Source organism: Microbacterium istanbulense (genome assembly GCF_037204145.1).
Taxonomy (GTDB): Bacteria; Actinomycetota; Actinomycetes; order Actinomycetales; family Microbacteriaceae; genus Microbacterium; species Microbacterium istanbulense.
In genome coordinates this window covers 112,509-168,704 of the sequence record NZ_JBBDGN010000006.1, presented here as the reverse complement: position 1 = coordinate 168,704, position 56,196 = coordinate 112,509, and the positions used below count along the sequence as shown (strand labels likewise).

The 56,196-nt window shown below is 67.6% G+C and carries 53 protein-coding genes and 2 tRNA genes (1 of these 55 cut by a window edge); 15 read left to right on the top strand and 40 right to left on the bottom strand.

Features of this window, described 5'->3' with window-relative positions:
- The first annotated feature begins 157 nt into the window (after nt 1–157).
- Nucleotides 158–1,093, top strand: coding sequence for a polyphosphate kinase 2 (gene ppk2 / locus WDU93_RS08270; RefSeq protein WP_337319443.1), 936 nt, complete (start codon nt 158–160; stop codon nt 1,091–1,093).
- Nucleotides 1,094–1,104: 11 nt separating this feature from the next.
- Here ppk2 and WDU93_RS08265 read toward each other — a convergent pair whose 3' ends face one another.
- Nucleotides 1,105–2,217 carry an ROK family transcriptional regulator gene (locus WDU93_RS08265; protein WP_337319441.1) on the bottom strand — a complete coding sequence of 371 codons (1,113 nt, stop codon included), beginning with the start codon at nt 2,215–2,217 and terminating at the stop codon, nt 1,105–1,107.
- Between the two features lie 99 nt (nt 2,218–2,316).
- On the opposite strand from WDU93_RS08265, the gene WDU93_RS08260 reads away from it, so the two are divergent.
- Genes WDU93_RS08260 through WDU93_RS08245 form a run of 4 tightly spaced genes read left to right on the top strand, consistent with a single transcriptional unit; the run spans nt 2,317 to nt 7,649 of the window.
- Nucleotides 2,317–4,476, top strand: a complete 2,160-nt coding sequence (locus tag WDU93_RS08260) for an alpha-galactosidase (RefSeq protein WP_337319439.1) — start codon at nt 2,317–2,319, stop codon at nt 4,474–4,476.
- 44 nt (nt 4,477–4,520) lie between these two features.
- Complete coding sequence (locus tag WDU93_RS08255) at nt 4,521–5,801, top strand: ABC transporter substrate-binding protein (protein ID WP_337319437.1); 1,281 nt, start codon at nt 4,521–4,523, stop codon at nt 5,799–5,801.
- Nucleotide 5,802: 1 nt separating this feature from the next.
- Nucleotides 5,803–6,741 (top strand): sugar ABC transporter permease, encoded by a 939-nt coding sequence (locus WDU93_RS08250; protein ID WP_337319435.1) that lies wholly within the window; start codon nt 5,803–5,805, stop codon nt 6,739–6,741.
- On the top strand, nt 6,741–7,649 hold the full coding sequence (locus WDU93_RS08245) for a carbohydrate ABC transporter permease (protein WP_337319433.1): 909 nt from the start codon (nt 6,741–6,743) through the stop codon (nt 7,647–7,649). The genes WDU93_RS08250 and WDU93_RS08245 overlap by 1 nt, the downstream gene beginning before the upstream one ends.
- Nucleotides 7,650–7,718: 69 nt before the next feature.
- Here WDU93_RS08245 and rsfS read toward each other — a convergent pair whose 3' ends face one another.
- The 9 genes from rsfS to rplU all read right to left on the bottom strand — a co-directional run bounded on the left by rsfS (nt 7,719) and on the right by rplU (nt 14,339).
- Nucleotides 7,719–8,096: a ribosome silencing factor gene (gene rsfS / locus WDU93_RS08240; RefSeq protein WP_337319430.1), complete on the bottom strand. Its 378-nt coding sequence runs from the start codon at nt 8,094–8,096 to the stop codon at nt 7,719–7,721.
- The gene (locus WDU93_RS08235) at nt 8,096–9,151 is read right to left on the bottom strand and encodes a hypothetical protein (RefSeq protein ID WP_337319429.1); all 1,056 of its coding nucleotides are present in this window, start codon (nt 9,149–9,151) and stop codon (nt 8,096–8,098) included. The genes rsfS and WDU93_RS08235 overlap by 1 nt, the downstream gene beginning before the upstream one ends.
- Entirely contained in the window at nt 9,148–9,750 is a 603-nt protein-coding gene (gene nadD, locus WDU93_RS08230) for a nicotinate-nucleotide adenylyltransferase (RefSeq protein WP_337319483.1), read from the bottom strand. Before nadD ends, WDU93_RS08235 begins: the two co-directional genes overlap by 4 nt.
- Nucleotides 9,751–9,757: 7 nt before the next feature.
- Entirely contained in the window at nt 9,758–9,970 is a 213-nt protein-coding gene (locus WDU93_RS08225) for a hypothetical protein (RefSeq protein ID WP_337319427.1), read from the bottom strand.
- A gap of 47 nt (nt 9,971–10,017) precedes the next feature.
- The gene (locus tag WDU93_RS08220; protein WP_337319425.1) at nt 10,018–11,301 is read right to left on the bottom strand and encodes a glutamate-5-semialdehyde dehydrogenase; all 1,284 of its coding nucleotides are present in this window, start codon (nt 11,299–11,301) and stop codon (nt 10,018–10,020) included.
- Between the two features lie 49 nt (nt 11,302–11,350).
- Nucleotides 11,351–12,142, bottom strand: coding sequence for a glutamate 5-kinase (gene proB, locus WDU93_RS08215; RefSeq protein ID WP_337319423.1), 792 nt, complete (start codon nt 12,140–12,142; stop codon nt 11,351–11,353).
- Complete coding sequence (gene obgE, locus WDU93_RS08210) at nt 12,139–13,650, bottom strand: GTPase ObgE (protein WP_337319421.1); 1,512 nt, start codon at nt 13,648–13,650, stop codon at nt 12,139–12,141. Before obgE ends, proB begins: the two co-directional genes overlap by 4 nt.
- Nucleotides 13,651–13,757: 107 nt before the next feature.
- On the bottom strand, nt 13,758–14,012 hold the full coding sequence (rpmA, locus tag WDU93_RS08205; RefSeq protein WP_337319419.1) for a 50S ribosomal protein L27: 255 nt from the start codon (nt 14,010–14,012) through the stop codon (nt 13,758–13,760).
- Nucleotides 14,013–14,030: 18 nt separating this feature from the next.
- On the bottom strand, nt 14,031–14,339 hold the full coding sequence (gene rplU / locus WDU93_RS08200; protein WP_194419833.1) for a 50S ribosomal protein L21: 309 nt from the start codon (nt 14,337–14,339) through the stop codon (nt 14,031–14,033).
- A 212-nt stretch (nt 14,340–14,551) separates the two neighbouring features.
- Between rplU and WDU93_RS08195 the strand changes: the two genes are divergently transcribed.
- The gene (locus WDU93_RS08195; RefSeq protein ID WP_337319415.1) at nt 14,552–14,818 is read left to right on the top strand and encodes a DUF4031 domain-containing protein; all 267 of its coding nucleotides are present in this window, start codon (nt 14,552–14,554) and stop codon (nt 14,816–14,818) included.
- On the opposite strand, the gene WDU93_RS08190 is transcribed toward WDU93_RS08195, so the two are convergent.
- Complete coding sequence (locus WDU93_RS08190) at nt 14,783–17,185, bottom strand: Rne/Rng family ribonuclease (RefSeq protein ID WP_337319413.1); 2,403 nt, start codon at nt 17,183–17,185, stop codon at nt 14,783–14,785. The two genes, WDU93_RS08195 and WDU93_RS08190, sit on opposite strands and share 36 nt — an antisense overlap.
- Nucleotides 17,186–17,467: 282 nt before the next feature.
- Here WDU93_RS08190 and WDU93_RS08185 point away from each other — a divergent pair, with 282 nt between their 5' ends.
- Nucleotides 17,468–18,079: a vitamin K epoxide reductase family protein gene (locus WDU93_RS08185; protein ID WP_337319411.1), complete on the top strand. Its 612-nt coding sequence runs from the start codon at nt 17,468–17,470 to the stop codon at nt 18,077–18,079.
- 63 nt (nt 18,080–18,142) lie between these two features.
- On the opposite strand, the gene ndk is transcribed toward WDU93_RS08185, so the two are convergent.
- The 5 genes from ndk to WDU93_RS08160 all read right to left on the bottom strand — a co-directional run bounded on the left by ndk (nt 18,143) and on the right by WDU93_RS08160 (nt 24,875).
- Nucleotides 18,143–18,559 (bottom strand): nucleoside-diphosphate kinase, encoded by a 417-nt coding sequence (gene ndk, locus WDU93_RS08180; protein ID WP_337319409.1) that lies wholly within the window; start codon nt 18,557–18,559, stop codon nt 18,143–18,145.
- 1 nt (nt 18,560) lies between these two features.
- Nucleotides 18,561–18,959: a DUF4233 domain-containing protein gene (locus WDU93_RS08175; RefSeq protein ID WP_337319407.1), complete on the bottom strand. Its 399-nt coding sequence runs from the start codon at nt 18,957–18,959 to the stop codon at nt 18,561–18,563.
- Nucleotides 18,956–20,308: a bifunctional folylpolyglutamate synthase/dihydrofolate synthase gene (locus tag WDU93_RS08170; RefSeq protein ID WP_337319406.1), complete on the bottom strand. Its 1,353-nt coding sequence runs from the start codon at nt 20,306–20,308 to the stop codon at nt 18,956–18,958. Before WDU93_RS08170 ends, WDU93_RS08175 begins: the two co-directional genes overlap by 4 nt.
- On the bottom strand, nt 20,305–23,679 hold the full coding sequence (gene ileS / locus WDU93_RS08165; protein WP_337319404.1) for an isoleucine--tRNA ligase: 3,375 nt from the start codon (nt 23,677–23,679) through the stop codon (nt 20,305–20,307). The genes WDU93_RS08170 and ileS overlap by 4 nt, the downstream gene beginning before the upstream one ends.
- A gap of 356 nt (nt 23,680–24,035) precedes the next feature.
- Nucleotides 24,036–24,875: a DUF559 domain-containing protein gene (locus WDU93_RS08160; protein ID WP_337319402.1), complete on the bottom strand. Its 840-nt coding sequence runs from the start codon at nt 24,873–24,875 to the stop codon at nt 24,036–24,038.
- Between the two features lie 241 nt (nt 24,876–25,116).
- Here WDU93_RS08160 and WDU93_RS08155 point away from each other — a divergent pair, with 241 nt between their 5' ends.
- Nucleotides 25,117–25,767 (top strand): pentapeptide repeat-containing protein, encoded by a 651-nt coding sequence (locus WDU93_RS08155; protein WP_337319400.1) that lies wholly within the window; start codon nt 25,117–25,119, stop codon nt 25,765–25,767.
- Here the strand turns inward: WDU93_RS08155 and WDU93_RS08150 are convergent.
- The 4 genes from WDU93_RS08150 to WDU93_RS08135 are packed head-to-tail and all read right to left on the bottom strand — an operon-like array spanning nt 25,757 to nt 30,661.
- A complete protein-coding gene (locus tag WDU93_RS08150) occupies nt 25,757–27,247 on the bottom strand; it encodes an ABC transporter ATP-binding protein (protein WP_337319398.1) in 1,491 nt (496 codons plus the stop codon). The two genes, WDU93_RS08155 and WDU93_RS08150, sit on opposite strands and share 11 nt — an antisense overlap.
- Nucleotides 27,244–28,086: an ABC transporter permease gene (locus WDU93_RS08145; protein ID WP_337319396.1), complete on the bottom strand. Its 843-nt coding sequence runs from the start codon at nt 28,084–28,086 to the stop codon at nt 27,244–27,246. Before WDU93_RS08145 ends, WDU93_RS08150 begins: the two co-directional genes overlap by 4 nt.
- Nucleotides 28,083–29,033 (bottom strand): ABC transporter permease, encoded by a 951-nt coding sequence (locus tag WDU93_RS08140; protein WP_337319394.1) that lies wholly within the window; start codon nt 29,031–29,033, stop codon nt 28,083–28,085. Before WDU93_RS08140 ends, WDU93_RS08145 begins: the two co-directional genes overlap by 4 nt.
- Nucleotides 29,030–30,661: an ABC transporter substrate-binding protein gene (locus WDU93_RS08135; RefSeq protein WP_337319392.1), complete on the bottom strand. Its 1,632-nt coding sequence runs from the start codon at nt 30,659–30,661 to the stop codon at nt 29,030–29,032. The genes WDU93_RS08140 and WDU93_RS08135 overlap by 4 nt, the downstream gene beginning before the upstream one ends.
- A 162-nt stretch (nt 30,662–30,823) precedes the next feature.
- On the opposite strand from WDU93_RS08135, the gene valS reads away from it, so the two are divergent.
- Both valS and WDU93_RS08125 read left to right on the top strand, forming a co-directional pair.
- A complete protein-coding gene (gene valS, locus WDU93_RS08130; RefSeq protein ID WP_337319390.1) occupies nt 30,824–33,415 on the top strand; it encodes a valine--tRNA ligase in 2,592 nt (863 codons plus the stop codon).
- On the top strand, nt 33,415–33,702 hold the full coding sequence (locus WDU93_RS08125) for a hypothetical protein (RefSeq protein ID WP_337319389.1): 288 nt from the start codon (nt 33,415–33,417) through the stop codon (nt 33,700–33,702). Before valS ends, WDU93_RS08125 begins: the two co-directional genes overlap by 1 nt.
- A gap of 175 nt (nt 33,703–33,877) precedes the next feature.
- Here WDU93_RS08125 and WDU93_RS08120 read toward each other — a convergent pair whose 3' ends face one another.
- The 4 genes from WDU93_RS08120 to tdh form a co-directional block, all read right to left on the bottom strand.
- Nucleotides 33,878–34,096, bottom strand: a complete 219-nt coding sequence (locus WDU93_RS08120; protein WP_337319387.1) for a hypothetical protein — start codon at nt 34,094–34,096, stop codon at nt 33,878–33,880.
- A 3-nt stretch (nt 34,097–34,099) separates the two neighbouring features.
- Nucleotides 34,100–34,708: an ArsR/SmtB family transcription factor gene (locus WDU93_RS08115; RefSeq protein WP_337319385.1), complete on the bottom strand. Its 609-nt coding sequence runs from the start codon at nt 34,706–34,708 to the stop codon at nt 34,100–34,102.
- A gap of 192 nt (nt 34,709–34,900) precedes the next feature.
- A complete protein-coding gene (locus WDU93_RS08110; protein WP_337319383.1) occupies nt 34,901–36,079 on the bottom strand; it encodes a glycine C-acetyltransferase in 1,179 nt (392 codons plus the stop codon).
- Nucleotides 36,079–37,122, bottom strand: a complete 1,044-nt coding sequence (gene tdh, locus WDU93_RS08105) for an L-threonine 3-dehydrogenase (RefSeq protein WP_337319382.1) — start codon at nt 37,120–37,122, stop codon at nt 36,079–36,081. Before tdh ends, WDU93_RS08110 begins: the two co-directional genes overlap by 1 nt.
- 81 nt (nt 37,123–37,203) lie before the next feature.
- Between tdh and WDU93_RS08100 the strand changes: the two genes are divergently transcribed.
- Together WDU93_RS08100 and WDU93_RS08095 are read left to right on the top strand one after the other, a co-directional pair.
- The gene (locus tag WDU93_RS08100) at nt 37,204–38,112 is read left to right on the top strand and encodes a LysR family transcriptional regulator (RefSeq protein WP_337319380.1); all 909 of its coding nucleotides are present in this window, start codon (nt 37,204–37,206) and stop codon (nt 38,110–38,112) included.
- 9 nt (nt 38,113–38,121) lie between these two features.
- Nucleotides 38,122–40,170, top strand: a complete 2,049-nt coding sequence (locus WDU93_RS08095; protein ID WP_337319378.1) for a M3 family metallopeptidase — start codon at nt 38,122–38,124, stop codon at nt 40,168–40,170.
- A 21-nt stretch (nt 40,171–40,191) separates the two neighbouring features.
- On the opposite strand, the gene WDU93_RS08090 is transcribed toward WDU93_RS08095, so the two are convergent.
- The 11 genes from WDU93_RS08090 to WDU93_RS08040 all read right to left on the bottom strand — a co-directional run bounded on the left by WDU93_RS08090 (nt 40,192) and on the right by WDU93_RS08040 (nt 50,087).
- A complete protein-coding gene (locus WDU93_RS08090) occupies nt 40,192–40,743 on the bottom strand; it encodes an NUDIX hydrolase (RefSeq protein ID WP_337319376.1) in 552 nt (183 codons plus the stop codon).
- 9 nt (nt 40,744–40,752) lie between these two features.
- On the bottom strand, nt 40,753–42,021 hold the full coding sequence (gene clpX, locus WDU93_RS08085) for an ATP-dependent Clp protease ATP-binding subunit ClpX (protein ID WP_337319374.1): 1,269 nt from the start codon (nt 42,019–42,021) through the stop codon (nt 40,753–40,755).
- Nucleotides 42,022–42,150: 129 nt separating this feature from the next.
- Nucleotides 42,151–43,014, bottom strand: coding sequence for an aldehyde dehydrogenase family protein (locus tag WDU93_RS08080; protein WP_337319372.1), 864 nt, complete (start codon nt 43,012–43,014; stop codon nt 42,151–42,153).
- Nucleotides 43,011–44,453 (bottom strand): aldehyde dehydrogenase family protein, encoded by a 1,443-nt coding sequence (locus WDU93_RS08075; RefSeq protein WP_337319370.1) that lies wholly within the window; start codon nt 44,451–44,453, stop codon nt 43,011–43,013. The genes WDU93_RS08080 and WDU93_RS08075 overlap by 4 nt, the downstream gene beginning before the upstream one ends.
- Before the next feature lie 35 nt (nt 44,454–44,488).
- On the bottom strand, nt 44,489–45,490 hold the full coding sequence (deoC, locus tag WDU93_RS08070; RefSeq protein ID WP_337319369.1) for a deoxyribose-phosphate aldolase: 1,002 nt from the start codon (nt 45,488–45,490) through the stop codon (nt 44,489–44,491).
- Nucleotides 45,487–46,422, bottom strand: a complete 936-nt coding sequence (locus tag WDU93_RS08065; protein ID WP_337319367.1) for a sugar-binding transcriptional regulator — start codon at nt 46,420–46,422, stop codon at nt 45,487–45,489. Before WDU93_RS08065 ends, deoC begins: the two co-directional genes overlap by 4 nt.
- Nucleotides 46,423–46,572: 150 nt before the next feature.
- Complete coding sequence (locus tag WDU93_RS08060) at nt 46,573–47,214, bottom strand: ATP-dependent Clp protease proteolytic subunit (RefSeq protein WP_337319365.1); 642 nt, start codon at nt 47,212–47,214, stop codon at nt 46,573–46,575.
- Nucleotides 47,215–47,232: 18 nt separating this feature from the next.
- Nucleotides 47,233–47,862, bottom strand: coding sequence for an ATP-dependent Clp protease proteolytic subunit (locus tag WDU93_RS08055; RefSeq protein WP_337319481.1), 630 nt, complete (start codon nt 47,860–47,862; stop codon nt 47,233–47,235).
- Nucleotides 47,863–47,904: 42 nt separating this feature from the next.
- On the bottom strand, nt 47,905–48,381 hold the full coding sequence (locus WDU93_RS08050) for a tetratricopeptide repeat protein (RefSeq protein ID WP_337319363.1): 477 nt from the start codon (nt 48,379–48,381) through the stop codon (nt 47,905–47,907).
- 70 nt (nt 48,382–48,451) lie between these two features.
- On the bottom strand, nt 48,452–49,951 hold the full coding sequence (gene tig, locus WDU93_RS08045; protein ID WP_337319361.1) for a trigger factor: 1,500 nt from the start codon (nt 49,949–49,951) through the stop codon (nt 48,452–48,454).
- 59 nt (nt 49,952–50,010) lie between these two features.
- Nucleotides 50,011–50,087: transfer RNA gene (locus WDU93_RS08040), tRNA-Pro, on the bottom strand.
- Nucleotides 50,088–50,252: 165 nt separating this feature from the next.
- Between WDU93_RS08040 and WDU93_RS08035 the strand changes: the two genes are divergently transcribed.
- From WDU93_RS08035 to WDU93_RS08025, 3 genes are all read left to right on the top strand, one after another.
- Nucleotides 50,253–50,323 (top strand) — tRNA-Gly (locus WDU93_RS08035).
- A 201-nt stretch (nt 50,324–50,524) separates the two neighbouring features.
- Nucleotides 50,525–51,688: an IS30 family transposase gene (locus WDU93_RS08030; protein WP_420064052.1), complete on the top strand. Its 1,164-nt coding sequence runs from the start codon at nt 50,525–50,527 to the stop codon at nt 51,686–51,688.
- Between the two features lie 167 nt (nt 51,689–51,855).
- Nucleotides 51,856–52,665: a SurA N-terminal domain-containing protein gene (locus WDU93_RS08025; RefSeq protein WP_337319359.1), complete on the top strand. Its 810-nt coding sequence runs from the start codon at nt 51,856–51,858 to the stop codon at nt 52,663–52,665.
- A 309-nt stretch (nt 52,666–52,974) separates the two neighbouring features.
- Here the strand turns inward: WDU93_RS08025 and WDU93_RS08020 are convergent, their stop codons facing one another.
- The 5 genes from WDU93_RS08020 to gap all read right to left on the bottom strand — a co-directional run.
- Nucleotides 52,975–53,331 carry an RNA polymerase-binding protein RbpA gene (locus tag WDU93_RS08020; RefSeq protein WP_337319357.1) on the bottom strand — a complete coding sequence of 119 codons (357 nt, stop codon included), beginning with the start codon at nt 53,329–53,331 and terminating at the stop codon, nt 52,975–52,977.
- Entirely contained in the window at nt 53,331–53,579 is a 249-nt protein-coding gene (gene secG / locus WDU93_RS08015; RefSeq protein ID WP_337319355.1) for a preprotein translocase subunit SecG, read from the bottom strand. Before secG ends, WDU93_RS08020 begins: the two co-directional genes overlap by 1 nt.
- A 79-nt stretch (nt 53,580–53,658) precedes the next feature.
- A complete protein-coding gene (gene tpiA, locus WDU93_RS08010) occupies nt 53,659–54,450 on the bottom strand; it encodes a triose-phosphate isomerase (protein WP_337319352.1) in 792 nt (263 codons plus the stop codon).
- Nucleotides 54,441–55,655 (bottom strand): phosphoglycerate kinase, encoded by a 1,215-nt coding sequence (locus tag WDU93_RS08005; RefSeq protein ID WP_337319350.1) that lies wholly within the window; start codon nt 55,653–55,655, stop codon nt 54,441–54,443. The genes tpiA and WDU93_RS08005 overlap by 10 nt, the downstream gene beginning before the upstream one ends.
- Nucleotides 55,656–55,659: 4 nt before the next feature.
- Nucleotides 55,660–56,196: the 3' portion of a type I glyceraldehyde-3-phosphate dehydrogenase gene (gap, locus tag WDU93_RS08000; RefSeq protein ID WP_337319348.1), read on the bottom strand. It continues 468 nt past the right edge of the window; the window shows 537 of its 1,005 coding nt (coding positions 469–1,005); its start codon lies beyond the right edge, outside the window; the stop codon is at nt 55,660–55,662.

Sequence of the window (56,196 nt, the reverse complement as noted above, 5' to 3'; positions counted from 1 at the left end):
CAATGTTCTCAAACTCCCTACGGAGGCCCACCAAGAGAATCCCGCGAGTGATTGCGGGATTTCTTCGTTTCCGGCACCCGGAGGACTTCCGGCGCCGCCGCTGATTTTTCACGGCCATCTGTCTACGCGTGTCGCGACGCACGAGTAGTCTCGGCTCATGACGGACCGGAACGATCAGACCACCACGCCGACCGAGGCCCCACTGCTGCACGCAGTCGAGGCAGACCTCGTCGAAAGCATGGGGGCGGAAGCCGAAGAACTCACCACCGCGGGCGAGCAGCCGGCCTGGCGTGACGGCTACCCCTACGACAAGAAGATCAGCCGCAAAGAGTACGAGCGGCAGAAGCGCGCTCTGCAGATCGAGCTGCTCAAGATGCAGGCGTGGGTGAAGGCCGAAGACGTCAAGATCGCCATCCTGTTCGAGGGCCGCGATGCCGCAGGCAAGGGTGGCGCGATCAAGCGGTTCATGGAGCACCTCAACCCGCGCGGTGCGACCATCGTCGCCCTCCCGGTCCCCTCCGAGCGCGAACGCTCGCAGTGGTACTTCCAGCGGTACGTGAGCCACCTCCCGGCCGGCGGCGAGATCGCCTTCTTCGACCGTTCCTGGTACAACCGCGCCGGCGTCGAACGGGTCATGGGCTACTGCACCCCCGAGCAATACCTGGAGTTCATGCGCTCGGCGCCCGAGTTCGAACGGATGCTCGTCGACAGTGGCATCCACCTCATCAAGTTCTGGTTCTCGGTGTCGGAGCGCGAACAGGCCGCACGCTTCGCCTCGCGCAGCGACGACCCGGTCAAGCAGTGGAAGCTCTCCCCCACCGATCTCGCCAGCCGCGACAAGTGGGACGCCTACACCGAGGCGAAGGAGGCGATGTTCTTCTACACCGACACCCACCACGCGCCGTGGACGGTGATCAAGTCGAACGACAAGAAGCGCGCACGGCTCGAGGCGATGCGCTACGTGCTGAGCCGATTCGACTACCCGAACAAGGACGAAAGCGTCGTCGGCAAGCCCGATCGGCAGATCGTCGGCAAGGGCAAGCGCATCCGCGAAGTCGGCGAGCACGGCGCCGGGTTCTTCCCGCGCCTCTGAGCGCCGACGCCTCAGGGAAGGCGGTCGAAGGCATCCTGAATCGCCACGGCCGCCGCTCCCCGCGCCCAGGCGGGGAATCCGCTGTCGTCGACGTGCAGCCGCACCTCTGACGCCCGCGCGTCGCGGCCCTGTTTCACGGCATCCCGCACGACCTGCTCCGCGACCGCGAACAGCCGCATCCCCTCCCCGCCCAGCACCACGTCCGAGTACAGGGTGAGATTGGCGGCGAGGGCGATGAAACGTCCGAGTGCGCGGGCGCTGGCATCGACGATCGCCGCGGCCGCCGGGTCACCGGCTGCCGCGAGGTCGAGCACCTCGTCGTAGCTGACGGGCCGCTGCAGCACGGTCTGCGCCTGCGCCACGATCGACCCCGAGGTGAGCATCGCCTGCGAGCACCCCCGGTGGCCCTCCTGACACAGGGGTCCGTGCGGATCGAGCGGGATGTGACCGCCGAGTCCGACGCCGGCATCCGGTGTACGCACGACCTCACCGCCCGCAACGAGTCCGTACCCCACGCCGGCACCGATCGTGATCACCGCGAAACCGTCCAGCCCGCGTCCGACGCCGAACCACCGCTCGGCCTCAGCGAGAGCCACCAGGTCGTTCGCCACGCGCGTCGGCACGCCGGCGGCCTGTGCCACGAGCGCTCCGAGCGGAACCCCCTCCCACTCCAGGAAGGGCGCCCAGGCGACCTGGTCGCCGTCGGTGATGCCGCCGAGGCTGATGCCGATGCCGGTCGGCGCCTGAGCCTGGTCCGCCAGCAGGGCGGACACGTCGACGATCGCCTGCACCACACTCTGCGGCCGGTGGTCTGGCAGTGGCACGACGGCTTCACCGAGCACCCGTGCGTGCACGTCGGTGAGCGCTGCGTAGGCCTCACCGCCGGTCAGCTTGACTCCGAGGAAGGGGCCCATGGCATCCGACACATCCAACGGACGCGACGGACGCCCCACCCCTTCGGCGACCTCATCGAGTTCGACGAAGAGACCACGGTCGAGGAAGGGCTTGGTCAAGCGCGTGAGGCTTGCCGGCGACATGCCCATCCGCACGGCCAGGGCAGCCCGCGAGATCGGGCCGTGGATGAGAACCGTGCGCGCAAGAGCGGACTCGGTATCGGTCGACATGGACCACCTCCATTGCTTTCATCATGACACGAACAGGTCGCGATCTCGGCGAAAGAGAAACCATTGACGACTTATTTACTTTCGTGCTAAAACTAATTCATGCCTTCCATCGATGTGAGTCACTCCGGGTCGAGCACCGCCACCACGGACGTGCTGCACCTTCGTCGCGGCGGGACCAGCGTCGTCCTTGCCCTCACCTCTCCCCCGTCGATCGTGCACTGGGGCGAAGATCTCGGAGACGCCGACGCGGTGACGCTGCACGGCCTCGCCACGGCGGCGATTCCGCAGCGCGTCTCCGGCGGCCAGGACGTCACGCCGGTTCTCAGCATCCTGCCCACTCCGGCACACGGCTGGCTGGGCACCCCCGGCGTGGAAGGACACCGCGGCGACGGCGGCATCAGCGCCCGCTGGACGCTGACGAATGTGGATGCGGGCACCGCACACGCCCGCATCCTGCTCGCCGACGACGAGGCGGGCCTCGCCGCCACGGTTGAGCTCGAAATCGGTGCGAGCGGGCTGTTCCAGCAGCGCATCACCCTGCGCAACAGTGGCCGCGAGACCTACACCGTCCAGCGACTCGCCCCGACGTTCCCCCTCCCCTGGGACGCCACCGAGCTCCTCGACACAACCGGACGCCACCTGCGCGAGCGTGCGCCGCAGAGACACTCGCTTCCCTTCGGCACCTACCTGCGCGAAAGCAGGCGCGGGCGCCCCGGCGCCGATGCCACACTGCTGCTCACCGCCGGGCGCCCGGGGTTCGGCTTCGAAAGCGGCCGCGCGCACGCCATCCACGTGGCATGGAGCGGCAACCACACCCTTCTCGCCGAGCGCGTGCCCACCGGGGAAGCCTTCCTCGCCGGCGGCGAGCTGTACGCCCCGGGCGAGATCAGCCTCGCGCCCGGTGGGTCGATCACGACCCCGTGGGTCATCGGATCCTGGGGCGACGGGCTCAACGAGCTCTCTTGGCGCTTCCACGAGGCGCTGCGCGCCCGTCCGCAGCACCCGTCACGCCCGCGGCCGATCACCCTGAACACCTGGGAGGCGGTCTACTTCGACCACCGGATCGAGCGGCTCACCGCACTGGCAGATGCCGCAGCCGCCGTCGGCGTCGAACGTTTCGTGCTCGACGACGGCTGGTTCCACGGACGGCGCGATGACACGGCGGGCCTGGGCGACTGGACCGTCGACACCGGCGTCTACCCACGCGGCCTGCACCCGCTCGTCCACCACGTGCGCGGTCTTGGCATGGAGTTCGGACTCTGGGTCGAACCCGAAATGGTCAACCCCGACAGCGACCTCGCCCGGGAGCATCCGGAGTGGCTGCTGCGAGCACGCCTGAATCTGCCCCCGTCGGCCCGCCAGCAGCAGGTGCTCGATCTCGCCCACCCCGACGCTTACGCGCACATCGCCACCCGGCTGCATGCCCTGCTCGACGAGTACCCGATCGCGTACCTCAAGTGGGATCACAACCGTGACCTCGTCGAGGCCGGATCCGGTCCCGGCGGCGGCTCGCATGTGCACGCCCACACCCTGGCGCTGTACCGGCTGCTCGATGAGCTCAAGGCGCAGCATCCTGGCTTGGAGATCGAGAGTTGCGCGTCGGGTGGAGCCCGGGTCGATCTCGGCATCCTCGACCGCACGGATCGCATCTGGACCAGCGACTGCCTCGACCCGCTGGAGCGGCTCGACATCCAGCGCTACACCGGCCTGATCGTGCCTCCCGAGATGATGGGCGCGCACCTGACGAGCCAGACCGTCCACTCCACCGCACGGGTCACCGACCCCGATCTCAGCGCCGCGGTCGCCGTGCTCAGTCACTTCGGCATCGAACGGGATCTCACCACGGTGGATGACGCCGAGCGTGAGCGGATCGCCGCCTGGGTCGCCTTCGCCAAGCGGGTGCGGCCGCTCGTCGCACACGGACGCGTGGTGCACGTCGACGGCGTCGAGCCGGGCATCGACGTGCGCGGTGTGGTCGCGGCGGATGCGGCATCCGCCGTCTTCACCATCACCCAGGCAGCGACCTCCGCGGCGTACCCCGCCGGGCGTGTGCGCATGCCGTACCTCGACCCCGACCGGCGCTACCGCGTGCGTCTGGCCACCCCGGCCGGAGAACGCGCCGACGCCGGACAATCGGCCCTCACCTGGGCACAGGACGGCGTCACCCTCACCGGCCGGCAGCTGTCCGTCGTCGGCGTCCGCCCGCCCGTCCAGTACCCCGGCCACGCCGTCGTCGTGGAACTGACCGCGCAGGACTGAACAGACCCCGAGCCTCGGCTCGCCCAGCGCAAGGAGGCGCATTCATGAGACCTGACCGTCCGATCCGCGGCACCATCGCCGTGCTCACCGCGACGACGCTCGTCGCCCTCGCCGGGTGTGCATCCGGCGACGGGGATGACCGCACGACGTTGAACTTCTTCCAGTTCAAGGGCGAGGCGCGCGAGGACTTCGAGCAGATCATCGCGGACTTCGAGGCCGAGAACCCCGACATCGACGTCGTCCAGAACCAGGTCGCCGATGCCGACACGATCATCCGCACCCTGCTGGTGAAAGACAAGGCGCCCGATGTCATCACCCTCAACGGCAACGGCAACTTCGGGCGCCTGGCACAGGCGGGCGTCTTCTACGACTTCTCCGATGAGCCCGTCTTGACGACGATCAACCCCGCCGTGCAGGACATCCTCGCCGACCTCGGCAACAAGGAGGGCGAGGTCAACAGCCTCGGGTATGTCAACAACGCCAACGGCATCATCTACAACGCCGATATCTTCGAGGAACAGGGCATCGCGGTGCCCGAGACGTGGGATGAGCTGATCGCCGTCTGCGAGCAGTTGCAGGATGCCGGGATCCAGCCGATCTACGCCACCCTCGCCGACTCCTGGACGTCGGTGCCCTCATTCAACGGTCTGGGCGCATACGCCGTGCAGGACGGCTTCTTCGACGAGATGCGGGCGGAGGGCGAGAACGTGGGCGCCGACTCGGCCGCCTCCTTCGAGAAGGACTTCGCCGAGCCGCTGAACCGTGAACTCGAGCTCTACGCGTATGCGCAGGAGGGGTACCGCGGGGCCACCTACGACGATGGCAACGCCGCGTTCGCCCGTGGTGAGGCCGCGATGCTGCTCCAGGGCATCTGGGCCGTCAACGGCATCAAGCAGGTGAACCCCGACATCAATGCGGCGATCTTCCCGTACCCGGCAGATGCCGCCGATGACAGTCTCATCGTCTCGGGTGTCGACGTCACGGTCACCATGGGCCGTGACACCCCGCACCGCGAGGAGGCGCTGCGATTCATCGAGTACCTCTTCCGCCCCGACGTGCAGGAGCGGTTCGCTGCCTCGCAGAACATGATCCCCTCGGTCACCGACGCCGCACTCAGCGATGATCTTGCCCTGCAGTCGGTGAAGCCGTATTTCGACTCCGGGCGGATCACCGGATTCCTCGACCATCAGATTCCCCCTGGCATCCCGCTCGCCGAATTCGTCCAAGAGGCCATCTTCACGGGCGACGCGGATGCCACACTCACCACGCTCGACAACGAGTGGCGCAAGATCGCCGCCCGCACCATCCCCGTGACGGAGGACTGACATGAGCACCATGACCGAAGCTGTCCGCTCCTCCGCCACAGGCGGCGGGCGCCGGCCACGCGCACCGCGGGTGCGCACGACCACCAAACGTGCCCATTCCACGTACTACTGGATGATCTGGCCGTGCGTGATCGCCTTCGCACTGTTCCACACCGTGCCGATGCTCGTGGGCGTGTTCTTCAGCTTCACGAACTACGCCGGATATGGCGACTGGAACTTCGTCGGCATCTCGAACTACCTCAACCTCTTCCGCGATGACCGCGTGTGGAACGCCTACGGGTTCACGTTCCTCTTCGCGATCGCCGCGACCATCCTCACCAACGCCATCTCACTGGCGATCGCGATGGGCCTGAACGCGAAGATCAAGGCGCGGAACTTCTTCCGAGGCGTCTACTTCGTGCCGTACGTGCTCGCGATGCTGGTGATCGGGTACGTCTTCCAGTACCTGTTCACCAACTCGCTCCCCCGCCTCTTCCCCGACATCCCGCTGTTCGCCGACAACATCCTCTCCAATCCCGACTGGGCCTGGCTCGCGATCGTGGCCCTGGCGGTCTGGCAGGGCTGCGCATTCACGATCATCATCTACCTGTCCGGCCTGCAGACCATCCCGTCCGAGCTCTACGAGGCGGCGTCTCTGGATGGCGCGTCGAGTTGGCGACAGTTCTGGGCGATCACGTTCCCGCTGATCAGCGCCTTCTTCACCATCAACGTGGTACTGAGCCTGAAGGGCTACCTGCAGGTGTTCGACCCGATCGTCGCCCTCACCAACGGCGGCCCCGGCACCTCGACCGAATCGGTGACGATGCTCATCTTCAAGGGCGGCTACGCCGGCGGCGAGTTCGCCTATCAGACGGCCAACGCGGTGATCTTCTTCATCGTGATCACCGTCGTCTCCCTGCTCCAGTTCCGAGTCCTCCAGCGCCGAGAGGCGGATGCCTGATGTCCACCACCGCTGTCACCCCGACCACCTCCACCACGAGCCTCGTCACCGAACGTCGGCGACGCCGCGCCGCCGACCGCGAGGACGACACCCGCCGCACCAACTGGTGGGCAACGGCCGTCATCGCCGTGTGCGCACTCACTGTGCTCATCCCGCTGTACCTGGCCGTCGTGGTCGCTCTGAAGACCCCCGATCAGCTGGTCGGCGGAACCGGCTTCGAGTGGCCCAACCCGGTTCGCTGGGAGAACTTCGCCGAAGCCTGGGAGCGCACGCAGTTCCCGCAGGCGCTGCTGAACACGGCCCTGATCACCGTCGGCTCGGTGGTCTTCACGATGTTCACCAGCTCGGTCGCCGCCTATGCCTTGGCTCGCAACATGCACCGCCCGTTCTTCAAGGGCGTGTTCTACTACCTGCTGGCGGCGCTGTTCATCCCGTTCCCGATCATCATGCTGCCGCTGGTGAAGCAGACCGCGATGTTCGGGCTCGACAACCAGCTCGGCGTGATCATTCTGTACACCGTGTACGGCCTGTCGCTGAACGTCTTCATCTACTCGGCCTACATCCGCTCGATCCCGCTCGAGCTCGAAGAGGCGGCCCGCATGGACGGCGCCTCGACGTGGCGAGTGTTCTGGCAGGTGATCTTCCCGCTGCTCACGCCGATGAACGCGACCGTGGGCATCCTCACCTGCGTCTGGGCATGGAACGACTTCATCCTGCCGCTGGTGGTGCTCACCGACCCCGGCACCCGTACCCTGCCGCTCGCGCAGTACGTGCTGCAGGGGCAGTACAACACCGACTACACGGTCGCGTTCGCCTCGTACCTCATGGCCATGGCGCCCCTGCTGATCGTGTACATCTTCTCGCAGCGCTGGGTGATCTCGGGGGTCACCCGAGGATCCATCAAGTGAGTTGACTTCCCGGAGGGAGCGATCGAGGGCCGACATCCGCGTGGATGCCGGCCCTCGTGGTGTCGGTGGTCAGTCCTGTGTGGCAGGCTGAGCGATCTCGAAGGGCACCGTGGGGCAGTCCTTCCACAGGCGCTCGAGGTCGTAGTAGGTGCGCTCTTCGGAGTGGAAGACGTGCACGATGAGGTCACCGAAGTCCAGCAGCACCCAACGGGCCTCGGCGCGGCCCTCGCGGCGAACGCGCTTGTGCCCGGACTCGATGAGCTTGTCCTCGATCTCGTCGGCGATGGCGGCGACGTTGCGCTCGCTGTTACCCGTCACGAGCAGGAAGATGTCGACCAGCGGCAGCGGACCCGACACGTTGAGGGCGACGAGGTCCTCACCGCCCTTGGAGACGGCGGCGTCGACGGCGAGCTGCAGCATGTCTGCAGCGGTTTCAGGTGATTGCATTATCCAAGGACGTTCGTGTTGATGGCGACGACGATGACGGCGGCCAAGGCGATGGCCAGGCCTCCGGCGACGATCGCCAGGGTGAGCATGAGTCGGTTGCCCTTTTCAGGTGCGGGAGGCCGGATGACCTCTCCCGCGGGCTTCGACGTGCTGACCGCCGAGCTGGCGGCGATCGGCGTGGGTGACGACGCGGGTGGCAGTTCCCCGTCGATGAGAACGGCGTCGACATCCTTGCCGTCGGTGGTGCCGTGCGCGTGCCCCTGCGATCCAAGTCCCTGCGGCAGGTCATACGAGCCCGTGATGAGCAGCTCGCCGGTCGAGGCCACAGGGCCGGACAGCGAGGCAGAGCCCGGTGCCGGGTTGAAGATGATGGCGTTGGGCGCCGTGTGCTGCGAGCCGCCTCCGTCGCCCTCGATGATGTCGTCGAAGAGCTGGGGAATGGACGCCCCAGGCGCGCTCTGACCGACCCCGCGACCGAAGGCCGAGTTCACGGTCGCGCGCCCGTCTGCCTCGGCAGCGGACTCGGGCTCGGGCTCGGGCTCGCGCTCGGTGTTAGCGTCAGCCTCTGTCTGAGCCTCCTGCGACTCGACCTCGACCTCGACCTCGACCTCGACGACCTCGGTCGGCTCGGGCTCAGGCCCGTCCACAGACTCCACAGACTCCGCAGACTTCGCGGGCTGTGCGGCGGCCGGCGCGAACGAGGGGATCGTCGAGACGATCGGGCTCTGCGCGGCCGCCTCGGGCTCGGCTTCGGGCTCCGACTGCGTCGTCGACGCCGCCTGCGGCTCGAAGACGGGCACGGCTGCCGTGCGCACGCGCTCCTGGGCGCGGGCGCCACGTCGCGTGAGAGGTTCGTGCTCAGGGTCGACGTCGTCCCCCGCACGAGGCGCGGGAGCGACGCGTGCCGGCTCGGCCGCGCGCGGCAGCGGTGACGGCGGCGCGGCGTTGGCCGCGGCTTCTTCTTCGGTGATGACCGGCGTTGAACCGGTCAGTCGGAGTTCGCGAAGCTGCTTACGCGTCAGCTTCTGCTCTCCGTTCTGATCCGATGTGCTCATGCCTTACTCCGATACAGATGATGCTTCGCAATATACTGGACAACCCCGTCGGGGACGAGATACCAGACCGGTTCGCCGTCGGCGACCCGCTCGCGGCAGTCCGTCGATGAGATCGACAGCGCAGGAACCTCGAGCTGGCTGACATCGTCGCTGGGCAGTCCGTCGGTGCTCAGTACGTGCCCCGGCCGGGAGACGGCGACGAAGTGGGCCAGGTCCCACAACTCATCATGGTCCCTCCAACTGAGAATCTGCGCTACGGCGTCTGCGCCAGTGATGAAGAACAACTCCGCATCAGGGCGTTCCCGCTTCAAGTCGCGCAGAGTGTCGATCGTGTAGGTCGGCCCGTCACGGTCGATGTCGACCCGGCTCACGGTGAAGTCAGGGTTCGACGCCGTCGCGATCACGGTCATCAGATAGCGGTGCTCGCCGGGCGAGACATGCTGCTTCTGCCACGGTTCTCCCGTCGGCACGAAGACGACCTCATCCAGGTCGAAGGAGTGCGCGACCTCGCTCGCCGCTACCAGGTGACCGTTGTGAATGGGGTCGAAGGTGCCACCCATCACACCGATGCGCGGTGCCCGCGTGGTCGAGGAAGTCATGCCGACGTCAGTGGCCGTGGCCATCCTTGCCGTGCTTCTTCGCGTACGCCTCAGCCTTGGCCGAGTGACGGTTGGCCACGTTGCGGTACGACAGAGTCACGAGCGCGAGCGCCGCGAAGGCCACCGCCGCGATGACACCGAAGATCGCCGTCTGCGCCATCACGTTGCCGCCGTGCTCCGCCTCAGCGGCTGACATCGCAATCTGTGCGACGAGGTTCATCCTGTCTCCGTTCCTGACCGGTGAGAAAACTCCCCCCAGTCTAGCCCTCAGCCGCGGGTCTGACCCGAACCGCGCGCGAGCCACTTCGTGCTCGTGAGCTCGGCCAGCCCCATCGGGCCACGCGTGTGCAGCTTCTGCGTCGAGATGCCGACCTCGGCACCGAAACCGAACTCCGCACCGTCGGTGAAACGCGTCGAGGCGTTGGCCATGACCACCGCCGAATCGACCTCGGCGAGGAAGCGCTCGGCGTTGCGGGCATCAGAGGTGATGATCGACTCGGTATGGCCGGTGCTGTACTGGCGAATGTGCGCGAGAGCGTCGTCGAGGGTGTCGACAACCTTGATGGCGATGTCGAGGCTCAGGTACTCCGCCGCCCAGTCATCCTCGGTCGCCGGCACCACGTTCGAGACGAGCCCGGCGACCATGTCGTCACCGTGGATGGTCACACCTTCGCTCTGCAGCGCGCTGGCCACCACCGGCACGAGCAGCGGCGCCGCCTGTCGCAGCACCAGCACGGTCTCGACGGCGTTGCAGACGCTCGGGCGCTGCACCTTGGCGTTGACGACGATGTCACGTGCCCAGTCCAGCGGCGCGGATTCGTCAAGCACGATGTGCACAACGCCTGCTCCGGTCTCGATGACCGGCACCGTGGACTCGGTGACCACGGTCTGGATCAGCGAGGCACTCCCCCGCGGCACGAGCACATCAATGAATCCGCGGCCGTGCATCAGGGCGCGCGCGCCGTCGCGGCCGAAGTCGTCGACGGTCTGGATCGCCTCGGGCGTGATGCCCTGCGCCGCCAGCGCTTCGCGCATGACATCGACCAGCACCGTGTTCGACGACCGCGCGGCGCTGCCGCCGCGCAGCACCACAGCATTGCCGGCGCGCAGGGCGAGCGCCCCGATATCGACGGTCACGTTCGGGCGGGCCTCATAGATCGCGCCGACCACGCCGAACGGGACGCGCACTTGCTCCAGCGCCACACCGTTGGGCATCCGATGCCCGCCCACGACCTGACCGATCGGATCCGGCAGCCGGGCCACATCGCGCACGGCGGACGCCAGCGCGTTCACCCGCACCTCGTCCAGACGCAGCCGGTCGATCAGCGCGTCGCCGATGCCGTCCGCCTGACCGCGGGCGATGTCTTCCGCGTTGGCGGCGATGATGCGGTCGGCGGCAGCCTCAATCGCCGCAGCGACGGCATCCAATGCAGCCGACTTGTCGCTGCTGGTGAGCTGCGCGACTTCTCTCGATGCCTCTTTGGCAAGCGCGAGACGGCGCTGGGCGCTGTCGTCGACGACGGCCTCGGGATCCACTGTCGCGGTGCTCATGCGGTCATCCTACCGAGGCCACACAACCGGCCAGGGCGGTGTGACGCGCTCAGGCGCTGGGCGCGGCCGGCGCGAACCAGGTACCGATCTCAGCGCCGGTGAGGGCATCGTCGACACGATCGGCGCTCGTCACCAGCACCCCGATGCCGGAGGCCGCAGCCATGCGCGCCGCGGACACCTTGGTGGCCGCGCCACCGGTGCCCACGCTGTTGACGACCGTGGTGCCGAACTCGAGACCCACCAGATCCGCATCCGACGCGATCACATCGATCGGCACCGCGGCTGGGTCACTCGGCGGCTTGGTGTACAGCGATTCGATGTCGCTGAGGAGCACGAGGGCGTCGGCCTGCACCAGCTGCGCGACAAGGGCCGCCAGACGATCGTTGTCGCCGAAGCGGATCTCCTGGGTCGCGACCGTGTCGTTCTCATTGACGATCGGCAGGATGCGCAGGCCCAACAGGCGCTCCATGGCACGACGTGCGTTGCTGCGCGAGGTCGGGTTCTCCAGGTCGCCCGTGGTCAGCAGCACTTGGCCGGCGACGACTCCGAACGGCCGCAGGGCCTCCTGGTAGCGGTACACGAGGATGTTCTGCCCCACAGCCGCCGCCGCCTGCTGTGTGGCAAGGTCGGTGGGTCGCGAATCGAGATCGAGGAACGGGATGCCGGTGGCGATGGCACCGGAGGACACCAGCACGATCTCGGCGCCGCGTGCATGCGCCGCAGCCAGGGCCTCGACGAGCACCGGGATCCGCCAGGACGCCTCGCCACTGATCGACGACGAGCCGACCTTCACCACGATGCGCTGCGCGGTCGCGAGCTCCGCCCGCGACTGGACTGTCACTCGCCGGACTCCGCGTCGCGGTTGGCCTTGGTCGCCAGACGCTGCTCTTCGAGCTCCGCACGGGCTGCCGCCTTGGCATCCATCCGCTCGTAGTACTGCTCGCGCCGCTCGCTCGTGGTGCGGCGACCGCTGCGATCGAACCGCGCGTCGGTGCCACGGGGCGAAGTCATCAGCTCGGCGGTGGAGGCGATCGAGGGCTCCCAGTCGAAGACGATGCTGTCGCCCTCGCCGATCACCACGGTCGAGCCGGGCGTCGCGCCGACGCGGAACAGCTCGTCCTCGACGCCGAGGCGCTCGAGACGGTCGGCCAGGTAGCCGACGGCCTCTTCGTTCTGGAAGTCGGTCTGCTGCACCCAGCGCACCGGCTTCTCGCCGAGCACGCGGTAGACGTTGCCGTACGTACCGCCCTCGACCCGCACGGTGAAGTCCTTCTCGGATCCCTTGGGACGGATGACGATCCGCTCCTGGGGCACTTCGGCCGCTTCTTCCTTGCGATGCTGCTCGACGATGTCGGCCAAAGCGAAGGTGAGCGGGCGCAGGCCCTCGTGCGCGATCGTCGAGATCTCGAACACGCGGAACCCGCGCGCCTCGAGGTCGGGGCGCACCATGTCGGCGAGGTCGCGCGCCTCGGGGACATCGATCTTGTTCAGGGCGACGAGTTGCGGGCGCTCGAGCAGGGGCTTCTGCCCCTCGGGCACCTCGTATGCCGCGAGCTCGGCGAGAATCACGTCGAGGTCAGTGAGCGGGTCACGACCCGGCTCGAGGGTGGCGCAGTCGATGACATGCAGGAGCGCCGAGCAGCGCTCGACGTGCCGCAGGAAGTCCAGCCCGAGACCGCGCCCTTCGCTGGCTCCCTCGATGAGACCGGGCACGTCGGCGACCGTGTAGCGCACGTCACCAGCCTGCACCACGCCGAGGTTCGGGTGCAGGGTCGTGAACGGGTAGTCGGCAATCTTCGGTCGAGCCGCCGAGATCGCACCGATCAGGCTCGACTTGCCGGCCGACGGGAAGCCCACCAGCGCGACGTCGGCGACGGTCTTCAGCTCGAGGACGACATCGCCCTCGAAGCCGGGAGTGCCGAGCAGGGCGAATCCAGGAGCCTTGCGCTTGGGCGAGGCGAGAGCCGCGTTGCCGAGGCCACCGCGTCCGCCTGGAGCCGCGATGTAACGCTCCCCCGGAATGACCATATCGAGCAGCACTTCGCCGTCGGGGCTCTTCACCACGGTTCCGACAGGCACCGGAAGCTCGAGCGGCTCGCCCATGCCGCCGGCGCGATGGTCACCCATGCCGGGGCCGCCGTTGCCCGCCGAGCGGTGCGGAGAGTGGTGGTACGACAGCAGCGTCGTCACCTGCGGGTCAGCGACGAGCACGACATCGCCGCCGTCTCCCCCGTTGCCGCCGTCAGGACCACCGAGGGGCTTGAACTTCTCACGGTGCACAGAGACGCAGCCGTTGCCACCCTTGCCTGCGCGAAGGTGCAGCGTCACCGTGTCTACGAACGTGACCATGGCCGGTTCTCCTCTATTCCTGACGAAGCCCGCGGGTCGATGCGACCTGCGGGCGGATACGCGGACGGGGCGAGCCGAAGCCCGCCCCGCACCGCTGAAATGTCTGCTTACTGAGCAGCGACGATGTTGACGACCTTGCGGCCGCCCTTCGCGCCGAACTCGACCGCACCGGCGGCGAGAGCGAACAGCGTGTCGTCGCCACCACGGCCGACGTTCACGCCGGGGTGGAAGTGGGTGCCACGCTGGCGGACGATGATCTCGCCGGCGAGGACCTGCTGGCCGCCGAAGCGCTTGACGCCAAGTCGCTGTGCGTTGGAGTCACGACCGTTACGGGTGGAGCTTGCGCCCTTTTTGTGTGCCATGTCCTGGTCTCCTCGGTCTTACTTGATGCCGGTGATCTTGACGCGCGTGAGCTCCTGGCGGTGGCCCTGACGCTTCTTGTAGCCGGTCTTGTTCTTGTACTTCTGGATGATGATCTTCGGGCCGCGGAGGTTGCCGATCACCTCAGCGGTGACCTTGACCTTCGCCAGCTTGTCGGCGTCGGTGGTCACCGTGGCGCCGTCGACGAGCAGCACAGCGGGCAGCTCGATCTTCTCGCCCTGGGCAGCCTGAACACGGTCGAGCTGAACGATCGTGCCGACCTCGACCTTCTCCTGCCGTCCACCGGCGCGCACTACTGCGTAAACCACTTCATACCTGTTTCGTTGGGGAGCTGAGGCTCCGAGAATCTCACGGGAAGACTGTTGCTTGCGTTCATCGCGGGGCGATGGGTGCGGATGCAAGGCTTGTCCGTCAACCGTCAGGGAAGAGCGGGCTCGCGCACCAAAGGACAACTTTACCGGATGCTGGGCGTCCTCGCAAAGCGCGGCCCCTCCGGCGCGTTGCCGCTTAGGATCACGGCATGACCGTTCTCGTCGACGACCCCATCTGGCCCGCCCACGGCAGGCTGTGGGCCCACCTGGTCAGCGACACGGACCTCGACGAGTTGCACGCTTTCGCGCTCGCGCAGGGTGTTCCCGCGCGCGCGTTCGATCGCGATCATTACGACGTGCCCGATGAGATGCTGACGCGCCTCATCGCCGCCGGCGCGGAGCACGTCGGCGGTAAGGAGCTGGTTCGGCGTCTGATCGCCTCAGGCCTGCGCGTCCCCGCCCGCGACCGGGGCTGACGACTCAGGGCGCACCACCGGCGTGCCCGTGAGGGCCGCCGTGGTGACGCGACGACGTCCACGCCCCTGCCCGGGTGCCTTCGGCTCGGGAAGGGCGTCCAGCACCGAATCCAGCAGCTGCTCGGCCTCTGTCTTCGGAGCCTTGCGCTCACCGCGCTTCTTGCGGGACTTCTTCGGGCGCTCCGTCGCGGTCTCGACGCTTTCGACGGGCGTCTCGACCGGCGCCTCGTCGGCCGCGCTGATGGTCGACGCCGCGATCTGCGCGAGAGCCGACTTCGCGCCCTCGGTGATGCTGTGTGTGCCGCCGTTCGACGCGGCAGCCGGTGCGGGCTGCTGCGAGGACTGCTGCTGCGAGGACTGGTTGTTGCCGCGCGAGCGCCGGTTCTGGCCGCCGCCGTTGGACGATCCGCCGCCGCCTGCGCTGCGGTGCTTGACCACGGGGTCGTGGTGCACGATGACACCGCGGCCGGCGCAGACCTCACACGGCTCGCTGAAGGTCTCCAGCAGGCCCAGGCCCAGCTTCTTGCGGGTCATCTGCACGAGTCCGAGCGAGGTCACCTCGGCGACCTGGTGCTTCGTACGGTCACGGCTGAGGCACTCGACCAGACGGCGCAGCACCAGGTCACGGTTCGACTCGAGCACCATGTCGATGAAGTCGACGACGATGATGCCGCCGATGTCACGCAGACGCAGCTGGCGGACGATCTCCTCGGCCGCCTCGAGGTTGTTCTTGGTGACGGTCTCCTCGAGGTTTCCGCCGGAGCCGACGAACTTGCCGGTGTTCACGTCAACGACGGTCATCGCCTCCGTGCGGTCGATCACAAGCGAGCCGCCGGAGGGCAGCCAGACCTTGCGGTCGAGCGCCTTCTCGATCTGCTCGGTGATGCGGAACGCGTCGAACGGGTCGGTCTCGTCGGTGTAGGCCTCGACGCGCTCGAGCAGGTCGGGGGCGACGCTCTCGAGGTAGGCACGGATCGTGCGCTGCGCGTCCTCGCCTTGGATGAGCATCTTGGTGAAGTCCTCGTTGAAGACGTCACGGACGATCTTGACCAACAGGTCGGGCTCGGCGTGCAGGAGCGACGGCGCCTGCTGCGACTGCACCTGCTTCTGGATGTGCTCCCACTGTGCGGTGAGACGCTGCACGTCGCGGGTCAGCTGCTCTTCGGTGGCACCCTCGGCCGCCGTGCGGACGATCACGCCCGAGGACTCAGGGAGCACCTCCTTGAGGATGCGCTTGAGACGGGCGCGCTCGTTGTCGGGCAGCTTGCGGCTGATGCCGTTCATCGACCCGCCGGGCACGTACACGAGGTAGCGGCCGGGCAGCGAGATCTGGCTGGTCAGGCGGGCACCCTTGTGGCCCACCGGATCCTTTGTGACCTGCACGAGCACGCGGTCGCCCGGCTTGAGCGCCAGCTCGATGCGGCGCGGCTGGTTGCCGGTCTCGACGCTGTCCCAGTCGACCTCGCCGGAGTACAGCACGGCGTTGCGGCCGCGACCGATGTCGACGAACGCGGCTTCCATGCTGGGTAGCACGTTCTGCACGCGTCCGAGGTAGACGTTGCCGATGAGCGACGCGTCCTGGTTGCGCGCGACGTAGTGCTCGACGAGAACGTTGTCCTCGAGCACGCCGATCTGGGTGCGACCGTTCTTCGAACGGACGACCATCATGCGGTCGACGGCCTCGCGGCGGGCGAGGAACTCGGCCTCGGTGACGACGGGGCGGCGGCGACCGGCATCCCGGCCGTCGCGGCGGCGCTGCTTCTTCGCCTCGAGACGCGTTGAACCCTTGATGGCCTTCGGCTCGGTGATGTACTCGACCTGGCGCTGACGCTGGCGCGGTTCGTCGCGCTGCTCGTCGCCGTCAGAGCCGTTGCGACGCCGACGACCGCGGCGGGCGCCAGCATCATCCGACTCCTGCTCGCGGCGCGGCAGTGCCGGCAGCAGCGTGAGCTCAGGCGAGTAGAAGTGCAGCTGGGTGGATGCCCGCGAGACGAACACCTCGGGCAGCAGGCCCAGCGAAACCGCCGTGATCGGCTCAGGCTCGACGGGAGCGGGCGGTGCGGGCTTCTCAGCCTCCGGCTCCTGCACCTCGGGCTTCTCGGCCTCCGGCTCCACAGCCTCGCTCGGCGCGTCCTCAGCCTCGCTCGGTGCGGCCTCAGGCTTCTCGGCCTCGGTCGGCTCGGCGGCAGTGGCCTCCTCGGCAGGCTCCGCTGCGGCGGGCGCGCTCTCCTCGGCCGGAGCCTCGGCGTCGAGCTCGGCGACCGTCGGCTCCTCTGTGACCTCCGCGGCGACAGGCGCCTCGACTACCGGCTCAGCCGGGGTCGCATCGAAGGTGTGGGTGTTGTTGTCATCGTTCTCGTCGGCCATCTCTGGCTAGCTCCCTGCGCGGGCTCTCGCTCCGCGAAAACTCGTGCGGCAAATCCTGCCGCGAATCAATCGGCATGCGGTCGACCGTTCCTGCCGGCACATGCCGACCTGTCGAACCGCGTGGGGCGCTGCGCCCCGAAGTCTCATCGGTGTGTCGAGACAGGTCACGACGACACCTTCGTGCCATTATCGCACCTCGTGGGCGCTCGGGCGGCATCCGATCATCGCCGCGCGGGTCGCGGCTCACTCCGAAGCCATAGCAACCGCTGGGATAATCGCTCTATGACCGCACAGCGAAGCCGACACCTCGGCTACGGAATCTGGCTCATCGTCGCCAGTCTCGTGGGATGGTGGGCCGCCTTCCAGCTCACCGTCGAGAAGATCTTCCTGCTCGAGAATCCCGGCGGCCAGACCAGCTGCTATGTCAGCGTGATGCTGCAGTGCGACAAGAACCTCGGGTCCTGGCAGGGCGAGGTGTTCGGCTTCCCCAACCCCCTCCTCGGACTGACCGGCTGGATGGCGGTGCTGGTGATGGGCGTCGCCGTGATGGCCGGCGTGCGCTTCCCGCGCTGGTTCTGGGGGCTGTTCGGCCTCGGCGTCACCGCGGCGATGGTCTTCGTGATCTGGCTGATCAGCCAGAGCATCTTCGACCTTCGCGTGCTCTGCCCGTGGTGCATGGTCACCTGGGCGGTCACCATCCCCACCTTCCTCGCCACGACCGTGCATCTGTTCCGCAACGGCACGCTCACCCGCTCGCCGGGGGTGCGCGAGCGTGCCGGGCGCCTGATGGTGTGGGTGCCGCTGGCGACGATCGTCGCGTACGCGATCGTCATCGCCATCGCCCAGTTCGCGGGGCTTGACCTGCTGGGCGAACTCGTCGGACTGGTGTTCTGACCCCGCAGCAGACGTGAAAGAGGGCGCTCCCCGCAGGGAGCGCCCTCTTTCGTATCCGTCAGATCAGTCGAACCAGATCGACAGCTCGCGCGCTGCCGATTCGGGGCTGTCCGATCCGTGCACGAGGTTCTGCTGCACCTTCAGGCCCCAGTCGCGGCCGAAGTCGCCGCGCACGGTGCCGGGGGCTGCCGCGGTGGGGTCGGTGGTACCGGCCAGCGAGCGGAACCCCTCGATGACCCGGTTACCGGCGAGGCGGATGGCGACCGACGGGCCGGACATCATGAACTCGAGCAGCGGCTCGTAGAACGGCTTGCCCTCGTGCTCGGCGTAGTGCGCGGCAAGCCGGTCGCGGTCGGGCTCGACGAGGCGGATGTCGACGAGCGCATAGCCCTTCGCCTCGATGCGGGCGAGGATCGCGCCGGTCAGACCGCGGGCGACGCCATCGGGCTTGACCAGGACGAGGGTTTCTTCAGTGGCCATCTCATTCGCTCTCTGTGTGAGTGTCGGCGGTGGACCCGCCCTGACGTTGTCTGTCGATGCGGGCCCCACCGATGGTCGCATATGCCCACATGCCGCCGAAAATCAGGGCGACCAGGGCGATGGCGGGCACGAGGAATGCGGCGAGTGCGACGATCAGCTGCAATGTCCAGCCGACCCCGATCGCGCCGGGCCTGGTGATGGCGCCGGCCGTGAGGATCATGGCGATCGCGACGACCACTCCACCGACGATCCCCCACCACGACGGGATCTGCTCCGGGAGCGCCCGCAGGCCGAACACTGTCAGCCCGGCGAGGAAGACGACGATCGACTCGAAGCCGAGCACGATGGCACCGAGCTTCTGCGCAAGGGTCCGCTCGCGGCGCGCTGCACGCTCGGTCACGCCCGCCACCCGGCCTTCCAGTCCTCCTGCTCCGCGAGCACGATCGCCTCACCGGCCAGCACGACCGAGCCGGCGATGATCACAGCGCGACGCTCGGACTGCGCAGCCCATTCGCGCGCGGCATCCGCGGCATCCGCCAGCGACGGGTGCACACTCGCGCGACGTCCTCGCTCTTCGACGAGGTCGGCGATGGCGTCCGCATCGCTGGCGCGATCCGAGTCCGGCGCAGTGGCGAAGACTTCGGTGACGGCCGGGAGCAACCGGTCGACGATGCCTGCGGCATCCTTATCGGCGAGGATGCCGATCACGAGGCCCCACTCGTCGAAGTCGAAGCTGTCGTCGAGTGACTGGGCAAGCGCTGCGGCGCCGTGCGGGTTGTGCGCGGCATCCACCACCACAGTCGGGGCGATGCCGAGCAGCTGGAGCCGTCCGGGCGAGGTGGCGTTCTGCAGCCCTTCCGAGAGGATGTCGGCGGCGATGGCCTGCGCGGCCCCACCGATCAGGGCCTCCACAGCGGCGACAGCGAGGGCAGCGTTGTGCCCCTGGTGCGCGCCGTACTGCGGCAGGTACTCGTCGACGTACTGCCTGGCGAGTCCGCGGATCGTGAGCAACTGGCCGCCGACGGCGAGCTTCTGCTCGACCAGACCGAACTCCTCGCCCTCGAAGGCGATCGTGGCGTCGTGCTCGGCAGCGACCCGACGGAGCACGGCGGCGGCTTCGGCCGGCTGCTGGGCGGAGACGACGGCGGCACCGTCCTTGATGATGCCCGCCTTGACCTCGGCGATCTTCTCGATCGTGTCTCCCAGGCGGTCGGCGTGATCCATCGCGATGGGCGTGAACACGGCCACGTCGCCGTCAGCGGTGTTCGTCGAGTCCCACGACCCGCCCATGCCCACTTCAAGCACGAGCACATCGACGGGTGCGTCGGCGGCCGCGAGGAAAGCCAGCACCGTGAGCAGTTCGAAGAACGTCAGTGGCGCATCGCCGGCCGCTTCCAACTCGGCGTCGACAATGCCGACGAACGGCTCAATCTCGTCCCAGGCGTCGGCGACGGCAGCATCCGAGATGGGCTCGCCGTCGATCATGATGCGCTCGGTGAAGCGCTCCAGATGCGGGCTGGTGAACAGGCCCGTGCGCAGGCCGTGCGCGCGCAGCAGGCTCTCGATCATGCGTGCCGTCGAGGTCTTGCCGTTGGTGCCGGTGATGTGCACGACGCGGTAGGTGCCCTGCGGGTCATCCAGCAGGGCGAGGATGCGCGCGGTGCGCTCCTTGCGGGGCTGCACCCAGCGCTCACCGGCGCGGCTGAGCAGCGCCTCGTAGACGGCGTCTGCGCGGTCGACGTCACTCACGCCTGTGCCTCCTGGTATCCCTCTCGCGCAATGCTCACGCGGATGTTTCCGTTGTTGGCGTACGTACCCGCCTCGATCACGGTCTCGTATTCGAAACCGCCCTCCTGACGGCCCCAGCTGCCACCGCCGCGTTCGAGCAGGACCTCGTCTTTCGTCCCGAGCGAATAGCTCACTGCTAGCGTCTCCTCCGCGACGCCCGCGACATCGAACGCCGACCGCACATCCCCCAGATCGTCGGGGCAGCTGAACCACAGCTCGAGGCGGATCCGGTCGCTCACGTCGAAGTCCGCGGCCTTGCGGGTCTCCTGCACCGCACGGATGACGTCACGGGCGAGTCCCTCGGCACGCAACTCGGGCGTGATGCGGGTGTCGAGCAGCATGAACCCGCCGGTCGGCACGATCGCCAGCGCCTCGCCCTCGGGACGGCCGGTCGTCTCGAGCACGAGCTCGTACTCCCCCGGCTCCAGGGCGATGCCGTCGGCGGTCACGACGCCGCTCTCCTCGGTCCAGAAGCCATCCTTTGCTGCACGGATGACCTGCTGCACCTGCTTGCCAAGGCGCGGACCTGCGGCGCGCGCGTTGACGCTCAGACGGTGGCTGATGCCGTAGTCGGCGGCGGTCGTGTCGCTGAGCGCGACGAGCTCGACGGCCTTGACGTTGAGCTCCTCGCGCAGGATGTCCTCAAACTGGGCGAGATCGGCGGCGTGCGGTGTGACCACGGTCAGGCGTGCCAGCGGCAGGCGCACCCGCAGCTTCTCCTTCTTGCGCAGCGCGTTGCCGACGCTGGAGAGCTCACGGACGGCATCCATCGCCCCCCGCACATCCTCGGCCGTCGGGAACAGATCGGCGTCGGGCCAGTCGGTCAGGTGCACGCTGCGCCCGCCCGTGAGTCCCTGCCAGATGCGCTCGCTCACCAGCGGCACCAGCGGCGCGGCGACCCGGGTGAGCGTCTCGAGCACCGTGTACAGCGTGTCGAAGGCGTCGGCGTTGTCGCCGGACCAGAACCGGTCACGCGAACGGCGGATGTACCAGTTCGTGAGCACCTCGACGAAGTCGCGCAGGCGCGCGGATGCCGTGGTCGAGTCCAGCCCCTCCAGGTCGGCGCGCACCTCGCGCACGAGGTCGCCCAGGCGCGCGAGGATGTACCGGTCGAGCACATCGGTGGAGTCCGTGCGCCAGGTCGCCTCGTACCCGCCCGCAGCGTTGGCGTACGTGGCGAAGAAGTACCACGAGTTCCACAGCGGCAGGATGAACTCGCGCACGCCGGCGCGGATGCCCTCCTCGGTCACCGAGAGGTTGCCGCCGCGCAGCACCGAGCTCGACATGAGGAACCAGCGCATGGCATCCGAGCCGTCCCGGTCGAAGACCTCGCTGACGTCCGGGTAGTTGCGCAGCGACTTCGACATCTTGTAGCCGTCGTTGCCCAGCACGATGCCATGGCAGCTGACGCCCGTGAAGGCGGGACGGTCGAACAGCGCGGTCGAGAGCACGTGCATGACGTAGAACCAGCCACGGGTCTGCCCGATGTACTCGACGATGAAGTCGGCTGGCGCGTGCGTGTCGAACCACTCCTGGTTCTCGAACGGGTAGTGCACCTGGGCATAAGGCATCGACCCCGAGTCGAACCACACGTCGAAGACGTCCTCGATGCGGCGCATCGTGCTCGTGCCGGTGGGGTCGTCGGGGTTGGGGCGGGTCAGGTCGTCGATGTACGGCCGGTGCAGGTCGACCTCGCCCTCGGGGTTACGCGGAAGCGCGCCGAAGTCGCGTTCGAGCTCCTCGAGCGAGCCGTACGCGTCGACACGCGGGTACTCGGGGTTATCGCTCTTCCAGATCGGGATGGGCGAGCCCCAGTAGCGGTTACGGCTGATCGACCAGTCGCGCGCACCCTCGAGCCACTTGCCGAACTGACCGTGCTTGACGTTCTCGGGTACCCAGGTGATCTGCTCGTTGCCGGCGAGCATGTCGTCCTTGATGTCGGTGACGCGGATGAACCAGCTCGACACCGCCTTGTAGATCAGGGGGTTCCGGCAGCGCCAGCAGTGCGGGTAGGAGTGCACGTAGCTCTGCTCGCGCAGCATCCGTCCCTCAGCGCGCAGCAGGCGGATGAGGGGCGTGTTGGCCTCCATCCACAGTTCGCCGGCGACGTCGGTCACCTGAGGCAGGAAGCGCCCGCCCTCGTCGAGAGAGAGGATCGTCGGGATGCCGGCGGCGCTCGTCACGCGCAGGTCGTCCTCACCGTAGGCGGGCGCCTGGTGCACGATGCCCGTGCCGTCGGTGGTGGTGACGTAGTCGTCGACGAGGATGCGCCAGGCGTGCTCGGTGCCCCAGGTCTCGGCGTCGGCGTAGTAGTCGAACAGCCGGTCGTAGGTCACGTCGGCCAGCTCGGCCCCGCTGTAGCGGATCTCGACGGCGGCGTGCGCATCGTCTGCGGACTCGTAGCCGAGATCCTTGGCGTAGTTGTGCAGCAGGTCGGCCGCCATCAGGTAGCGGTGGGCGGCGCTCTCGGCGATGTCATCACCCGGGAGGACGTCGGCCGCTCCCTGGGGACCGGCGGGCAGCACGACGTACTCGATCTCCGGCCCCACGGCGAGCGCCATGTTCGTCGGCAGGGTCCACGGGGTGGTCGTCCAGGCGAGGGCGCGCACGCCGGTGAGCCCGAGCGCCTCGGCCTTCGCACCGGTCAGCGGGAAGGTGACAGTGACCGACGGGTCCTGCCGGTCCTGGTAGACGTCGTCGTCCATGCGCAGCTCGTGCGCTGAGAGCGGCGTCTCATCGCGCCAGCAGTACGGCAGCACGCGGTATCCCTCGTAAGCGAGGCCCTTGTCATAGAGCGTCTTGAAGGCCCACAGCACACTCTCCATGTAGCCGAGGTCGAGCGTCTTGTAGCCGCGCTCGAAGTCGACCCAGCGGGCCTGGCGGGTGACGTAGTCCTCCCACTCGCGCGTGTAGGCGAGCACCGATGAGCGTGCCTTCGCGTTGAAGACGTCGATGCCCATGGCCTCGATCTCGCTCTTCTCGGTGATGCCCAGCTGCTTCATCGCCTCGAGCTCGGCGGGCAGGCCGTGCGTGTCCCACCCGAACACGCGGTCGACCTTCTTGCCGATCATGGTCTGGAAACGCGGGAACACATCCTTGGCGTAGCCGGTGAGGAGGTGGCCGTAGTGCGGCAGGCCATTGGCGAACGGCGGGCCGTCGTAGAACACCCATTCATCGTCGCCGTCGCGCTGCGCGATGGACGCGCGGAAGGTGTCGTCAGCCTTCCAGAACTCGAGCACCTCGCGCTCGATCTCGGGGAAACGCGGGCTCGGGGTGACGGCATCGGCGGCGGGGCCGAACGCCGAGGCGGCGGAGGTGCGGGGGTAGGTCATCGTCTCTCGCAGTGATCGTGGGCGGATGCTGCTGCGAGGACGACCCTCACGGACCGCGGTACCACCTCGCGTGCGTCGCCCTCCGGCGATGCCACTCTCACTGCGGCGATGACGGGCCTGCCCCGCTCGGTTCTACTTGCTGCGCCCCGTAACGGGGTCGACGCGTTCTTCCGAGAGCTCCCCGGTGATGGCCGGATCGATGCTGTTGCCACCATTCTACGCCGAGGCCGACCCGACCGGCATCCGCCTCCGCTCCGCGGCGAGCGCGTCGCGCGGGCTTGTGCGCTTCCCGCGGCCGGATCGCGGGATTCTCTCCGCGCGAAGCGCACATCCCCGCGGCGGATGAGCGCGGGAGCTCAGGCTGCGCGATGAAGTCCCTGCGCGATCGCCCGCATGATCCGGTCTTGCACAGCCGGCCACTCGAACATCATCTGCTGATAAGAGATCCGGATCACGTGATAGCCGAGCGCCAGCAGCTCCGCGTCATGCCGGATGTCCTCCGAGCGCTGGGCGCCGACGTGGTGCTTGCCGTCGATCTGAAGGACGAGTCGCTCACCGAGCAGGGCATCCACCCGGTGCCCGTGGATCCACGTCTGAATCCACAGCGGGATGCGAAGCCATCTCAGTCGGGGTCTGAGGTAGGTCTCCAAGCCCGCGTCCGCGAACGGCGTGGCCTCGTCGAGCAGTCGTCGGGCCGCGCTGCGCAACGGGAGGCGAGCAAGTGATGCCAGATCCACCAAGCCCTTGTTGAGCGCGGACTCCCAGGTGGCGAGCGCGTACTCAAACGGCTCGCATTCGGCGATGTTCGCCAACACGTTCTCGATCGGATCCTCGAGGATGTCCGGATGCCGTGGAATCAGCGGACGCCCCCAGTGGATCCGTGCCTTCGCGCCGACGTGGCCGGTCCTGTTCTCGGAGACCGCGACGTGCGGGAGTCCCTCGGGGTCGTGCACCCACAGTCCTAGCACTCTGGCCTGCGTGCGGCAGGTGATCACGACGCCGAAGCGGGCGGCTGAGACGAGCAGCGGACGCGCACCCGGCAGTGCGACCCACCCTCGCCGTGGCCGGAGGAGCAGCCCGGCCCGCACCGCGGCCTCGACGGCGCGGCGCCCGATCCCCGCGTCAGTCAGCCGGGCTGACCGCACGACTCCCCCGCGCGATTCGACGAAGCTGGTGATGTCACTGTCCGCTGGCATCCCAGCATCCTGCCCCTGCTCCCGCGTCACCGGACCTGCTTTTGCCGCGTCTGGGGACAGTCTCCGCCGCCAGCCAGGGTGTGGAGAGCAATAGCGCTGCGAACGCCCGTGCCCTCCGCGCGGCCTTGTACGCTTCGCGCGGATCACTTGCGGGATTCGCTCCGCGTGAAGCGCACAATCCCGCGGCAGGCGTCAGCCGGCGAGCACCTCAGCGTGGGAGCCGGGCCGTAGGGTCGAGGGCATGGCATCCCGCATCACCGCTCCCAAGGCTCCCGTCATCTCGGCCCCCGACCTGCCTGACCAGTTGAGCGACGCGGAGCCCTCGGCGCGCGCGGACCTCACGGCTGCGCGCATCGCTCTGCAAGACGCCACCGACCTCGCCCACTCCACGATCGAGCAGGGCGTGATCGAGGGGCAGGCCACCCGCCTCGACCTGCGCGGGGCGACGGTCTACGACGTCGAATTCTCCGGCATCCGCATCGCCGACCTGCAGTCCAGGGCACTCAACGGCCGGCGGATCCTTATCGCCGGGGGCCGGATCGGCACCCTGGATCTCACGGACGCCCGGCTCACCGAGGTCGAGATCCGCGACGTGCGCATCGACTACCTCACCCTCGCCGGGGCGCGCGTCGACCACATGCGGGTGAGCGGATGCACGATCACCACGCTCGACATGCCCCAAGCCGTGCTCTCCCGCGTCACATTCGAGAACACCGGCGCCGACGAGGTCGATCCGCGCGGCATGCGCGCCACGGACCTCGATCTGCGCGGGCTCGATGCGCTGTCCTACCTCGACGTCACTGCCCTCAAGGGCGCGACCCTCGACTCCCGCCAGGTGCAGCTGCTGGCACCCGCGCTCGCCGCCGCAGCCGGCATCCGCGTCATCGACTAACGCGTCCGGCCGCCAGCAGCTCCTGAGTGAACGGATGCTGCGGGTCCGCGAACACCCGCACGACCGGCCCCTGCTCGACGATCTCGCCATCCTGCATCACCAGCACGTCATCGCTCACCGCCGCGATCACCTCGAGATCGTGGGAGACGAACACCATCGTCAGCGAACGCTCACGCTGCAGCCGAACCAGCAGCTCCAACACCCGCTCCCGCACCGTCGGATCGAGTGCCGACACCGGCTCGTCGAGCACAAGCACCTGGGGATCGGCGGCGAGCGCGCGGGCGATCGCTGCCCGCTGCCGTTGCCCACCGCTGAGCTGCGCTGGCCGCCGTCGTCCGAGCGCCGGGTCAAGCCCCACCTCACGCATCAGTTCGGTCACCCGCTCGGCACGCACACCACGCGGCACCCCGGCTGCCTCGAGCGCCTCCCGCAGGGACCGCTCGATCCGCCAGCGCGGGTCGAACGCACCGAGGGGGTTCTGGTGCACGAGCTGCACCCGTTGCGGCGAAGCCCAACGCAGCTCCCCCGCGTCCGGATGCTCGACACCCACGAGCATCCGCGCGAGCGTGGTCTTGCCGGAGCCGGATTCGCCGACGATGCCGAGCGTGCGGCCGGCGTCGAGGCGGAAGGTCGCATCGCGCACCGCGGGACGCTCGAACGTCTTCGACACGGCATCCGCGTCAAGCAGCATCTCGCCAGCCGCCGCGACCGCCCGCGGTTCGTGCACGGTCGCCGCGACGAGCCGGCGGGTGTACTCCTCCCGCGGGGAAGCCAGCACCTCCGCCACAGGCCCCTCCTCCACCACGCGCCCGCCGCGCATGACGAGCACGCGATCGGCGACGCGGCTGACCGCGGCGAAGTCGTGACTGATGAACACCACCGCGGTACCGGCATCGGCGATCCCGCGCAGCAGCGCGAGCACGCGCGCCTGGACGGTGGCATCCAAGGCGGTCGTGGCTTCATCGGCGACGAGCACCTCCGGATCACCGGCGAGCGCAGAGGCGATCAGGGCGCGCTGGCGCAGTCCGCCGGAGAGCTGATGCGGGTACGCGCGGGCACGCCGCGCAGCATCCGGCATCGCGACCTGCTCCAGCAGCCGACGCGCGGTGGCCTCGCGCTCGCCGCGGGCCAGACCGTGGATCACGAGGGGCTCTTCGACCTCTGCGCCGATCCGCCGCAAGGGGTCGAGTGCGGCGAGCGCATCCTGGGCGACGAGCGCAATGCGACGACCGCGGAGCGCACGCCAACCCGGCTCGGCGAGTCGAGTGGCATCCACCCCCGCAATCGTGAGCTCGTCCACCTCGACGGTGGCTCCGTGAGGTGTGAGCCCCAGCAGAGCGCGGGCGGTGAGCGTCTTGCCGGCGCCGGATTCACCCACGATGGCCACACACTCCCCCGGCTGCACCCGGAACGACACGTCATCCACGACAGGTGCGGCGTCGAAGGCGATCCGAAGGCCGCTCACCTCGAGCGCGCTCATGCCTGCACCCCGTCGGCCCGGGCCCGGAGCGTTCGTCCGACCACGGTCGCGGCGATCACGGTCAGTGAGATCGCGAGTCCGGGAAAGACGGCCACCCACCAGGCGCTGCCGATCACGTTGCGCCCGCCCGAGAGCATCAGGCCCCATTCGGCTGTGGGCTCGGTGGGACCGAGACCGAGAAAGCTCAGCCCGGCAGCGGCGAGGATGCTCGAGCCGATCCCGATCGTTGCCAGCACGCTCAGCGAGCCGAGCACCCCTGGGGCCACATGCCGCACGAAGGCGCGCACCGGGCCGACCCCGAGGATGCGCGCGGCCTCGACGTGCTCGGCAAGACGCAACGTGCGGGTGTTCGTCCGTGCCAGGCGGATGTAGACCGGTACCGCCGCGATCGTGACGGCGATCGCGACGTTGAGGTGCCCCGGCCCGAGCAGCGCAACGACGATCAGGGCGATGAGGAACTCGGGGAAGGCGAGCACGATGTCGGTGATGCGCATCGCGATCGTGTCGATGACCCGCGGGGCGACGCCGGCGAGCGCACCGAGCACGAGGCCGACGATCAGTGCGAGTGACGTCGCCAGCAGTCCGATCCCGACCGATGGGCCGGCGCCGTAGATGACCCGCGAGTACACGTCCCGCCCGCTCTGGTCGGTGCCGAACAGGTGCTCGGCGCTCGGCGGCAGCAGCGCTGCCCGCACATCGGTCTGCAGCGGATCGTGTGTGGCGAACAGACCGGGGAACAGTGCCACCAGCGCCACGACGCCGAGGAAGCCCACCGCGACCCAGAACGCGACATCGCGCGGCCGCACCCGGCGCCGGCGCATCGCCTCCACCACGGTCATCCGATCGCCTCCCGTGCCGGGATCAGCCGGCGTGTGTTGCGCAAGCGCGGGTCCAGAAGCGGATGCGTGAGCTCGACGATCGTGTTGATGACGACGAACACGAGAGCACTGAGCATGATCACCCCGGTCACCACCGGCAGGTCACGGTCGAGGATCGCTGTCAGCGTCACCCGCCCCAGGCCCGGTCGGGCGAACACTGTCTCGACGAGCACCGCCCCGCCGAGCAGCGAGCCCACCAGGTATGCGGTGAGCGTCAGTGCCCCAGCAGACGCGTGCCGCAGCGTGTGCACGAAGGTGAGGCGCACCTCTCCCGCACCACGCGCCCGTACCGTCTCGGCGAAGGGCTGACGTTCGGCCTGATCGATCCCGTCACGCAGCACCTGCCCTATGAGCGCGGCCACCGGCAGGGCGAGGGTGATCGCCGGCAGCACGATCGTCGCCGGGTTCCGCGTGCCCGCCACCGGAAACCAGCCCAGCCCGAACGCGAACACCGCCAGCAGCACGAGCCCGATCCAGAACACCGGAGACGAGAGCACGACAAGTTCGGTGACATTCGCGATCACCCGCGGCGCCCCGCGACGCGCCAGCAGCGCGACAGCCAGGGCGAGCACGACCCCGATCAGCAGCGCGAGCAGCGTCAGCTGCACCGTCGGACCGAGCTGTCTGCCGATCACCTCGGCCACCGGCATCCGCAACTGGTAGGACTCCCCCAGATCACCGCGCAGCAGACCGCCCAGGTAGTCGAGGTACTGCTCCAGCGGCGGCCTGGTCAGGCCCAGCTCCTCCCGGATGCCGTCCTTCGTCGCCTCGGAGACCTGAGCGAGCGGCCCGAGCATCACATCGACCGGATCGCCGGGGATCACCCGGAACGCCAGGAACGCGAGCGTCGCCGCTCCCCACAGTACGAAGACCGCAGAGGCGACGAGCCCGACGATCCGGCGGATCACCGTGCGGCGACGGTGACGTCGTAGAAGAGTGGGCGACCGTACAGGTCGAACGCCAGTCCGGAGACGGTGTCGTTGACGGCCGTGATCAGTGACGGCGTGTACAGCGGCACGATCGCGGTGTAGGTCGCGTTCCACTCCTGGATCTGCTTGTACACGGCATCGCGGTCGGCCTGGTCCTGAGCGGTCAGGCCCTCGGTGAGCAGCGCATCGATCTCGGCATCCTTCACCTGCGAGGCGTTCTGGAAGCCTTCGCTGTGCAGGTGGCTGCGCAGGAGGTCGGGGTCGACGCCCGAGAAGCCCCAGTCGGTGATGTCGAAGGTCTTCGGGCCGTACTGCTCGTTGTACGCGGCGGGCTCGAGCACGTCGCGGGTGACCTCGAAGCCGACCTCGGCGAGATCCGACTGGATCGCGTTGGCCAGAGCGGTGCGGTCGTCGGGCACGGGCGTCCAGGCGATCCAGTTCGCGGTCAGGCGCTCGCCATCCTTCATGCGGATGCCGTCCTCACCGCGCTCGGTCCACCCGGCTTCGTCGAGCAGCGCGTTCGCCGCATCCTGGTCGAAGGCCCAGGTGCCCTCCACCTCGGCGTCGTAACCCGGCGTGGAGGCCGACAGCACGCTCCAGGCGCGCGGGAACTGGTCGAAGTAGATCTCCTCGACCGCGGCATCCACGTCGATCGCACGAGCGAATGCCTGACGCACCTTCTCGTCAGCGAAGACGCCGTGTGCCTCGTTGAGGAAGAGCGAGTACGGCAGCCCGGGGTACTCGATCGAGTCGACCTCGACGCCCTCCGGCAGCTGGCCCACCTGGCTCGGCGGGATGTTGCTGGCGAGGTCTGCCTCGCCGCTCGCGACGACGCCGGTGCGAACGGATGCCTCCGGCAGGATCTCGACACGCAGGGTCTCGAACCCAGGCGCCTTCTCGCCGTGGGGGCCCCAGGCGTAGTCGTCGTTGCGGGTGTACACCAGCTCCTGGTCGGGGGTGTATTCGGTGAGCACGAACGGTCCGGTGCCGACGTTGACGTCGGGGCCGCCGGCCTTGAGCTCGTCGCCTGCCTCGGCAAGCACCTTGGGCGACCAGAAGCCGAGCTGGGCGGTGCTCGCCGCCTGCAGGAACGGCGCGTAGGGCTGGGTGAAGCGGACGGCGACCTCGTAGTCGCCGAGCACGTCGGTGCCTGCATACAGTTCGCCGCCGAGCATGCTCGCGGCCTGAGCCGAGACCGTGTCGGGGTCGATGATGCGGTCGAAGTTCGCCTTCACCGCTGCGGCGTCGAAGGGCTCGCCGTCGTGGAAGGTCACGTCGTCACGCAACTGGAACGTGTAGGTGGTGCCGTCTTCGGACACCTCCCAGCTCTTGGCCAGCCATGGGGAGAACGAGCCGTCGGTCTCCTGGAACACGAGCGAGTCCAGCACCTGGCGCTGCACCATGCCCGACACGTCGAGCTGGCTGATCTGCGGGTCCATGTGGCCGGCAGAGAGGTTGGCACCCTCGATAGCCCAGACGACCTCACCGGACGGGTCGGCGTCGGATGCCGCATCGGTGGCCCCGGTGGCGCACGCGGTGAGGACGAGAGCGGATGCCGCGAGGAACGCGGCGAGGGGAAGAATACGGCGCACAGCGGATGCGGGCATGGCAGTCCTCAAGAAGGAAGAATCGGGATGCCCTCAGTCTACTCGGGATTCTTGGACGGGATCGAGATAGCCGACGCCCGCCGTCGTGCGGCTAAACTGGCCGCACACCCCACACTCAGGCACGCTCACACAGTGCCGCACACATCGCTCAAGGAGACCTTCATGTCCGCGATCCCCGACAAGCCCGCCCTCGAAGGTCTCGAAGCGAAGTGGGGTGACGCGTGGTCCGAGCAGGGCACCTTCCGCTTCGACCGCACCGCCGCCGAGGCATCCGGTCGCGACAGCGTCTACTCGATCGACACCCCGCCGCCGACGGCATCCGGCAGCCTCCACATCGGCCACGTGTTCTCCTACACGCACACCGACATCAAGGCCCGCTTCGAGCGCATGCGCGGCAAGAAGGTGTTCTACCCGATGGGTTGGGACGACAACGGTCTGCCCACCGAACGTCGTGTGCAGAACTACTACGGCGTGCGCTGCGACCCCTCGCTCCCCTACGATCCCGACTTCACGCCGCCGTTCGAGGGCGGCGACAACAAGTCCAGTCGCGCCGCCGACCAGCTGCCGATCAGCCGCCGCAACTTCATCGAGCTGTGCGAGCGCCTGACCGAAGAGGACGAGAAGCACTTCGAAGCGCTGTTCCGCCAGCTCGGCCTCAGCGTCGACTGGACGCAGACGTACCGCACCATCTCGAACGACACGATCCGCCAGAGCCAGCTCGCGTTCCTGCGCAACCTCGAGCGCGGCGAGGCGTACCAGTCGCTCGCGCCCACGCTGTGGGACATCGACTTCCGGTCGGCGATCGCGCAGGCAGAGCTCGAGGACCGCGACCAGCAGGCCTCGTACCACACCATCGACTTCCCGTTCGCGGACGGCTCGGGTGCCATCACCATCGAGACGACCCGCCCCGAGCTGCTGCCCGCGTGCGTCGCGATCGTGACGCACCCGGAGGGGCCGCACAAGCACCTCATCGGCACCAAGGTGCGTACGCCGTTCTTCGGCGCCGAGGTCGAGATCCACGGACACCACCTCGCCCAGCCCGACAAGGGAACGGGTGCGGCGATGGTCTGCACCTTCGGTGACGTGACCGACATCATCTGGTGGCGCGAGCTGCGCACCACCGAGGGTTGCGACCTGCCGAACATGACCACGATCGGACTCGATGGCCGCTTCCTGCCCGAGGCGCCGTCGATCATCGCCGACGCGGAGGCGCGCGACTGGTACGCGAGCGAGGTGGCGCGGAAGACCGTGTTCTCGGCACGCAAGGCCATCGTCGAGAAGCTGCAGGAGACCGGCGACATGACCGCCGTCGGCAAGCCGTTCAACCACGCCGTGAAGTTCTTCGAGAAGGGTGACCGTCCGCTCGAGATCGTCTCGACGCGTCAGTGGTACATCCGCAACGGCGCGCGCGACGCCGAACTGCGCGAGCAGCTCATCGCCAACGGACAGGAGCTGTCCTGGCATCCCGAGTTCATGCGCGTGCGCTACGAGAACTGGGTGGGCGGCCTCACCGGTGACTGGCTGGTGTCGCGCCAGCGCTTCTTCGGTGTGCCGATCCCGGTCTGGTATGCGCTCGATGAGAACGGTGAGCGTGACTACGACCGCGTGATCGTTCCCGAGGCCGCCAGCCTGCCTGTCGACCCCACTACCGACGTTCCCCCCGGGTACACCGAGGACCAGCGCGGTGTGGCCGGCGGTTTCGAGGGCGAGCAGGACATCTTCGACACCTGGGCGACCTCGTCGCTCACCCCGCAGCTGGCCGGCGGTTGGCAGCGTGATGAGACCCTGTGGAACCTCGTCGCCCCGTTCGACCTGCGCCCGCAGGGCCAGGACATCATCCGCACCTGGTTGTTCTCGACGATGCTGCGCTCCACCCTCGAGGATCACCGTCCGGCGTGGCGCAACGCCGCGATCTCGGGATTCATCGTCGACCCCGACCGCAAGAAGATGTCGAAGTCGAAGGGCAACGTCGTCACGCCTGCCGACATCCTCGACAAGCACGGCTCGGATGCGGTGCGGTACTGGTCGGCGTCCAGCCGCCTGGGCATGGATGCGGCGTTCGACCCGCAGAACCCGACCCAGGTGAAGATTGGTCGTCGTCTGGCGATCAAGGTCCTCAACGCCGCGAAGTTCGTGCTCTCGTTCCCCGTGCCCGAGGGCGCGCAGGTGACGCACGCGCTGGACGCGTCGATGCTCACGGCCCTCGACGGCGTCGTGCGCGAGGCCACCAAGGCGTACGAGAACTACGACCAGGCGCGTGCGCTCGAGCTCACCGAGGCGTTCTTCTGGACGTTCTGCGACGACTACCTCGAGCTGGTCAAGGAGCGCGCCTACAACCAGAACGATGTGGGACAGGCATCCGCTGCTCTCGCGCTGCGTCTGGCCCTGTCGACGCTGCTGCGCCTGCTGGCACCGATCATCTCGTTCGCGACCGAGGAAGTCTGGTCGTGGTTCGAGGAGGGTTCGGTGCACACAGCTTCGTGGCCGGAGCCGCTGGGCATCGAGGGTGACACGGCGATCCTCGCCGCCGCCAGCGAGGCATTGATCGGCATCCGCCGCGCCAAGACCGAGGCCAAGGCCTCGCAGAAGACGCCGGTCGCGCGTGCCGTGATCGCGGCGCCGGCTGCGAAGCTGGATGCGCTGCGCGCGGCCGCCGACGACCTGCGCGCGGTGGGCCGGATCGACGAGCTCGGCTTCGCGGATGCTGAGGAGTTCGCGGTCACCGAGATCGAGCTCGCGCCGGTGGAGGCGTGATGCAGCTGGGCACGCGCTGGGCGGCCGGGACGGTGCCACCGGCATCCGTACCCGCCGACCTGCGCCCGGCGATCGCCGACGTCGAGGCGAAGCTCGCCGCGTCGCCCGATGGGCCCGCGAGCCCGTCGCCTGGGTCCCTGAGCCCGTCGTCTGGGTCCCTGAGCCCGTCGAAGGGCTACTGGACCCTCACCTGGCTCGAGGGCCGCGCGATCGCCGAGCTCGACGCGGGCTGGGAAGTCGTGCAGACGGCATCCGGCGAGGTCATCGCCCGCCCCTTCGAAGACTGACCTCCCTTCGTTTCCCCTCTCGCTCCTCCCTTCGCCGAGACCCCGTCTTATCGCCGAGACCCCTGGCTGTGGTCGCCCATAGCCAGGGGTCTCGGCGCGTACTGGGGGTCTCGGCGGAGGTGCGGGATGGGGTCGGCGGAGGTGCGGGATGGGGTCGGCGGACGGGCGGGAGGGGTCAGCGCAGGGGTAGGCCCAGGTGCGCGAGAGCGAGGTCCACGGCGCGGGGATCCTGGCGGCGGGTCTGCTGCTCGCGCAGCAGGTCGAGCGCGAGCTCACGCCGCTCGGCGCGGGCGGTGATGCGCTTCTCGGCATGCGCGGTCAGCCATGCGGCGATGCGCAGCGCACGGCGCTCACCACGCGTGGGCGAGACGAGGTGCAGTGTTGCAGCGGTCATGACTCAGCCCTTCTGGATAGACCCTCGGCCGGTCGCCGTGGGTAGGTCGAAGATCTCGGCCCGGAGTGACACGCGCCGAGTTCCCGGCGCTCCCTCCTGGCCCCGGTAGCGCTCGACGGCGGCATCGATGATGCCCGTGAGCTCCTCCCTCACCTCGGCCATCTGCGCGGGCGTGAGGTCAAGCATCGTCGTCATCACCAGTCCTGCGTCGCGCCATTCCTCTGGCTGCTCAGCCGCGGGACGGTTGATGTACTCCATCAGCGTCTGATGACGCAGACGGAAGAACTCAGCGGTGACGATCTGCGCCGCGGCGCGGTTGGACGGCGACATCGTGTCATCTGGCCCCGGCAGGGTCACCCGACCCTTGGGGCGCTCCCACCAGCGTTCGCGCGCCGTGCCGCGACCGGGAACCTCACGGATGAGGTCATGTGCGGCGAGGGCGCGCAGGTGATAGCTCGTCGCGCCGGAGGTCTCACCGATCAGCGCGGCCAGACTGCTGGCCGTCTGCGGCCCCCTTTCACTGAGGAGGTCATAGATGCGCACTCGCAGCGGGTGGGCCAACGCCTTCAGTGCCCCTGCCTCGATGGTGCGCCCCTGCTCGTTGTTCGTCATGGATGCAAAGATACTCTTGCAAATACTTCTTTGCAAGCATTTCTTTGCATCCGTCCCGCGGCTTCTTTTCGCCGACACCCCGGGCTTTCGCCCACACCCCGTGCTATGGGCGTCCACAGCACGGGGTGTCGACGAGAAAGCGGGGTCTCGGCGCCTGGCGGCCGGCGTCAGGATTGAGGGCGCAAGCGGGCGTCAGGCGACGGCGGCGCGAGCGGCGACGAATGCCGACACGCAGCGCTCCACCTGCTCGGGCGTGTGCGCGGCCGAGAGCTGCACACGAATGCGGGCCAGACCGCGCGGCACCACGGGGAAGCTGAACGCCGTGACGTACACGCCCTGCTTCTGCATCTCCGCCGCGATCCGCGCCGTCAGCGCCGCGTCACCGAACATCACAGGGACGATCGGGTGCTCCCCCGGCAGCAGCTCGAAGCCCTCCTCGGTCATGCGCCGGCGGAGCAGCTCGGCGTTCTCGCGCAGCTGCGCCCGCAGCGCCGCCGAACCCTCGACGAGATCGAGCGCGGTCAGCGTGCCGGCGACGATCGAGGGAGCGAGCGTGTTGGAGAACAGGTACGGCCGCGAGCGCTGGCGCAAGAGCGCGACGATGTCCTGGTGTGCGGCGACGTACCCACCGGAGGCACCACCGAGGGCCTTGCCGAAGGTGCCGGTGTAGATGTCGACGCGATCCTGCACGCCGCACAGCTCGGGTGTGCCACGACCGTTCTCACCCACGAAGCCAACGGCATGGGAGTCATCGACGAACACCAAGGCGTCATAGCGCTCGGCGAGGTCGCAGATCTCCTGCAGCGGCGCGATGTAGCCATCCATCGAGAACACGCCGTCGGTGACGATCACGCGGAACCGCGCGTCGGATGCCGCCTGCAGCTGTTCTTCCAGATCGGCCATGTCGCGGTTGCGGTAGCGGAACCGGCGCGCCTTCGACAGGCGGATGCCGTCGATGATCGACGCATGATTCAGCTCGTCCGAGATGATCGCGTCCTCGGCGCTGAAGAGGGTCTCGAACACGCCCCCGTTGGCGTCGAAACACGACGAGTAGAGGATCGCGTCGTCGGTGCCGAGAAAGGCGGCGAGACGGCGTTCGAGTTCGAGATGCTGCTCCTGGGTGCCGCAGATGAAGCGCACACTGGCCAGGCCGTACCCCCACTCCTGGAGCGCATCGGTCGCTGCCGCAAGAATGCGCTCGTCATCGGCGAGGCCGAGATAGTTGTTGGCGCAGAAGTTCAGCACTTCCACACCGTCGGCGACGATCTCGGCGTTCTGCGGCCCCCGGATGCCCCGCTCGTGCTTGGTCAGGCCCGCTTCTTCGATTCCGGCGAGTTCTGCCGCGAGGTGCTGCTGAAAGCTGGTGTACATCACAGTTCCGTCCAGTCGAGGATGATCTTGCCGGTTCCGGCGGATTCGGCGGCGGCGAAGCCGCGCTCCCAGTCACGTGCGGGGATGACGTCGGCGATCACGCGAGTGATCGACTCGCGCAGCACGGGACTCGTCTGCAGCATCGCCCCCATGGCGTTCCACGTCTCGAACATCTCGCGGCCATACACGCCCTTGATCGTGAGCATATGCGTGACGAGCTTGCCCCAGTCGATCTCGAACCCGCTGCTGGGAAGGCCGAGCATGGCGATACGTCCGCCGTGGTTCATGTTGTCGATCATGGCGGGAAGCGCTGAGGGTGCGCCGCTCATCTCGAAGCCGATGTCAAAGCCCTCGCGCATCCCGAGCGCCGCCTGAGCCTCACGGATGTCGTGCTGCGAGACATCGACCACCTGATCCGCGCCCATGCTGCGCGCCATCTCCAGTCGCGGGGCGCTGACGTCGGTCGCGGTGATGAAGCGCGCGCCGGCGTGCCGGGCGACCGCGATAGCCATGAGCCCGATCGGCCCGCAGCCGGTCACGAGAACGTCCTCGCCGACGAGGGGGAACATCAGCGCCGTGTGCACGGCGTTGCCGAGCGGGTCGAAGATGGCTCCCAGCTCCGGTGTCACATCGGCATGGTGCACCCACACGTTGGTCGCGGGCAGTGACAGGTACTCGGCGAAGGCGCCGTCGCGCTGCACTCCGAGCCCGACGGTGCGGATGCACATCTGCCGGCGCCCGGCCCGGCAGTTGCGGCAGGTGCCGCACACGATGTGCCCTTCGCCCGAGACGCGGTCGCCGACGGCGATGTCGTGCACCAGCGGGCCGACCTCGACGACCTCGCCATAGAACTCGTGCCCGGGGATGAGCGGCGCGGAGACGGCGGAGGCCGCCCAGTCGTCCCACTTGCGGATGTGCAGATCGGTGCCGCAGATACCCGTGCGCAGCACCTTGATGATCACCTCGTCCGCGCCGGCGACGGGATCCGGCCGCTCCACGAGCTCGAGACCGGCAGCGCGTGCTCCCTTGAACAGTGCCTTCATACTCCGATCCCAGCGCACCTGATCATGTAGAACAACCGGCAACTTCTGCACTGTTGCTGTAGAGCAATCTAAACTAAGACCGTGGAACTCCATCAGTTGCAGATCCTGCGCGAGCTCGGCGCTCTCGGCAGCGTGACCGCGGTGGCGGACGCGCTGAACGTGACGCCTTCTGCGGTCTCGCAGCAGTTGGCCGCACTGCAGCGCGGATTCCGCACACCCCTCACCCGCAAAGACGGCCGCCGGCTCACCCTGACCTCAGCCGGCGAGGTGCTCGCCACCGCCGGCGCCGAGGCGATCGACGCGATGGCAGCAGCCCGCAATGCCATCGACGAGTTCGAGGGGGATGCCAGCGGCACAGTCTCGATCAGCGGCTTCCACAGCGCCGGGCAGGCACTGTTCGGTCCCCTGATCCGGGCGCTCGCGGCATCCGATCCCACCCCCGGCGTGCGGCTGACCGACGAGGACGTCGCGCAGAGCGAGTTCCCCGCGCTCACCTCCCGGTACGACCTCGTGCTTGCACATCGGATGGAACATTCTGCACCGTGGCCGACTCAGGGCATCCGATCTCTCACCCTGGTGCGGGAACCGCTCGACGTCGCCGTCGCCACCTCCCATCCCCTGGCGTCCCGCGGGGTTCTCACCCCCGCCGACGTTGCCGCCGAGCTGTGGGTGACGAGCAGGGTCGGCTACTCCCCCGATGACGTGCTGCGCGCGGTTGCCGCCGTCACGAACCGGGCGCCGCAGGTGCAGCACCGTATCAACGATTACGGTGCCGTCGCGGCGGTGGTCGCCGCCGGTGGCGTGATCGGGATGCTGCCCAGGTACACCTCGCGCAGTGTGGACGAGCGCGACATCGTGCGTCTTCCCTTGCAGGGAGTCAGCACCCACCGCATGATCGACCTGCTGGCGCGCCCCGAAGCGCTGCATCGACGATCGGTGCGGGTGGTCATCGAGGCCCTGCAGCGGGTGATGGCGAGGCTCACCGAATAGGCTCATCGGATGACCGACGCCACGAATCCGCTGCTGCATCCGTCCGGCCTGCCCTACGAACTTCCCGACTTCCGCGCCATCCGCCCTGAGCACTATCTGCCCGCGTTCGAGGTCGCCTTCGCCGAGCACCGACGCGAAATCGACGCGATCACTCGGGCACGCTCGGCGCCGACCTTCGAGAACACGATTGCGGCGATCGAGCGGGCCGGCGAGACCTTGGACCGTGTCGCCCACGTGTTCTACACGGTCAGCTCGGCTGACGCTACGGCCGAGATCCAGCAGATCGAGGAGGTGCTCGCGCCGCTGATGGCAGCGCACGAAGACGCCATCCGTCTCGACGAGCGACTCTACTGGCGCGTCGCGCAGGTGCACGAACGACTCGACGACATCGAGCTGACGGCCGAGCAGCGCTATCTGGTGCAGCGTCACTTCCGTGAGATGACGCATGCCGGTGCGGCTCTGGATGCTGAGGCGAAGGCCACCCTCACGGCGCTGAACCAGAGACTCTCGTCGCTCAGCACCACGTTCGAGAAGAACCTGCTGGCCGACACCAATGATCTTGCTGTCGCCTTCGACGACGTGACGGCTCTCGCTGGACTGTCGACGGGTGAGCTCAGCGCGGCGGCACGCGCCGCCTCCGAACGTGGACTTCAGGGGCAGTGGCTGATCACACTCCCCCTGTTCACCGGGCATCCCGCCCTCGCGTCCCTGCGCGATCGTGAGAGCCGGCGCCGCATCATGTCGGCATCGCTGGCGCGAGGCTCCCGCGGCAACGCGTATGACAACCGCGGCGTGGTGCAAGAGATCGTGCGCCTGCGCGCCGAACGCGCCGCCCTGCTCGGTTATGCCTCGCATGCGGCTTACGTGACCGCTGACGAGACCGCCGGATCTCCCGAGGCAGTCGAGCGGATGCTGCGCGAGCTGGCCGCGCCGGCAGCGCGGAACGTGGAGCGCGAGCGGGCGGCCCTGCAGGAGCTCATCGACGACTCCGATGCCCCGTACGCGCTCGAGGCCCACGACTGGGCCTACGTCACCGAGCGGGTTCGGCAGGCCAGATACGACATCGACACGGCCGCGCTGCGACCCTTCTTCGAGGCCGAGCGCGTGTTGCAGGACGGCGTCTTCTTCGCTGCGACACAGTTGTACGGCGTGACGTTCACCGAACGGCACGACCTCGTCGCCTACCACCCCGGTGCCCGCGTGTTCGAGGTGACGGATGCCGATGGCTCCCCGGTCGGCCTGTACGTGCTCGATCTGTACACGCGCGACTCCAAGCGTGGTGGCGCGTGGATGAACCCGATCGTGAGCCAGTCGGCGCTGCGCGGCACGCTCCCCGTCGTCGTCAACAACCTCAACGTTTCCGAGCCCGGCGAGGGAGAACCGACCCTGCTGACGCTCGACGAGGTGACAACGCTGTTCCACGAGTTCGGGCACGCCCTGCACGGTCTGTTCGCCCGTGTCACGTACCCGCACTTCGCCGGCACGAACGTGTTCCGCGACTTCGTCGAGTTCCCGAGCCAGGTCAACGAGATGTGGATCTTGTGGAGCGAGGTGCTGGACAACTACGCCCGCCATCACGAGACCGGCGAGCGGCTCGACCCGGCCATCGTCGAGCGTCTGCGGGCGACGGAGACGTTCGATCAGGGGCACGCGACGGCCGAGTATCTGGCCGCGTCGTGGCTCGATCAGGCCTGGCACCGTCTCGCGCCGGATGCTGTGGTCGCTGACGTCGCCGCGTTCGAGGCTGCGGCCCTCGCCGACATCGGGCTCGATTCGCCTGTGGTTCCCACGCGCTATTCGTCGACCTACTTCGCCCACGTCTTCGCCGGTGGGTACAGCGCCGGCTACTACTCGTACATCTGGAGCGAAGTGCTCGACGCGGACACCGTCGACTGGTTCCGCGAGAACGGCGGACTCACCCGGGAGAACGGCGACCGGTTCCGCGCGCGCCTGCTCGGGGTCGGCGGGTCGACGGATCCGCTGGAGGCGTACCGCGACTTCCGCGGGCGGGATGCCGAGATTGCTCCGCTGCTGAAGCGACGCGGCCTGGATGGCTGACGACGCACGCTCAGAGGATGCTCAGGCGCGCCCGCGCCGCGCGAGGACGTCGCGTGCGAGATACCAGGTGAGCAGGTGATAGCTCTGCTCGAGCTGAGGCCCTGCGGCCTCGAGGGGCATCAGGTGCACGGCGATGGCCTCACTGTCATCGAGTGATCGCTCGCCGGTGGGGACGCACCCGGTCGCCAGGAAGTGGTGCACGCGGTTGCTGTGGTTGCCGAAGTTCGCCCAGGTGGCGCCGAGGTCGATGAGCTCGCCGGCGGCATAGCCGGTCTCTTCCCGCAGTTCGCGACGCGCGGCGGCGAGTGCAGACTCCCCTTCTTCGACGGCGCCGCCGATCGTGCCGAGCGCCACGACACCGGCGCCGTGCCGGTACTCCTCGACGATGACCGCGTCTCCGTCGGTCGTGATCGCGAGCACCGAGATCCAGTCGGCCGGCTCGAGCACGTAGTAGGGCGCGATCTCGTGCCCGCGGTCGTCGCGGCAGTCATCAGCGCGCAGGTGGATCCATCGGTCGGAGACCACTGTCCTGCTGCCGATCACCGTCCACGGTGTGGGCGTGTGATTCGACACGTGCCGAGGTCAGGCGCTCTTGCGTTTGCGAGCCATGACGATCGTGGGCGGGGCCCCGTCGTCCACGGCGGCCTTGGTGACGACCACCTTCGCGACGTCTTCTGCCGACGGGATCTCGAACATGATCGGACCGAGCACGTCTTCGAGGATCGCGCGCAGGCCTCGGGCGCCGGTCTTTCGCTCGACGGCGAGATCAGCGATCGAACGCAGAGCCTCTTCGTCGAACTCAAGCTGCACCCCATCGAGCTCGAACATGCGCTGGTACTGCTTGACCAACGCGTTCCGTGGACCGGTGAGGATGTCGATGAGGGCGTCCTGGTCGAGCGGTGACACCGAGGTCACCACGGGCAGCCGCCCGATGAACTCGGGGATCAGACCGAACTTGTGCAGGTCTTCGGGGAGCACCTCGCTGAACAGGTCGAGGTCTTTGCCCTTGTCGTGCAGCGGGGCGCCGAAGCCGACGCCGTGCTTGCCCACGCGGGACGAGACGATGTCTTCCAGGCCGGCGAAGGCACCGGCCACGATGAACAGCACGTTGGAGGTGTCGATCTGCAAGAACTCCTGGTGCGGATGCTTGCGCCCACCCTGCGGGGGAACGGATGCCACCGTGCCCTCGATGATCTTCAGCAGCGCCTGCTGCACACCCTCACCCGACACGTCGCGGGTGATCGAGGGGTTCTCGGCCTTGCGGGCGATCTTGTCGACCTCGTCGATGTAGATGATGCCGGTCTCGGCGCGCTTGACGTCGTAGTCGGCGGCCTGGATGAGCTTGAGCAGGATGTTCTCGACATCTTCGCCGACGTAGCCCGCCTCGGTGAGCGCCGTGGCGTCGGCCACCGCGAACGGCACGTTCAGGCGCTTGGCGAGCGTCTGTGCGAGGTAGGTCTTGCCGCACCCGGTGGGGCCGATGAGCAGGATGTTGCTCTTGGCGATCTCGACCTCGTCGGCCTTTTGCTCGGCAGGCTGCAGGGTGCCGCGGGCGCGGATGCGCTTGTAGTGGTTGTAGACGGCGACAGCGAGAGCCTTCTTCGCGGGCTCCTGACCGACGACGTACTCCTCGAGGAAGGAGAAGATCTCACGCGGCTTGGGCAACTCGAAATCGGCGACCGCACCGTCGGCGGACTCGGCCATGCGCTCTTCGATGATCTCGTTGCACAGCTCGACGCACTCATCGCAGATGTACACGCCGGGGCCGGCGATGAGCTGCTGCACCTGCTTCTGGCTCTTTCCGCAGAATGAGCACTTGAACAGGTCGGCGCTTTCACCGATGCGTGCCATACGCTTCCTCCTCGAAAGATCGTCCTCTGAGCCTAACCGCTGGGTCAGACACCGGGGCGGATTGGCGCGCACAACGAGGGCCCGGCACCACCAGTCGGCGGAACCGGGCCCTCGTGTCAGAACCGATCGTCAGATCATGCTCTTGGTGTGCCACACGGTCTTGGTCTCCACGAACGCGGTGATGCGCGTCGGGCTCGCATCGATCGACGCCGTGTCCGGCACCGGGGGCAGAACCCGCTTCAGCGTGTCAGCAGCGGCGATCTCGAGGTCGACCCATTCCAGGTCAGCAGCGCCGGCCAGGTCGAGGGCGTTCACGTCGGCGTGCGAAGCGAGCCACGGCGCCATCTCCGCAGGCGAGCCCGTGAGCACGTTGACCACGCCACCGGGCACATCGCTGGTGGCCAGCACCTCGGCCAGGCTGATCGCCGAGAGCGGGAACCGCTCGCTGGCGATGGCGACGACCGTGTTGCCGGTGACCAGCGCCGGCGCCACGACCGAGACGAACCCGAGCAGTGCCGTGTCCTGCGGGGCCACGACGGCGACGACGCCCGTGGGCTCGGGCACCGAGATGTTGAAGTACGGTCCGGCGACCGGGTTGGCATTGCCCGCGACCTGGGCGTACTTGTCGCACCATCCGGCGTACCAGACCCACAGGTCGATCGCGGCGTCCACCTGCGCGCCGGCGACAGCGGCACTGACGCCCTCCTGGGCGACGATCTCGTCGACGAACTGCGCCCGGCGCCCCTCAAGGATCTCGGCGACGCGGTACAGCACCTGACCACGGTTGTACGCGGTCGCGCCCGACCAGCCCTTGACGGCGCCGCGCGCGGCGACGACGGCATCCCTGGCATCCTTGCGCGACGCCAGCGCGGCATTGGCGAGGAAGTCGCCCTTGGCCGAGAGCACCTCGTAGGTGCGGCCGGACTCGCTGCGCGGGAAGGCACCGCCGATGGCGAGCTTGTACGTCTTCGGCACGGTCAGTCGCTTGCTCATGCGGAGGCTCCCTTCAGGTAGGCGGTGAGTCCGTGGCGGCCGCCCTCGCGGCCATAGCCAGACTCCTTGTATCCGCCGAACGGGCTCGACGGGTCGAATCGGTTGAACGTGTTGGCCCACACCACACCGGCGCGCAGCTTGTCGGCGACGGCGAGGATGCGCGATCCCTTGTCGCTCCAGATACCGGCCGACAGGCCGTACGGGGTGTTGTTGGCCTTGGCGATGGCCTCGGCCGGGGTGCGGAAGGTCAGCACCGACAGCACCGGCCCGAACACCTCGTCGCGAGCGATGCGGTGCGCGGCCTCGACGCCGGTGAAGATCGTCGGGGCGAACCAGAAGCCCTGCTCCGGAATCGCGCAGTCGGCGGTCCACCGCGCCGCTCCCTCGGCCTCACCGATGTCGCTGAGCTCACGGATGCGGGCCAGCTGCGCGGCCGAGTTGATCGCTCCGATGTCGGTGTTCTTGTCGAGCGGGTCGCCGAGGCGCAGCGTCGAGAGGCGGTGCTTGAGCCGGTCGATGACCTCGTCGTGGATCGACTCCTGCACCAGCAGGCGGCTGCCGGCGCAGCACACGTGGCCCTGGTTGAAGAAGATGCCGTTGACGATGCCCTCGACGGCCTGGTCGATCGGTGCGTCGTCGAACACGATGTTCGCCGCCTTGCCACCGAGCTCGAGCGTGAGCTTCTTCTTGGTGCCCGCGACCGCCTTGGCGATGTCGCGGCCGACGCCGGTCGACCCGGTGAAGGCCACCTTGTCGACGTCGGGGTGGCGCACGAGGGCTGCGCCGGTCGCCCCGGCACCCGTGACGATGTTGACGACGCCGGCGGGCAGATCAGCCTGCTGCAGGATCTCGGCGAAGATCAGCGCCGTGAGCGGCGTGGTCTCTGCGGGCTTGATCACGACCGTGTTGCCCGCGGCCAGCGCCGGGGCGACCTTCCACGCGAGCATGAGCAGCGGGAAGTTCCACGGGATGACCTGGCCGGCCACACCGAGCGCCCTCGGGTTCGCACCGAGGCCGGCGTAGTCGAGCTTGTCGGCCCAGCCGGCGTAGTAGAAGAACCAGGATGCCACCAGCGGCACATCCACGTCGCGGCTCTCCTTGATCGGCTTGCCGTTGTCGAGGCTCTCGGCGACGGCAAGCTCGCGGGCGCGTTCCTGCACGAGGCGAGCAATGCGGAACAGGTACTTGCCGCGGTCGCGGCCGCTCATCTTCGACCACACCTTGTCGTACGCGCGGCGGGCAGCGGCGACGGCGCGGTCGACGTCCTCTTCCGAGGCGGCCGAGATCTCGGCGATGCTGGTCTCGTCGGCGGGCGAGATGGTGTGGAAGCTCGTGCCGGTGCCATCGACGAACTCGCCATTGATGAACAGCCCGTAGCTGTCGCGCAGGTTGAGGACGGACTTCGACTCGGGAGCCGGAGCGTATTCCAGGAATGACATATCAGGTCCTTGGCTTTCTGAACGTGTCGGCGGGCTCAGTCGATCGTGAGGTAGTCGGGGCCCGAGTAGTGGCCGCTGATCAGCTTCTGTCGCTGCATGAGCACGTCGTTGAGCAGGCTCGATGCGCCGAAGCGGAACAGGTGCGGCTGCAGCCACTCCTCGCCCGCCGTCTCGGCGACCGTGACGAGGTACTTGATGGCATCCTTCGACGAGCGGATGCCGCCGGCCGGCTTCACGCCGATCTTCTCGCCGGTGGCGCGGTACCAGTCGCGCACGGTCTCGAGCATGAGCAGCGTGGTGGGCAAAGTCGCGGCGCGCTGCACTTTGCCGGTCGACGTCTTGATGAAGTCACCGCCGGCGAGGATCGAGAGCCACGAGGCGCGCTTGATGTTGTCGTAGGTGTTGAGCTCGCCGGTCTCCATGATGACCTTGAGCGAGGCGTAGCTGCCGTCCTCACGGCGGCAGGCTTCCTTGACTCGAGCGATCTGGTCGAACACCAGCCCGTAGCGCCCTTCGAGGAAGGCACCGCGGTCGATCACCATATCGATCTCATCGGCGCCGGCCGCGACGGCCTCGGCGGTGTCGGCGAGCTTGATCTCCAGCGACGAACGACCAGAAGGGAAGGCGGTGGCGACGGCGGCAACCGAGATGAGGCCGTCGTCGGGATCGCCGTGCAGCGCGCCGAGCGCGTCGACGGCGTGGCCGACCATGTCGCCGTACACGCACACAGCCGCCACCCGCGGGGTCGTGGGGTCGGCGGCATCCGGGTTCTTCGCCTTCGCGACCAGCGAGCGCACCTTGCCGGCGGTGTCAGCCCCCTCGAGGGTGGTCAGGTCGATCAGCGAGATGATCTTGTCGAGGGCCCAGGCCTTCGAGGTGGTCTTGATCGAACGCGTGCCCAGTGCGGCAGCACGCTGCTCCAGGCCCACCGCATCGACACCGGGAAGGCCGTGCAGGAAGCGACGCAGAGTGGCGTCGTCCGGTTCACCTCCCAGCACGTCGACCGCGTTGCGGCGCGTCAGTTCCTTGGTCGTCATCGTTCCTCCAACAATGCTCTTGCGGTGTTCTCGTCTGTGATGATCACGGTGCACAGGCCGCTGCTGACCACTGTGCGGGCGATGTCGTGCTTGGCCGCACCGGCGGTCACGAAGACGGCGCGATCGGCGGCGCGCAGCCGGTCAAGGCCCACGCCGACGGTGCGGGCGTCGAGCTGCGCGTCGACGATGTTGCCCTCCGCATCGATATAGCGGCCGAGCACATCGCCCACCGCACCGCGACGGGCGAGCTCGGCGACATCCTCGGCGGTGAGGTAGCCGTTCTCGACGTGCGCGGAGTCGGCCTCTGCGGGGCCGGCAGTGAAGAGGTAGGCGCTGGCGTGCGCGGCCTGGTCGAGGATGCCCGCGACGAAACGATCAGCTTCAATGGCCTGCTTCGTCTCGACACGTTCGAGGATCGCCGGGCTCGGCAGCAGCACGGCCTGACCGGCGGCACGGTGGGCGATCGTGGTGGCCAGAGTTGCGGCACCGCCGGATCGGCGGTTCAGGCTCACTCCCCCGTTCGCCTGCACCACCGTCACTCCGTTGGCCCACCCGTCGGGCAACGCCTCGGCGATCGCGGTAAGCGTGCGGCCCCAACTCACCGCGAGGGTGCGCGGCACGGGGCGCATCGCAGTGAGGTAGTCGGCCGCCGCGAGGGCCACGCGATCGAGCAGCCCCGCCTGATCTTCTGGGGCAGGCACCACGATGGCGTCGGAGATGCCGAAAGCGTCGACGAGGCGACGTTCGAGCCCCAGCCGGCGGGCACGCGGATGCACGATCTCGATGCGGACGATGCCACGCTCGCGCGCCTGCGTGAGGAGCCGCCCGACCTTCCAGCGGGAGATGTCGAGCAGAGCGCCGATCTCATCCTGCGTCTTGTTCTCGTCATAGGAGAGCTCTGCGACGCGGACCATCAGCAGCTCGTCATCCATGGCATCCTCCTCTGACTACATCGTAGGAGTTCTCCGTCACGCGCGCACGCTCTTGCTCATATGAGCACACGCGCACCGGGGTGCGCACATCCGTGGGGACGACGAAGGGCGGCCCGGAGATCCGGACCGCCCTTCGTCTGTCGCTGCGCGTCAAGCGCGCTTGCGGCTGGTGAGCACCTGGTCGACGATGCCGTACTCCAGCGCCTCAGACGCCGAAAGGATCTTGTCGCGGTCGATGTCGCGGTTGACCTGCTCGACCGACTTGCCGGTGTGGCGGGCCATGGTCTCCTCGAGCCACGTCCGCATACGCAGGATCTCCGCGGCCTGGATCTCGATGTCGGAGGCCTGGCCGTGACCGGCCTCACCCATCGCCGGCTGGTGCATGAGCACGCGGGCGTTGGGCAGCGCGAGTCGCTTGCCGGGGGCGCCGGCGGCCAGCAGCACGGATGCGGCAGACGCGGCCTGACCCAGGACGACCGTCTGAATCTGCGGCGCGACGTACTGCATGGTGTCGTAGATCGCCGTCATCGCGGTGAACGAGCCACCGGGCGAGTTGATGTACATCGTGATGTCGCGCTCGGAGTCCTGGCTCTCCAGAACCAGCAGCTGCGCCATCACGTCGTCGGCCGACGCATCGTCGACCTGCACGCCGAGGAAGATCACGCGGTCTTCGAACAGCTTGTTGTACGGGTCCTGACGCTTGAAGCCATAGGCGGTGCGCTCTTCGAACTGCGGGAGCACGTAGCGGCTCTCGGGCAGGTTTCCGGCAGCGCGGAAGGTGGGGGTGTACATAGGTGTGTTGCTCCTGCCTTAGTTCGTCGCTGCCGTGCCGCCGCCACCGTGCACGTCGGTCGCGTGCTCACGGATGTGGTCGACGAAGCCGTACGCGAGTGCCTCGTCCGCGGTGAACCAGCGGTCGCGGTCACCGTCGGCGTCGATCTGTTCGACCGTCTTGCCGGTCTGCGATGCGGTGATCTCGGCGAGACGCTTCTTCATCGAGAGGATGAGCTGCGCCTGCGTCTGGATGTCGCTCGCGGTGCCGCCGAAGCCACCATGCGGCTGGTGCAGCAGCACGCGCGCGTTCGGGGTGATGTACCGCTTGCCCTTGGTGCCGCTGGTCAGCAGCAGCTGACCCATCGAGGCGGCCATGCCGATGCCGACGGTCACGATGTCGTTCGGGACGAACTGCATGGTGTCGTAGATCGCCATTCCTGCGGTGATCGAGCCACCGGGCGAGTTGATGTAGAGGTAGATGTCCTTCTCAGGGTCTTCTGCAGCGAGAAGGAGGATCTTCGCGCAGATCTCGTTCGCGTTCTCGTCACGCACCTCGGAACCGAGCCAGATGATGCGGTCCTTCAGCAGCCTGTCGAAGACACTTGTCGCCATGAGTGGTTCAGCCATGTCAGCTCCTGCTTCCGTGTTTCGGTGATTTGAATCTATCGGGGATAACGCACGCCACCGGCCGTGTTCGCCGTCGGCATATCAGCGTGGCGGCGCGAGTTCCCGCGCGTAGGCGGTGACCGATCGGGTGTAGCGCGGAAGGTGCGGAGCCAGGGCCTCCAGCGCGATCGCTGCGGCCCGCAGCGGGTCGCCGGCACTTGCCAGAGCGAGGGCGTAGAAGGCGGATGCGGCATCCTGCAGAGCGCCGCCACGCTCACGCTCCTGCGCGAGCAGCTCGAGGCTCTCCCCCGCCCGGCCGAGGTTGCGCAACGTGCTGGCGAGCTGAATCGTCGCCTGCGCGCGGAGACCGTCTGGGAGCCCCAGCTCGAGGGCTCGGCGGTAGAGCGGTTCCGCACCTTGTTCGTCACCGGCCGAGTCCCGGGCGCCAGCGCGCTCGAAGTACGCGCGCGCCTCATCAGGCGCATGTGGCGCCAGTGTGTCGATGAGCGCGATGCGATCGGCGTCTGTGAGGCTCGCGTCATTCCAGACGGCGTCCACCCGTTGCTGCCACTCATCCATCGTCTACCTCCAGGGAACGAGAGAAGGCGGATGCCGAAGCACCCGCCTTCTCGTCAGGAATGATCCGAGATCACTCGGCCTTCGCGGCCTCGTCCTTCTTCGCGGCCGGCTTCTTGGCCGGAGCCTTCTTCGCCGGGGCCTTCTTCGCGGCGGGCTTCTCGTCCGCGGCGTCAGCGTCCTTCTTGGCGGCCGGCTTCTTGGCCGGAGCCTTCTTCGCAGCGGGCTTCTTCGCGGCGGGCTTCTTGGCGGCCTTCTCGTCAGCGGCCTCTTCAGCCTCCGCCTCGGGCTCGTCGATGTCGCCGATGAAGGCGGACAGGTCGACGGCCTTGCCGTTGCTGTCCACGACCGAGACCTTGCTCAGGGCGACGGCGAGAGCCTTGTTGCGCGCCACCTCACCGATGAGCGCGGGCAGCTGACCGGCCTGCTGCAGAGCGTTGACGAACTCCTGCGGAGCCATGCCGTACTGCGCTGCGGACTGGATGAGGTACTCGCTGAGCTCCTCCTGCGACACCTGCACCTTGGCATCCTCGGCGATCGCGTCGAGCAGAACCTGCGTGCGGAACTGCTTCTCGCTCGCCTCGGCGACCTCAGCACGGTGCTCGTCGTCCTCGAGACGACCCTCGGACTCGAGGTGGTTGTGCACCTCGTCCTCGATGAGCTGTGCCGGCACGGGGATCTCGATCTTCTCGATCAGCGTGTCGATGAGCTGGTCGCGAGCGGCGCTGCCCTGGGTGAAGACACCCTGCTGTGCAGCGGTCTCCTCGAGGCTGGCGCGCAGCTCGGCAAGGGTGTCGAACTCGCTGGCCATCTGCGCGAAGTCGTCGTCGGCCTCGGGAAGCTCGCGCTCCTTGACAGCCTTGACGGTCACAGAGACCTCGGCCACCTCGCCGGCGTGCTCGCCACCGAGAAGGGTCGAGTTGAACGTGGTCTGCTCACCGGCGGTCAGCGACTCGATCGCCTCGTCGGTGCCCTCGAGCAGCTCGCCGGAGCCGATCTCGTAGGAGACGCCCTCGGCGCGGTCGATCTCGTTGCCGTCGATCGCGGCGACGAGGTCGAGCTCGACGAAGTCGCCCTTCGCGGCCGGACGGTCGACGGGGATCAGGGTGCCGAAGCGCGCGCGCAGCTTGTCCAGCTCGGCGTCGACGGCAGCGGCGTCGGTCTCGACCGCGTCGACCGTGATGGTGACGTCGTCAAGGGCCGGCAGCTCGATCTCGGGACGCACATCGACCTCGACGTCGACGAGCAGGTCGCCCGAGAAGTCCTTCTCGTTGGGCCACTGGGTGATGTCAGCCGACGGGCGGCCGACGACACGCAGGTTGTGCTCGGCGGCGGCCTCGCGGAAGACGCCGTCCAGCGCCTCGTTCACCGCGTGCTCGATGACGGCGCCACGACCGACGCGCTGGTCGATGATCGGAGCGGGCACCTTGCCCTTGCGGAAGCCGGGGATCTGCACGTCCTGAGCGATGTGCTCGTAGGCGTGGGCGATGCTGGGCTTGAGGTCTTCGGGGGTGACCGTGATGCTGAGCTTGACCCGGGTCGGGGACAGCTTCTCGACGGTGCTGTTGGCCATGCTGGTGTGCTCTCCTTGTTGTTTCCGCGCGGACCGCGCGGTCATGAAGTCTGGGGTCGTGGTCGGGGCGACAGGAGTTGAACCTGCGACCTCCCGCTCCCAAAGCGGGCGCTCTACCAAACTGAGCTACGCCCCGGTTGAACCCGCGCACGCGGGAACGGCCCCCACGAGTCTAACGGACAGGAGCACTCTCGCCGTCCGCTATGCTGGTGAGGTTGCTTGCGCCGAGAGCGAAGCGGCGACCGATCTCCCCAAGGGATCACCAACTGAACACAGAAATTTGGCCTGACCGGCCAAATTTGGGGATGTAGCTTAATGGTAAAGCCTTAGTCTTCCAAACTAATGACGCGGGTTCGATTCCCGTCATCCCCTCCGATTCGCGGGCCCTGTCACATAGACAGGGCCCGCTTACGTTGTGCGGGCACCTTCGCGACGCAGACGAAAAGACCCCCGGAGCGTCCTTGAGTTCTAGTGGTCGTTGCAACACCTGATCTTCGGGAGTTGCTGGTGGGGTTCGAGATTCGTGCTGATCGGTCGCCTCAGGGGCGGAAGAAGTTGCATGCTGAGCGTGCGATGTTCTTCGAGCTGGTCGATAACGGTCATGGGTTCAAGCAGGCCGCGAGAATCGTTGGTGTGACGTATCGCACGACTAAGCGCTGGCGTAACGGTGACCATCGACAGAAGCCCGGTACGGGCGTGATGCCTCCTATGAGGCCGCGCCCGTACCGGGCTTCTTTGTCGTCCAGGTTTCTCTCAGAGCAGGACAGGATCTTCATCGCGGATAGCTTGCGCGCGGGGTGGTCGCGGCGAAAGATCGCGGCTGAGCTGGGCCGGCCGGCGTCAACGATCAGTCGGGAGGTGCGTCGGAACAGTCACCCTCGCTCTGGTGACTACCGCCCTTATGCCGCGCACGATAGGGCGTTGGCGCGTCTGTCACGTCCGAAGTCAGGGAAGATTGCGCAGAATCCGGAGCTTCGTGACTATATCCAGCGCAGACTGGAGGTCCGATGGAGTCCGGAGCAGATCGCGCATGCGCTCAAGCGGGACTTCCCTGACCGCCCGGAGATGCGCGTGGTCCACGAAACGATCTACCTCGCCCTCTATGTTCAGGGTCGTGGAGAGCTACGTCGCGAACTCCACAAGGCGCTCCGGACAGGCAGGGCGCGTCGGAAGACTCGCAAACAGGCGCAGGCCCGTCAGCCGCGCTACCGCGACCCGATGGTCATGATCAGCGATCGTCCCGCCGAAGTCGACGAGCGGGCTGTTCCGGGTCATTGGGAGGGTGATTTGATCATCGGGAAGAGCAGCGGCTCCGCGATTGCCACTCTCGTGGAACGCACCACCCGCTTCACAATGCTTGTTCATCTACCCGGCGACCACGGCGCAGTCTCTGTCGGTGCTGCCTTGGCGCAGAGCATCCAGAGGTTACCTACGCACCTCCGGCGCTCGCTCACCTGGGACCAGGGCAGCGAAATGGGCAAACACCGCGCGTTCACCATGGCAACCGACATGCCCGTCTACTTCTGCGACCCTGCATCACCCTGGCAGCGAGGATCGAACGAGAACACGAACGGGCTCCTCCGCCAGTACTTCCCCAAAGGAACAGACCTATCAAAGCACTCCGCTGAGACCCTCGAGCTCGTCGCACACGAACTCAACACACGCCCCCGCAAGACCCTCAACTGGGACACCCCTGCAATGAGGCTCGTGGAGCTCCTCGCCGCAAGCGGAAGCTAACAAGCGTCATATCGCGTGAGTGCCGTCAGGCAGCTTGAAACCCTCGTTCTTTGTCCCCCATTTGGCCTACAGACAGCCGCTTCTCGCGGGCAATCGATTCTGATTCTGCGCTCCGATGATGGGACGCACAAGGAGTTAGGAACCTCATGGTGTCGAAGAGACGAGTCATGGCAGGATCGATCGCTGCCGTACTGGCCCTCGGAATTGCGGGAGGTGGCGGCTACCTTGCAGGACGATCAAGCGTTCCCGATGTCGTCCCCGCGACTGCCGATCCGCAGCAAGCTCAGGTCGCGGCAGTCTCGAACCCGGCAGGTGACGTGGAGAATCTGGACCCGCAAGAGGCGGAGCAGTTCGCAGAGAACTCGACACCGATCGCAGAAGAAGATGTGCAGTTTGAAGAGAATATCGATCTGACTGTGGAACAGATTGCCGACCGGACGGAGGAGATGGCGGACGCCTACGAAGTTGGAGAGCCTCTGAGCCCGGAAGACTTGGAGTTCCTCCGCGCCTACATGGTCGACGAATCCGTGGACTCCGGCCCCACGGTCACAACTGCAAACTACTCCGCAGACTCAGACGAGCCGAACATCGAGCTCGCGGCCAGCACGACGGGAAAGATCAATAGGAGCAAGACTGCTTTCGGTACCTCAGTGAGCCAGGTTGGTAGTTTCTCACTCAAAGTCGGAGAACCTAACCCGTTTGCAAACTCATGGTCGACAAGCTTCACCGCTAAGAAGACTTCAGGCACGTCCTTGACGAAGATCAAGGCACAGGTGAATGTTCAGGGGTATGGGGCCGTGACTCAATGGCCGTTCGTCGGCAAGGTTTACGAGACAAGCCAGAGCTCAACATCTGGAGCTAACGTACAGTCCTGGAGCTTCAATCGGAGCGGCAGCTTCGGTGGAGTTATTCTGAACCTGGAGATCCAGACATACGCCTACTTCTGGAACAGCAAGGGAAGCTTCCAGCTCCCCTAAGGAGAAAATCATGGGATCGCTATTCAGTTGGACCAGCCTCATCCTCCTCGTGTTGATCGCGATAGTCGTGATCGCGCTCGTCTGGGTAGCCCTCCGCGCCTTGGCTAAGACGATCAGACGCAGGAGAGCACGAAAGAATCCTTCACTATCCTCATCGTCTCAGCCTGGAACCTGAGTCCTCGACTCAAGACAGCGCCCCTCCCAAGCTCGCAAGCTCAGGAGGGGCGCTGTTTGTATGATCGGAGCACGTTGTGTTGCAACGACTCCTGGAATCCGCCGTCAGCTCCGGGGGTCTTTCTCTAGATCAGATCAGGCCTGGCCGCGTCGTTCGCGCAGCTGGGTCAGAGCATCTTCGAGAAGCTGCTCCGCCTCTTCATCGGTACGACGCTCCTTCACATACGCGAGGTGCGTCTTGTACGGCTCGGCCTTGGCCAGCTCCGGCGGGTTCTGCTTGTCACGACCGGCAGGCAGGCCCGTGTGCGGGTGGTCGATCGTGTCGGGGATCTCCTCGTCGGGGAGCCCGGCGGCGAAATAGCGGACGGTCTCGTTGCCGAGGCCATCCCAGTACGACACGGCGATGCGGTCTGCGTGGTAGCCGTGGTCCTGCTCGCCCATCGGGCCCGATCCGACGCGCGTACCGCGGATCGCGTTTCCTCCGGTGGCCATCAGATCACCTGGAACTTCGTGATCAGGCCGAGCGCGACGATCGACACGAACCACACCAGGGCCAGCACGATCGTGAACCGATTCAGGTTCCGCTCGGCGAGACCGGACGAGCCGACCGTGGCCGACATACCGCCACCGAACATGTCGGACAGGCCGCCACCGCGACCCTTGTGGAGAAGGATGAGGAGGGTGAGCAGAACACTGCTGATGCCCAGCACCACCTGCAACACGAACTCAAGAACTGGCACGAGTAAAGCCTTTCGATCGGGCCGGACGGCCCGCGTAACGGTCAAGTATACGGGGAGACGGGGGCGAACCCCCGTCCCCTCACACGCCGACGTGCTTCTCGAAGCGCACGATCGCCGCGAACTCGTCCACCACGAGGCTGGCACCACCGACGAGCGCGCCGTCGACGTCGGGCTCACGCAAGAAGCTCGCGATGTTCGTCGACTTCACCGATCCGCCGTACAGCACGCGCGTCCGGGCGGCGGCATCGGCATCCAGCGACTCAGCGATCACGCCGCGAAGTGCCGCACACACGTCCTGCGCCTGCTGCGGCGTCGCCGCCTGCCCGGAGCCAATCGCCCAGACCGGCTCGTAGGCCACGACGATGTTCGCGGATGCGGGAACACCGGCGAGAGCGGCCTTGAGCTGGCCTGCGGGAACCGCGCTGGCGCCGAACTTCTCGAGATCCTCCGCCGTCTCGCCGACGCAGATCACCGGGACGAGCCCGTTGCGAAGCGCGGCCTGCACCTTGGCGGCCACGACCTCGTCGGTCTCGTTGTGGTACTCACGACGCTCGGAGTGGCCGATGATGACGTAGGTCACACCGAGCTTGGCGAGGAACGCACCGGAGACCTCACCGGTGTAGGCACCGGAGTCGTGCGCCGAGATGTCCTGCGCACCGAGCGCGAACGGGATCTTGTCGGCGTCGATCAGCGTCTGCACCGAGCGGATGTCGGTGAACGGCGGGAAGATCGCCACCTCCACCGAGTCGCCCTCGTGTCCGGCATCCTTCAGCGTCCAGTGCAGCTTCTGCACCGTCGCGACCGCCTGCAGGTGGTCAAGGTTCATCTTCCAGTTCCCCGCGATCAGCGGGGTACGTGTCGTCACTGCCATCCGAGCACCTCCAGGCCGGGAAGCTTCTTACCCTCGAGGAATTCGAGGCTGGCGCCTCCACCCGTCGAGATGTGTCCAAACTGGTCGTCGGTGAAGCCGAGCTGACGCACGGCGGCTGCGGAGTCTCCGCCCCCGACGACGGCGAGGCCGTCGACCTCGGTGAGCGCCTGGGCGACGGCCTTGGTGCCACCGGCGAAGGCGGGGAACTCGAACACGCCCATCGGGCCGTTCCAGAAGACCGTCTTCGATCCGCGGATGAGCTCCGCGAAACGCGCGGCGGTCTCCGGTCCGATGTCCAGGCCGATGCCGGATGCCCCGAAGGAACTCGACTCGATGGCGTCCGCCGGCACGACCTCGTGGGCCGCGTCGGCTGCGAAAGCCGATGCCACGACGATGTCGGTGGGCAGCACGAGTTCGACGCCGCGCTCCGCGGCCTCGGCGATGTAGCCGCGCACCGTGTCGAGCTGGTCGGCCTCGAGCAGGCTCGCGCCGACCTCGTAGCCCTGCGCCTTGAGGAACGTGAACAGCATCCCACCACCGATGAGCAGACGGTCCACACGCGGCAGCAGGTGCGAGATGACACCGAGCTTGTCGCTGACCTTCGAGCCGCCGAGCACCACCGTGTAGGGGCGCTCCGGGCTCTCGGTGAGCCGGTCGAGCACGTCGAGCTCGGTCGCGATCAGCAGGCCCGCCGCGGAGGGCAGCAGCTCGGCGAGGTCGTAGACACTCGCCTGCTTGCGGTGCACGACGCCGAAACCGTCCGAGACGAGCGCATCGCCCAGCTCAGCCAGCTGCTCGGCGAAAGCACGACGCGTCGCGTCATCCTTCGCCGTCTCGCCGGGGTTGAAGCGGAGGTTCTCCAGCACGACGACGCCGCCATCCTCCAGGGATGCGACGGCTTCGTGTGCGGACTCCCCCACCGTGTCGCGTGCGAACGCGACCGGCTTGCCGAGCAGCTCCGACAGCCGCTGAGCCACCGGCTCGAGGCTGTACTTCGGGTCGGGTGCCCCATCGGGGCGGCCGAGGTGCGAGGTCACGATGACCCGCGCGCCGGCGTTGATGAGCGTGTTCAGGGTCGGCAGAGAGGCGCGAACACGGCCATCGTCCGTGATGACCCCGTCCCGGAGGGGGACGTTCAGATCACAACGGACGATGACGCGCTTGCCTTCAAGCGACCCCAGCGATTCGAGGGTGCGCAGGGTCATGTGTTCAGAGACGCTCGGCGACGTACTCGGTCAGGTCGACGAGACGGTTGGAGTAGCCCCACTCGTTGTCGTACCAGGCCGACAGCTTGACCTGGTTGCCGATGACGCGCAGCAGACCGGCGTCGAAGATCGACGAGTGCGGGTCGGTGACGATGTCGCTCGAGACGATCTCATCCTCGGTGTACTTCAGGATGCCCTTGAGGGGACCCTCGGCGGCAGCCTTGTACGCAGCCTTGATCTCCTCGACGGTGACCGGGTTAGCCGTGGTCACGGTGAGGTCGGTGATCGATCCGGTGGGAACCGGAACGCGCAGCGCGAAGCCATCGAGCTTGCCCTTGAGCTCGGGCAGGACGAGGCCGATCGCCTTGGCGGCACCGGTCGAGGTCGGGACGATGTTCACGGCGGCGGCACGCGCGCGACGCAGGTCGCTGTGCGGACCGTCCTGCAGGTTCTGGTCGGCCGTGTAGGCGTGGACCGTCGTCATCAGACCGGTCTCGATGCCGAAGGCGTCGTTGAAGACCTTCGCCAGCGGCGCGAGGCA

Bases quoted from the DNA above. Each gene is read 5' to 3' on its own strand.
- ppk2 (WP_337319443.1), top strand. From the start codon at position 158: ATGACGGACCGGAACGATCAGACCACCACGCCGACCGAGGCCCCACTG.
- WDU93_RS08265 (WP_337319441.1), bottom strand. From the start codon at position 2,217: ATGTCGACCGATACCGAGTCCGCTCTTGCGCGCACGGTTCTCATCCAC.
- WDU93_RS08260 (WP_337319439.1), top strand. From the start codon at position 2,317: ATGCCTTCCATCGATGTGAGTCACTCCGGGTCGAGCACCGCCACCACG.
- WDU93_RS08255 (WP_337319437.1), top strand. From the start codon at position 4,521: ATGAGACCTGACCGTCCGATCCGCGGCACCATCGCCGTGCTCACCGCG.
- WDU93_RS08250 (WP_337319435.1), top strand. From the start codon at position 5,803: ATGAGCACCATGACCGAAGCTGTCCGCTCCTCCGCCACAGGCGGCGGG.
- WDU93_RS08245 (WP_337319433.1), top strand. From the start codon at position 6,741: ATGTCCACCACCGCTGTCACCCCGACCACCTCCACCACGAGCCTCGTC.
- rsfS (WP_337319430.1), bottom strand. From the start codon at position 8,096: ATGCAATCACCTGAAACCGCTGCAGACATGCTGCAGCTCGCCGTCGAC.
- WDU93_RS08235 (WP_337319429.1), bottom strand. From the start codon at position 9,151: ATGAGCACATCGGATCAGAACGGAGAGCAGAAGCTGACGCGTAAGCAG.
- nadD (WP_337319483.1), bottom strand. From the start codon at position 9,750: ATGACTTCCTCGACCACGCGGGCACCGCGCATCGGTGTGATGGGTGGC.
- WDU93_RS08225 (WP_337319427.1), bottom strand. From the start codon at position 9,970: ATGAACCTCGTCGCACAGATTGCGATGTCAGCCGCTGAGGCGGAGCAC.
- WDU93_RS08220 (WP_337319425.1), bottom strand. From the start codon at position 11,301: ATGAGCACCGCGACAGTGGATCCCGAGGCCGTCGTCGACGACAGCGCC.
- obgE (WP_337319421.1), bottom strand. From the start codon at position 13,650: ATGGTCACGTTCGTAGACACGGTGACGCTGCACCTTCGCGCAGGCAAG.
- rpmA (WP_337319419.1), bottom strand. From the start codon at position 14,012: ATGGCACACAAAAAGGGCGCAAGCTCCACCCGTAACGGTCGTGACTCC.
- WDU93_RS08195 (WP_337319415.1), top strand. From the start codon at position 14,552: ATGACCGTTCTCGTCGACGACCCCATCTGGCCCGCCCACGGCAGGCTG.
- WDU93_RS08190 (WP_337319413.1), bottom strand. From the start codon at position 17,185: ATGGCCGACGAGAACGATGACAACAACACCCACACCTTCGATGCGACC.
- WDU93_RS08185 (WP_337319411.1), top strand. From the start codon at position 17,468: ATGACCGCACAGCGAAGCCGACACCTCGGCTACGGAATCTGGCTCATC.
- ndk (WP_337319409.1), bottom strand. From the start codon at position 18,559: ATGGCCACTGAAGAAACCCTCGTCCTGGTCAAGCCCGATGGCGTCGCC.
- ileS (WP_337319404.1), bottom strand. From the start codon at position 23,679: ATGACCTACCCCCGCACCTCCGCCGCCTCGGCGTTCGGCCCCGCCGCC.
- WDU93_RS08160 (WP_337319402.1), bottom strand. From the start codon at position 24,875: ATGCCAGCGGACAGTGACATCACCAGCTTCGTCGAATCGCGCGGGGGA.
- WDU93_RS08155 (WP_337319400.1), top strand. From the start codon at position 25,117: ATGGCATCCCGCATCACCGCTCCCAAGGCTCCCGTCATCTCGGCCCCC.
- WDU93_RS08150 (WP_337319398.1), bottom strand. From the start codon at position 27,247: ATGAGCGCGCTCGAGGTGAGCGGCCTTCGGATCGCCTTCGACGCCGCA.
- WDU93_RS08145 (WP_337319396.1), bottom strand. From the start codon at position 28,086: ATGACCGTGGTGGAGGCGATGCGCCGGCGCCGGGTGCGGCCGCGCGAT.
- WDU93_RS08135 (WP_337319392.1), bottom strand. From the start codon at position 30,661: ATGCCCGCATCCGCTGTGCGCCGTATTCTTCCCCTCGCCGCGTTCCTC.
- valS (WP_337319390.1), top strand. From the start codon at position 30,824: ATGTCCGCGATCCCCGACAAGCCCGCCCTCGAAGGTCTCGAAGCGAAG.
- WDU93_RS08125 (WP_337319389.1), top strand. From the start codon at position 33,415: ATGCAGCTGGGCACGCGCTGGGCGGCCGGGACGGTGCCACCGGCATCC.
- WDU93_RS08120 (WP_337319387.1), bottom strand. From the start codon at position 34,096: ATGACCGCTGCAACACTGCACCTCGTCTCGCCCACGCGTGGTGAGCGC.
- WDU93_RS08115 (WP_337319385.1), bottom strand. From the start codon at position 34,708: ATGACGAACAACGAGCAGGGGCGCACCATCGAGGCAGGGGCACTGAAG.
- WDU93_RS08110 (WP_337319383.1), bottom strand. From the start codon at position 36,079: ATGTACACCAGCTTTCAGCAGCACCTCGCGGCAGAACTCGCCGGAATC.
- tdh (WP_337319382.1), bottom strand. From the start codon at position 37,122: ATGAAGGCACTGTTCAAGGGAGCACGCGCTGCCGGTCTCGAGCTCGTG.
- WDU93_RS08095 (WP_337319378.1), top strand. From the start codon at position 38,122: ATGACCGACGCCACGAATCCGCTGCTGCATCCGTCCGGCCTGCCCTAC.
- clpX (WP_337319374.1), bottom strand. From the start codon at position 42,021: ATGGCACGCATCGGTGAAAGCGCCGACCTGTTCAAGTGCTCATTCTGC.
- WDU93_RS08080 (WP_337319372.1), bottom strand. From the start codon at position 43,014: ATGAGCAAGCGACTGACCGTGCCGAAGACGTACAAGCTCGCCATCGGC.
- WDU93_RS08075 (WP_337319370.1), bottom strand. From the start codon at position 44,453: ATGTCATTCCTGGAATACGCTCCGGCTCCCGAGTCGAAGTCCGTCCTC.
- deoC (WP_337319369.1), bottom strand. From the start codon at position 45,490: ATGACGACCAAGGAACTGACGCGCCGCAACGCGGTCGACGTGCTGGGA.
- WDU93_RS08065 (WP_337319367.1), bottom strand. From the start codon at position 46,422: ATGGATGACGAGCTGCTGATGGTCCGCGTCGCAGAGCTCTCCTATGAC.
- WDU93_RS08060 (WP_337319365.1), bottom strand. From the start codon at position 47,214: ATGTACACCCCCACCTTCCGCGCTGCCGGAAACCTGCCCGAGAGCCGC.
- WDU93_RS08050 (WP_337319363.1), bottom strand. From the start codon at position 48,381: ATGGATGAGTGGCAGCAACGGGTGGACGCCGTCTGGAATGACGCGAGC.
- tig (WP_337319361.1), bottom strand. From the start codon at position 49,951: ATGGCCAACAGCACCGTCGAGAAGCTGTCCCCGACCCGGGTCAAGCTC.
- WDU93_RS08030 (WP_420064052.1), top strand. From the start codon at position 50,525: ATGTTCTTCGAGCTGGTCGATAACGGTCATGGGTTCAAGCAGGCCGCG.
- WDU93_RS08025 (WP_337319359.1), top strand. From the start codon at position 51,856: ATGGCAGGATCGATCGCTGCCGTACTGGCCCTCGGAATTGCGGGAGGT.
- WDU93_RS08020 (WP_337319357.1), bottom strand. From the start codon at position 53,331: ATGGCCACCGGAGGAAACGCGATCCGCGGTACGCGCGTCGGATCGGGC.
- tpiA (WP_337319352.1), bottom strand. From the start codon at position 54,450: ATGGCAGTGACGACACGTACCCCGCTGATCGCGGGGAACTGGAAGATG.
- WDU93_RS08005 (WP_337319350.1), bottom strand. From the start codon at position 55,655: ATGACCCTGCGCACCCTCGAATCGCTGGGGTCGCTTGAAGGCAAGCGC.